Source organism: Sphingopyxis sp., from assembly GCF_035998965.1.
In the GTDB taxonomy this organism is placed as follows: Bacteria; Pseudomonadota; Alphaproteobacteria; order Sphingomonadales; family Sphingomonadaceae; genus Sphingopyxis.
This window is the reverse complement of the sequence record NZ_DASYHE010000055.1, coordinates 1-57,671: the sequence shown is the minus strand read 5'-3', so window position 1 is coordinate 57,671 and position 57,671 is coordinate 1. Positions and strand designations below refer to the sequence as shown.

At 63.9% G+C, this 57,671-nt stretch carries 42 protein-coding genes (1 of these 42 running past the window's edge); 14 read left to right on the top strand and 28 right to left on the bottom strand.

The genetic code is table 11. From position 1 onward, the window contains the following. Positions 1-1,191, top strand: partial view of a cystathionine gamma-synthase family protein gene (locus VGN68_RS10110; protein ID WP_327476319.1) — the 3' portion only. It extends 135 nt beyond the left edge of the window; only the last 1,191 of its 1,326 coding nucleotides appear in the window; its start codon lies off the left edge, out of view; it ends in the stop codon at positions 1,189-1,191. Between the two features lie 140 nt (positions 1,192-1,331). Here VGN68_RS10110 and VGN68_RS10105 read toward each other — a convergent pair whose 3' ends face one another. Continuing rightward, complete coding sequence (locus VGN68_RS10105; protein WP_327476317.1) at positions 1,332-2,051, bottom strand: HAD-IB family hydrolase; 720 nt, start codon at positions 2,049-2,051, stop codon at positions 1,332-1,334. 89 nt (positions 2,052-2,140) lie between these two features. Between VGN68_RS10105 and VGN68_RS10100 the strand changes: the two genes are divergently transcribed. The 5 genes from VGN68_RS10100 to VGN68_RS10080 all read left to right on the top strand — a co-directional run bounded on the left by VGN68_RS10100 (position 2,141) and on the right by VGN68_RS10080 (position 5,985). Beyond that, positions 2,141-3,247, top strand: a complete 1,107-nt coding sequence (locus VGN68_RS10100; RefSeq protein ID WP_327476315.1) for an ABC transporter permease — start codon at positions 2,141-2,143, stop codon at positions 3,245-3,247. Then, positions 3,247-4,101 (top strand): ABC transporter ATP-binding protein, encoded by an 855-nt coding sequence (locus VGN68_RS10095; protein ID WP_327476313.1) that lies wholly within the window; start codon positions 3,247-3,249, stop codon positions 4,099-4,101. Before VGN68_RS10100 ends, VGN68_RS10095 begins: the two co-directional genes overlap by 1 nt. Positions 4,102-4,110: 9 nt before the next feature. Further along, positions 4,111-5,052, top strand: coding sequence for an MlaD family protein (locus VGN68_RS10090; protein WP_327476311.1), 942 nt, complete (start codon positions 4,111-4,113; stop codon positions 5,050-5,052). An 8-nt stretch (positions 5,053-5,060) separates the two neighbouring features. Beyond that, positions 5,061-5,660: an ABC-type transport auxiliary lipoprotein family protein gene (locus VGN68_RS10085; protein WP_327476309.1), complete on the top strand. Its 600-nt coding sequence runs from the start codon at positions 5,061-5,063 to the stop codon at positions 5,658-5,660. Positions 5,661-5,727: 67 nt separating this feature from the next. Beyond that, positions 5,728-5,985, top strand: a complete 258-nt coding sequence (locus tag VGN68_RS10080) for a hypothetical protein (RefSeq protein ID WP_327476307.1) — start codon at positions 5,728-5,730, stop codon at positions 5,983-5,985. A 39-nt stretch (positions 5,986-6,024) separates the two neighbouring features. Here VGN68_RS10080 and pepN read toward each other — a convergent pair whose 3' ends face one another. After that, a complete protein-coding gene (pepN, locus tag VGN68_RS10075) occupies positions 6,025-8,622 on the bottom strand; it encodes an aminopeptidase N (RefSeq protein ID WP_327476305.1) in 2,598 nt (865 codons plus the stop codon). A 172-nt stretch (positions 8,623-8,794) separates the two neighbouring features. On the opposite strand from pepN, the gene VGN68_RS10070 reads away from it, so the two are divergent. Further along, the gene (locus tag VGN68_RS10070) at positions 8,795-9,616 is read left to right on the top strand and encodes an SDR family NAD(P)-dependent oxidoreductase (RefSeq protein ID WP_327476303.1); all 822 of its coding nucleotides are present in this window, start codon (positions 8,795-8,797) and stop codon (positions 9,614-9,616) included. On the opposite strand, the gene VGN68_RS10065 is transcribed toward VGN68_RS10070, so the two are convergent. The 16 genes from VGN68_RS10065 to VGN68_RS09990 all read right to left on the bottom strand — a co-directional run bounded on the left by VGN68_RS10065 (position 9,588) and on the right by VGN68_RS09990 (position 26,225). Next, positions 9,588-10,442 (bottom strand): hypothetical protein, encoded by an 855-nt coding sequence (locus VGN68_RS10065; protein ID WP_327476301.1) that lies wholly within the window; start codon positions 10,440-10,442, stop codon positions 9,588-9,590. The genes VGN68_RS10070 and VGN68_RS10065 overlap by 29 nt on opposite strands. Before the next feature lie 74 nt (positions 10,443-10,516). Continuing rightward, a complete protein-coding gene (locus VGN68_RS10060; RefSeq protein WP_414713036.1) occupies positions 10,517-11,806 on the bottom strand; it encodes a DUF445 domain-containing protein in 1,290 nt (429 codons plus the stop codon). A gap of 66 nt (positions 11,807-11,872) precedes the next feature. After that, on the bottom strand, positions 11,873-15,478 hold the full coding sequence (locus VGN68_RS10055) for an efflux RND transporter permease subunit (RefSeq protein WP_327476299.1): 3,606 nt from the start codon (positions 15,476-15,478) through the stop codon (positions 11,873-11,875). A gap of 38 nt (positions 15,479-15,516) precedes the next feature. Next, positions 15,517-16,725, bottom strand: coding sequence for an efflux RND transporter periplasmic adaptor subunit (locus tag VGN68_RS10050; protein ID WP_414713035.1), 1,209 nt, complete (start codon positions 16,723-16,725; stop codon positions 15,517-15,519). A gap of 292 nt (positions 16,726-17,017) precedes the next feature. Then, positions 17,018-17,287 carry a GlsB/YeaQ/YmgE family stress response membrane protein gene (locus VGN68_RS10045; RefSeq protein WP_088441227.1) on the bottom strand — a complete coding sequence of 90 codons (270 nt, stop codon included), beginning with the start codon at positions 17,285-17,287 and terminating at the stop codon, positions 17,018-17,020. 125 nt (positions 17,288-17,412) lie between these two features. Further along, positions 17,413-17,676 carry a GlsB/YeaQ/YmgE family stress response membrane protein gene (locus tag VGN68_RS10040; RefSeq protein WP_039572182.1) on the bottom strand — a complete coding sequence of 88 codons (264 nt, stop codon included), beginning with the start codon at positions 17,674-17,676 and terminating at the stop codon, positions 17,413-17,415. A 935-nt stretch (positions 17,677-18,611) separates the two neighbouring features. Next, positions 18,612-19,601: a quinolinate synthase NadA gene (gene nadA / locus VGN68_RS10035; RefSeq protein ID WP_327476296.1), complete on the bottom strand. Its 990-nt coding sequence runs from the start codon at positions 19,599-19,601 to the stop codon at positions 18,612-18,614. Positions 19,602-19,671: 70 nt separating this feature from the next. Then, the gene (locus VGN68_RS10030; protein ID WP_327476294.1) at positions 19,672-20,319 is read right to left on the bottom strand and encodes a DUF4230 domain-containing protein; all 648 of its coding nucleotides are present in this window, start codon (positions 20,317-20,319) and stop codon (positions 19,672-19,674) included. Next, positions 20,316-21,116 (bottom strand): hypothetical protein, encoded by an 801-nt coding sequence (locus tag VGN68_RS10025; RefSeq protein ID WP_327476292.1) that lies wholly within the window; start codon positions 21,114-21,116, stop codon positions 20,316-20,318. Before VGN68_RS10025 ends, VGN68_RS10030 begins: the two co-directional genes overlap by 4 nt. Before the next feature lies 1 nt (position 21,117). Beyond that, the gene (locus tag VGN68_RS10020) at positions 21,118-22,035 is read right to left on the bottom strand and encodes an MBL fold metallo-hydrolase (RefSeq protein ID WP_327476331.1); all 918 of its coding nucleotides are present in this window, start codon (positions 22,033-22,035) and stop codon (positions 21,118-21,120) included. Positions 22,036-22,418: 383 nt separating this feature from the next. Continuing rightward, positions 22,419-24,092, bottom strand: a complete 1,674-nt coding sequence (locus VGN68_RS10015; RefSeq protein WP_327476290.1) for a M56 family metallopeptidase — start codon at positions 24,090-24,092, stop codon at positions 22,419-22,421. Beyond that, positions 24,089-24,457, bottom strand: a complete 369-nt coding sequence (locus VGN68_RS10010) for a BlaI/MecI/CopY family transcriptional regulator (RefSeq protein WP_327476288.1) — start codon at positions 24,455-24,457, stop codon at positions 24,089-24,091. The genes VGN68_RS10015 and VGN68_RS10010 overlap by 4 nt, the downstream gene beginning before the upstream one ends. A gap of 425 nt (positions 24,458-24,882) precedes the next feature. Next, positions 24,883-25,167, bottom strand: a complete 285-nt coding sequence (locus VGN68_RS10005; RefSeq protein WP_327476286.1) for a hypothetical protein — start codon at positions 25,165-25,167, stop codon at positions 24,883-24,885. Between the two features lie 118 nt (positions 25,168-25,285). Then, positions 25,286-25,615: a Grx4 family monothiol glutaredoxin gene (gene grxD, locus VGN68_RS10000; RefSeq protein ID WP_088441239.1), complete on the bottom strand. Its 330-nt coding sequence runs from the start codon at positions 25,613-25,615 to the stop codon at positions 25,286-25,288. Between the two features lie 45 nt (positions 25,616-25,660). Next, complete coding sequence (locus VGN68_RS09995) at positions 25,661-25,894, bottom strand: BolA family protein (protein ID WP_293703916.1); 234 nt, start codon at positions 25,892-25,894, stop codon at positions 25,661-25,663. 4 nt (positions 25,895-25,898) lie between these two features. Beyond that, positions 25,899-26,225 carry a DUF1476 domain-containing protein gene (locus VGN68_RS09990; protein WP_293703918.1) on the bottom strand — a complete coding sequence of 109 codons (327 nt, stop codon included), beginning with the start codon at positions 26,223-26,225 and terminating at the stop codon, positions 25,899-25,901. Between the two features lie 210 nt (positions 26,226-26,435). Here VGN68_RS09990 and VGN68_RS09985 point away from each other — a divergent pair, with 210 nt between their 5' ends. The 7 genes from VGN68_RS09985 (at position 26,436) to VGN68_RS09955 (ending at position 44,031) form a co-directional block, all read left to right on the top strand. Continuing rightward, entirely contained in the window at positions 26,436-29,534 is a 3,099-nt protein-coding gene (locus VGN68_RS09985; protein ID WP_327476284.1) for a CHAT domain-containing protein, read from the top strand. A 4-nt stretch (positions 29,535-29,538) separates the two neighbouring features. After that, positions 29,539-31,626, top strand: a complete 2,088-nt coding sequence (locus VGN68_RS09980) for an adenylate/guanylate cyclase domain-containing protein (RefSeq protein ID WP_327476283.1) — start codon at positions 29,539-29,541, stop codon at positions 31,624-31,626. Next, on the top strand, positions 31,613-32,371 hold the full coding sequence (locus tag VGN68_RS09975) for a hypothetical protein (RefSeq protein ID WP_327476282.1): 759 nt from the start codon (positions 31,613-31,615) through the stop codon (positions 32,369-32,371). Before VGN68_RS09980 ends, VGN68_RS09975 begins: the two co-directional genes overlap by 14 nt. A 184-nt stretch (positions 32,372-32,555) precedes the next feature. Then, positions 32,556-34,376, top strand: a complete 1,821-nt coding sequence (locus tag VGN68_RS09970) for a ShlB/FhaC/HecB family hemolysin secretion/activation protein (protein WP_327476280.1) — start codon at positions 32,556-32,558, stop codon at positions 34,374-34,376. 30 nt (positions 34,377-34,406) lie between these two features. Then, positions 34,407-41,474: a hypothetical protein gene (locus VGN68_RS09965; protein ID WP_327476278.1), complete on the top strand. Its 7,068-nt coding sequence runs from the start codon at positions 34,407-34,409 to the stop codon at positions 41,472-41,474. 56 nt (positions 41,475-41,530) lie between these two features. Continuing rightward, positions 41,531-42,973 carry a cysteine--tRNA ligase gene (cysS, locus tag VGN68_RS09960; protein WP_327476276.1) on the top strand — a complete coding sequence of 481 codons (1,443 nt, stop codon included), beginning with the start codon at positions 41,531-41,533 and terminating at the stop codon, positions 42,971-42,973. A gap of 113 nt (positions 42,974-43,086) precedes the next feature. Continuing rightward, on the top strand, positions 43,087-44,031 hold the full coding sequence (locus VGN68_RS09955; protein ID WP_327476274.1) for a D-2-hydroxyacid dehydrogenase: 945 nt from the start codon (positions 43,087-43,089) through the stop codon (positions 44,029-44,031). A gap of 144 nt (positions 44,032-44,175) precedes the next feature. Here the strand turns inward: VGN68_RS09955 and VGN68_RS09950 are convergent, their stop codons facing one another. From VGN68_RS09950 to pyk, 10 genes are all read right to left on the bottom strand, one after another. Continuing rightward, positions 44,176-45,024 (bottom strand): phosphodiesterase, encoded by an 849-nt coding sequence (locus VGN68_RS09950; RefSeq protein WP_327476272.1) that lies wholly within the window; start codon positions 45,022-45,024, stop codon positions 44,176-44,178. A 42-nt stretch (positions 45,025-45,066) separates the two neighbouring features. Beyond that, positions 45,067-47,001 carry a cytochrome c3 family protein gene (locus tag VGN68_RS09945; protein ID WP_327476270.1) on the bottom strand — a complete coding sequence of 645 codons (1,935 nt, stop codon included), beginning with the start codon at positions 46,999-47,001 and terminating at the stop codon, positions 45,067-45,069. Between the two features lie 10 nt (positions 47,002-47,011). Next, positions 47,012-47,893 (bottom strand): hypothetical protein, encoded by an 882-nt coding sequence (locus tag VGN68_RS09940; protein WP_327476268.1) that lies wholly within the window; start codon positions 47,891-47,893, stop codon positions 47,012-47,014. Beyond that, complete coding sequence (locus VGN68_RS09935) at positions 47,893-50,328, bottom strand: cyclic nucleotide-binding domain-containing protein (protein ID WP_327476266.1); 2,436 nt, start codon at positions 50,326-50,328, stop codon at positions 47,893-47,895. Before VGN68_RS09935 ends, VGN68_RS09940 begins: the two co-directional genes overlap by 1 nt. Positions 50,329-50,605: 277 nt before the next feature. Next, on the bottom strand, positions 50,606-51,625 hold the full coding sequence (locus tag VGN68_RS09930) for a hypothetical protein (protein ID WP_327476264.1): 1,020 nt from the start codon (positions 51,623-51,625) through the stop codon (positions 50,606-50,608). Between the two features lie 37 nt (positions 51,626-51,662). Beyond that, the gene (locus VGN68_RS09925; RefSeq protein WP_327476262.1) at positions 51,663-52,874 is read right to left on the bottom strand and encodes a hypothetical protein; all 1,212 of its coding nucleotides are present in this window, start codon (positions 52,872-52,874) and stop codon (positions 51,663-51,665) included. Positions 52,875-52,878: 4 nt separating this feature from the next. Further along, positions 52,879-53,514 carry a hypothetical protein gene (locus VGN68_RS09920; RefSeq protein ID WP_327476260.1) on the bottom strand — a complete coding sequence of 212 codons (636 nt, stop codon included), beginning with the start codon at positions 53,512-53,514 and terminating at the stop codon, positions 52,879-52,881. Positions 53,515-53,746: 232 nt separating this feature from the next. After that, positions 53,747-54,745 (bottom strand): hypothetical protein, encoded by a 999-nt coding sequence (locus VGN68_RS09915; RefSeq protein WP_327476258.1) that lies wholly within the window; start codon positions 54,743-54,745, stop codon positions 53,747-53,749. A gap of 340 nt (positions 54,746-55,085) precedes the next feature. Further along, positions 55,086-55,859 (bottom strand): arginyltransferase, encoded by a 774-nt coding sequence (locus tag VGN68_RS09910; RefSeq protein WP_327476256.1) that lies wholly within the window; start codon positions 55,857-55,859, stop codon positions 55,086-55,088. 293 nt (positions 55,860-56,152) lie between these two features. Further along, positions 56,153-57,607 (bottom strand): pyruvate kinase, encoded by a 1,455-nt coding sequence (gene pyk, locus VGN68_RS09905; protein WP_327476328.1) that lies wholly within the window; start codon positions 57,605-57,607, stop codon positions 56,153-56,155. Positions 57,608-57,671 lie beyond the last annotated feature (64 nt).

Sequence of the window (57,671 nt, the reverse complement as noted above, 5' to 3'; positions counted from 1 at the left end):
TCCGAAGGCTCGCTCAAGCCGCCGATCTTCCTGACCTCGACCTTCGCCTTCGAAAGCGCCGCGGCCGGCAAGCATCATTTCGAGGGGATCACCGGCAAGCGTCCCGGCGGCGCCGACGGCCTGGTCTATTCGCGCTTCAACGGCCCGAATCAGGAGATACTTGAGGCACGGCTGGGTGTCTGGGAAAAGGCCGAGGATGCCCTCGTGTTCTCGTCGGGCATGTCGGCGATCGCCACCCTGCTCCTCGCCCATGTCAGCATGAACGACGTCATCGTCCATTCGGGGCCGCTCTATGCGGCGACCGAAACGCTGATCGCGCGCATCCTGTCGCGGTTCGGCGCAACCTACGTCGATTTCCCCGCCGAAGCGTCGCGCGAAGAGATGGACGCGATCCTGATCCGCGCGAAGAAGATGGCCGCCGATCAGGGCGGCAAGGTCGCGATGGTCTATCTGGAAAGCCCCGCCAACCCGACCAATGCGCTGGTCGATGTGCAGGCGATGCGCGCCGCGACCGATGCGGCTTTCGCAAAGGGTGCACGGCCGCCGATTGCCATCGACAACACATTCCTTGGCCCGCTGTGGTCGAAGCCGCTGGCGCATGGCGCCGACATCGTGCTTTACAGCCTGACCAAATATGCGGGCGGCCACAGCGATCTGGTCGCAGGCGGCGTGCTGGGCGCAAAACATTGGCTCGGCCCAATCCGCATGATGCGCAACACCATCGGCACGATCTGCGACCCGCATACCGCGTGGATGCTGCTGCGCTCGATGGAAACCGTCGAACTGCGCATGAGCCGCGCCGGAGAAAATGCCGAAAAGGTCTGCGCTTTCCTGCGCGATCATCCCAAGGTCGATGGGCTCGGCTATCTCGGCTTCCTGCCCGAAGGATCGCAGAAGGACATTTTCGACCGCCACTGCACCGGTGCAGGATCGACCTTCTCGTTGTTCATCAAGGGCGGCGAAGCGGAGAGCTTCCGCTTCCTCGACGCGCTCAAGATCGCCAAGCTCGCGGTCAGCTTGGGCGGCACCGAAACGCTGGCCAGCCACCCCGCGGCGATGACGCACCTGTCGGTCCCCGACGCGCGCAAGGCGTTGATGGGGATCACCGATAATCTGGTCCGCATTTCGATCGGGATCGAGGATGCGGATGATTTGATCGCCGATTTCGCGCAAGCGCTGGACGCGGTTTAATTGCCCCCCTCCCGCAAGCGGGAGGGGCTGGGGGTGGGAGCGAGCGTAGCGAGCTTCCGACGTCGCGAATGCCCACCCCGCTGCGACTAACGAACAAGTTCGTAAGTCTCGCTGCCCCTCCCGCAAGCGGGAGGGGATCGCTACCTGCGCGCCCGCCAATCCACAACCGACCACCCCATCTGCGGCGCCAGTTTCTTCAACCCCCGCGACGGCGTCGTCGCGACCGCTTCATCCGCAAAGCGCAGCATCGGATGATCCGACACATGGTCCGAATAGGCGCGGATATGCGCGGCATCGCGGGTGATCGCGTTCGCCGCCATCCAGCCGTCAATTCGCGCGAACTTCGCGTAACCATAACAATTGTCGCCCGACAGGCGCGCATGGATATGGTCGGCACCGTCCGGTTCATCGAGCCGCGTCGCCAGCACATCGTCGATGCCCAGCCGCTTCGCGATCGCGTCGACATACAGATGGAACGACGCCGTGGCCAGCACCAGCCGGTAACCCGCTTTGCGGTCGGCGGCGATCTGTTCGAGCGCGGCGGGGTGCAGTCCGCGCGCCACCACTTTATCGGCATAGCTTTCGGCCAGCGGCGCGATTTCGGCGCGGGCAAAACGCTGGCCGACCAGCAGCCGCAGGTTGATCGCCTTCAGCCGCGAGCGGTCGATCAGCTTGAGCGCATAGGCGGCGCCCGCCAGCCCGACGAGCGGCAACAGCAGCAGCCGCCATTGCTGCCGCCGCCGCGCAACATGCATCAAAAACCCGCTGTAAGTCCCTGATCGGGTTATCGTCCGGTCCATGTCATACATCGCCACGCGGTGCGCATAGTCGGGCGGCGGGGCGATTGGCGGCGTTTCCATCCCCCGATCATAGAAGCGCGCCGCGCCCGGGCCAAGGGGGCGGGATTAACTTGCCGTGGTCGGGCAAATAAGACAATGTCCTCCGCACGATGGTGGCCAGAGCGGATTTCGAACAGAGCGAGGGTGCGGGTGGCACCGATATCCGCTTCACCGGTCGGCTGACGCTGGCCCGGCTCGGCGATTTGCCGACCCGACTCGACGCGCTCGGCCCGATCGCCACGCTCGACCTGTCGGCGCTCGAACGGATCGATACCGTCGGCGCCTGGATCGTGACCCGCACCGTCAAGGAACATGGCGCGAAGGTCACCGGCGCCAGCCCCGAAGCGCAGCGGCTGCTCGATGCGCTGGCCAGCGACAAGAGCGAATATCGTGTCCACCGCGATCGCCGCCCACCGCTGACCCGCATGCTCGAACAGGTCGGCACCGCCAGCGTCGGGGTGTGGAACGAGCTGCTTGGCATCATCGGTTTCTTCGGCGCCATGATCATGGCGCTGGGTACCCAGCTGCGCGCGCGGCGGCGGCTGCGTTGGCATGCGATTGTCACCCGTTTCCAGACCGTCGGCCTCGATGCGCTGCCGATCATCGGCCTGATGACCTTCCTGATCGGGATTGTCGTCGCGCAGCAGGGCGCGGTGCAGCTGCGCCAGTTCGGCCTCGAAGTATTCACCGTCAACCTGGTCGGCCGCGCCTCGATTCGCGAGCTGGGCCTGCTGATGACCGCGATCATGGTCGCGGGTCGTTCGGGATCGGCCTTCGCGGCGCAGATCGGCACGATGAAGCTGACCGAGGAAATCGACGCGATGCGCACGATCGGCGTGTCGCCGATGGAGGCGATCGTGCTGCCGCGCGTTGCCGCCGCGACGATCCTGATGCCGCTGCTCGGCTTTTATGCCAGCATTTGCGCGATCATCGGCGGCGGGGTGTTCTGCTGGATCGGGCTCGACATTCCGCCCGTCACCTATGTCCAGCTCCTGCGCGACATTATCCCGATGACCGATTTCTGGGCGATGCTGATCAAGGCGCCGGTGTTCGGCATATTGATCGGCGTGACCGGCTGTTACGAAGGCATGCAGGTGCGCCAGAATGCCGAGGAAGTGGGCAAACGCACCACCTCGGCCGTCGTCGCGGCGATCTTCCTCGTCATCGTGCTCGACGCGATGTTTGCCGTCTTCTTCTCGTCGATCGGATGGAATTGATGAGCGACGCAATCGACGAACAGGTTGCCGAAGAGCTCGCCGCCGCCGACGCCGTGCGGCCCGAAGAGTTTGAGCATGCGATCTGCATCCGCGGCCTCGTCAATCAATTCGGCGACACCATCATTCACGACCATCTCGACCTCGACGTGCGGTCGGGCGAGATCCTCGGCGTCGTCGGCGGTTCGGGCACCGGCAAATCGGTGCTCATGCGTTCGATCATCGGCTTGCAGACCCCGACGTCGGGCGAGATCGAGGTGTATGGCAAGACGCTCGACACCATCTCCGACGAAGAAGAATCGCGCGATCTCCGCCGCCGCTGGGGCGTGATGTTCCAAGGCGGAGCCTTGTTCTCGACGCTGAGCGTTGCAGAAAATATCCAGGTTCCGCTGCGCGAATTTTATCCACGCACCGACCAGAAATTGCTCGACGAAATCGCCGCCTACAAGGTCGCGATGGTTGGGCTGCCCCCCGATGCGGGGCCGAAATATCCTGCCGAGCTGTCGGGCGGCATGGTCAAGCGCGCGGGCTTGGCGCGCAGCTTGGCGCTCGATCCCGCGCTGCTGTTCCTCGACGAGCCAACCGCGGGGCTCGACCCGATCGGCGCCGCCAAGTTCGACGAGCTGATCCGTGAGCTGGCCGACACCATGGGGCTCACCGTTTTCCTGATCACCCATGATCTCGACTCGCTCTACGCCACCTGCGACCGCGTTGCGGTGCTCGCCGAAAAGAAGGTGATCGCGGTCGGCACCATCCCGGAACTGCTTGCCACCGAGCATCCGTGGATACAGGATTATTTCAACGGACCGCGAGGCCGCGCTGCGGCAAGCGGGAACCAAACCGCGAAGCGGCGATAGGAACAGCTGATGGAAACTCGCTCAAACAACGTCCTCGTCGGCGCTTTTGTCCTGATCTTTACGGCGGCGCTTGCCTTTTTCATCGTGTGGCTGGCCAATGATACCGGCGGCGAGAAGCGCGAATATGATGTGTTCTTCAAGCAATCGGTGGATGGGCTGAACAAGGGGTCGGCGGTGCAATTCTCCGGCGTCCCGTCCGGGCAGGTCCGCGAAATTGCGCTGTGGCCAGAAGATCCCCAATTTGTCCGGGTGCGGATCGAAGTCAACGAAGGCGTCCCGGTGCTGCAAGGCACGACTGCGGCGATCGAGGGCGTCGGCTTTACCGGCGTCTCGCAGATTTCGCTCAACGGCGCCGTCAAGGGCGCGCCGCCGATTACCGACAAGGGACCGGCGGGCAAGCCGGTCATCCCGACCCGCGTCGGCGGGCTGGGCGAACTGCTCAACACCGCGCCGCAATTGCTCCAGCGCCTGTCCACCCTCACCGAACGATTGGCCGAGCTGGCCGACGACGAAAATCAGGCGAGTATGCGCGGCATCTTGAACAATGTCGAAGCCTCGACCGCGATCCTCGCGCGCAACGGCCCCGCCATCGAACGCGCGCTCGCCGACACGCGCATTGCGATCCAGCAGACCGGGGTTGCCGCCGAACAGATCGGCAATCTGGCCGCTGCAACGCAGGGGACGATCGACCGCAACGTCGATCCCGCGATGCGAAACCTGCGCGATACTTTGGCCTCGGCGAACGAATCGATGAAGACGCTGGAAGGCGCGATCGCCGATGCGCGGCCCGGCCTGCAAACCTTCAGCCAGACGACGATCCCCGAAGCCAATGCGCTGATCCGCGACCTGCGCCGCACGTCGGCCTCGCTGTCCAGCCTGACCGACAAGCTCGACCAGCAAGGCGCGGGCGCCGTGCTGGGCGGCAGCAAGCTGCCCGATTACAAGAAATGAGGACGATCATGATCCGCCATCTCCGCACCCCGCTGCTCGTCGCTGTCGCCGCCGTCTCGCTGTCGGCGTGCGTCGGTCTGGGCGGCAAGACGCCTCCCTTCCTGCTGACGCTCGACGCCGCCGCTGCACCATCAGCGGGCGCAGCGCGCACCGCCGCCGACGCCTCGACGCTGACGATCCTGATCCCCACCGCGCCGCAGAAACTGCGCACGACACGCATTCCGGTGCAGCAGGACAATAGCAGCGTCACTTACGTCAAGGACGCGCAATGGGTCGAAGCGCCGCAGCGCCTGTTCCAGCGGCTGGTGTCCGAAACCGTCTCCGCCAGCACCTCGCGCGTCGTGCTCGACGAGGGGCAGTATCTGACCGCGCCGGGCGAACAGCTCGCGGGGCAGCTGATGGAATTCGGCGTCGATGCGCGGACGGGCGAAGCGGTCGTCGTCTATCAGGCGATGCTGGTGTCGGCGGGCGGCAAGACGGTCAGCCAGCGCCGTTTCGAAGCGCGCGAGGCGATCGGCGGCGAGGTCGAGGCCAAGCTGGTCGGCGAAGCGCTGACGCGCGCCGCGAACAAGGTGGCGGGTGAGGTTACGGGGTGGCTGGGGGGGTAGGCTGCAAGGCGCTCAATGGCAGCTAGCGACCAATTGTGGACATATTACTTTCGGCTATGATGGGGTCATGAGTTTCATCGCTCTCGCAGCGGGCGGATTAGCGTTCGCCTCATATTTCATAGGCCTCGCCTTGCTTTGGCGCGCGAAGGCGTATGCGCTGCTGACTTATCTGTTCGCACTACCGGCGCTACATCTGGCCGTCCTTGGATTTTTACCGAACGGTCCGCGGATTATTGCCTCAGCAATCGGTGCGCTTTTGATCGCTGCCCCATTCGCGTTTATGCAGAGGAAAGCGAAGGCCAAGGCCAAAGAGACGGCGCTCTAGCAAACGTCAGCTTCCCACCCCAAAACAGTCACAACGCCTTCACCCCAACAAGCTCTTGCTCGCCTGCTCAGTGACATCGCGCGACAGCCCCGGCTGCGCCAATATCCGCTCCAGCTCGGCACGCATCATCGCGGCGCGCGCGTCGTCGAAGCGTTTCCAGCGGCCGAGCGGGGGAATCATCCGCGCCGATGTTTGCGGGTTTTTCGGGTCGAGTGCGATGACCAGATCGGCGATCAGCCGGTATCCGGCGCCATCGGCCTGATGAAACGCCGCCTGATTGCCCGACAGCGCGCCATAGAGCGAGCGGACGCGGTTGGGGTTCGCCAAGGTGAAGTCGGGGTGCTGCGCCAGCTCCTTCACCGCATCGACGGTATCAGCGCGCAGCGACCACGCCTGCACCTGGAACCATTTGTCGAGCACCAGCGGATTGTCGCGATAGCGCTGGTAAAAGATGTCGAGCGCCGCGACGCGCTCGTCGCTGTCGCCATGCGCCAGCGTCGCCAGCGCCGCCTGCCGTTCGGTCATCCCGTCGGCGTCGGAGAAAATCCGGAACGCGAGCGCAGGCACATTGTCCATCGCCGTCGCCGCCAGATAGGCGAGCGCGACACCGCGCAGGCGGCGGCCGCCCTTGGCCTTGCGCGACAGGTCGGTCGCGGGCGGTGCCTTGCCGGACAGGATCGTGCGCCAATCCTGTTCCAGCGCGGTGCCGATCGCGGCCTGCAACGCCAGCCGTTCGCGGCGGATCGCGTCGGGGTCGACCGTCACCATCTGATCGCCGATAAAGGCTTCGCTGGGCAGCAGCACCGCCTCGGCGACGAATGCCGGATCGCTCGCCGCGCCCGCCAGCGTCTGGCCGATTGCATCGATCACCGCCTGTTGGCCCCGCGCCCCACCCGACACCGCGGCAACCAGCGTGTCGAGCATCAGCTGCTGCAAAGCTTCGTAGCGCGCAAACGGATCGTCGTCGTGCGCGGCAAGCCATGCGAGTTCGCCATCGTCGCGCGCGAAATCCACGATGACTGGCGCCGAAAAGCCGCGGTTGTTCGACAGCATCGGACGGCTGTCCCCAGCGCCCAGCGGCACCGCCATATCGGCACTGTCGAGCAGCACCAATTGCTCCGCCGCAGCGGCGGCACCGTCGCGGTCGAACGCCTTGATCCGCAGCGGGATGACCATCGGCTGCTTGTCGGGCTGGCCCGGAGTCGCGGGGACGGTCTGGGCGAGGTGCAGCGTGCTTTCGCCCGTCGCCGCATCGGTATCGATCCGGGCGGTGACCCGCGGCGTCCCCGCCTGGCTATACCACAGGCGGAATTGGGTCAGGTCGATGCCCGCACCGTCCTCGATCGCGCGGACAAAATCCTCGCACGTCGCGGCCTCGCCGTCGTGGCGATCGAAGTACAGGTCGGTGCCTTTGCGGAACCGTTCCGCCCCGACCATCGTCGCCATCATGCGGATGATCTCGGCGCCCTTGTTATAGATGGTCGCGGTGTAGAAGTTCGATATTTCCTGAAAGCTGTCGGGGCGGATCGGGTGCGCGAGCGGCCCGGCATCCTCAGGGAATTGCGCCGCGCGGAGCAGGCGAACGTCCTCGATCCGCTTGACGGCGGGCGATCCCATGTCGGCCGAAAAACATTGGTCGCGATAGACGGTAAAGCCCTCTTTCAGCGACAGCTGGAACCAGTCGCGGCATGTGACGCGGTTGCCCGACCAATTGTGGAAATACTCGTGTGCGACGACGCCCTCAACCCCGTCATAATCGACATCGGTCGCGGTGTCGGGATCGGCGAGGATGTAGCGGGTGTTGAAGACGTTGAGCCCTTTGTTCTCCATCGCGCCCATGTTGAAATCGCTAACCGCAACGATGTTGAACAGGTCGAGGTCATATTCGCGGCCATAGACGCGCTCGTCCCACGCCATGCTGTCCTTCAGCGCCTGCATCGCGTGGCCGGTGCGATCGAGGTCGCCGTCGCGCACCCAGATGCCCAGCTCCACCTCGCGCCCCGACATCGTCGTGAAGCTGTCGCGGTTGACCACCAGATCGCCCGCGACCAGCGCGAACAGATAGCTCGGCTTCGGCCAGGGATCTTCCCACAGCGCCCAATGATTGCCGCCCGCGCCCTCCCCCTTGGCGATGCAATTGCCGTTCGACAGCAGGATCGGGAACGCCGCCTTGTCGCCCTCCATCCGCACCTTGTAACGGCTCAGCACATCGGGACGGTCGGGGTGAAAGGTGATGCGCCGGAAACCCTCGGCCTCGCATTGGGTGCACAGCATGCCGTTCGAGGCATAGAGCCCCATCAGCTGGGTGTTCGATGCGGGGTGGATCAGCGTGTCGATCTCGACCGTCGCCGCGGTGCGTTCACCCAGATCGACGATCAGGTCGCTGCCGTCCATGCGCCAGTCGTTCCACACCTCGCCATCGACGCGCACCGCCGCTGGGGTCAGCCCGTCGCCGCGCAGGACCAGCGGCTTCGGCGCATCGGCCTGGCGCACGACCGACAATGCCGCGGCGACGCGCGTCGCTTCGACAGCCAGGGCGAAATCGAGCGCGACGTCGGGCACCTGCCAGTCGGGCGGGCGATAATCGCCGCGGTGGATGGTGACGGGGATGGCGGGGGTGGAAGAGGCGTCGGTCATGCGGATTATCTGGCCTTGGACAAACACCGTTCGCCCTGAGCTTGTCGAAGGGCCGTTCTTTTCTTCTGCGGCGCCGAAGGAAGGACGGTGCTTGGACAAGCTCAGCACAAACGGAAAAAAGGATAGTCTATTATCCTAGGCTTGCGGCGCGGGGCGCGCAATAAGGCGGACGATGGGACAGATGCTGATTTTCGGGCTGGGCTATGCCGCGACCCACCTTGCGGCCCGCCTGCGCGCGCGCGGATGGGATGTGGTCGGAACGACACAGGACGGGCGCGAGGGCAGCCTTGCGTTTGGTGACGAGGGCGCCGTGCTCGCAGTTTTGCGGTCGGCGACGCATATATTGTCATCGGTGCCGCCGGTCGCTGGCACTGACCCGGTGCTGGCGCGCTATGGTGATGCACTCGCGCTCGCGCCCGCAACCTGGGTTGGTTACCTGTCCTCGACCGGCGTCTATGGCGACGCGGGCGGCGCGTGGGTCGACGAAAGCGCGCCGATCAAGGGGCGCCGCGCCGACCGCAATGCCGCAGACGCGGCGTGGCAAGCGCTGCGCGGCGATGTCGCGGTCTTCCGCCTCCCTGGCATTTACGGCCCCGGCCGCTCGATCCTCGACCGCATCAGCGAAGGCCGCGCGCATCGGATCGACCTGCCCGATCAGGTCTTCAGCCGCGTCCATGTCGATGACATCGCGGGCGGCGTAATCGCATCCTTCAGGGGACCGGCGGGGGTCTATAACCTCGCCGACGACGAACCTTGCCACCAGAACAGGCTGGTCGAATGGGGCTGTGCGATGCTGGGCGCGCCGCTGCCACCGCTGCAAACGCTCGACGACGCTGGGCTGTCGCCAGCGGCGCGCGCCTTCTATGCCGAGAACCGGCGGGTAGCGAACGGCAAGGCGAAACGGTTGCTGGGCTGGACGCCGCGATATCCAACGTATCGCGAGGGGTTGGCTTTCTCATTCAGCGTCAAATTGGATCCACTCCAAAAACGATAAGCGATTTTAGTCTGCCGTTGGCCGATACGTATTTTCTAACTCGCAGCCGGACCAGACCGGCGTCGCGTCCAGATTTAGAAGCGTTCTCCCGAAGACTATTGGCTAAATCCAGTATCATTCGCCCCTCTCTGCGGTCTGCAGAAATCTCAAATGGGATGGGGCGCTGATCTTCTAGGCTAAAAACTCGACCCTTAAAGGTGTTGAGATTGAACGATGAAACTATTCCATCCAACTCAAAAACGCCGTCCTCAAGCTTGCTCGTCGCGATATAATCATACGTCAGAATAGATAGTTCAGGCCCGATCGGCTCCTTCTTCCCGTAGTCGTCTGATCCGACAATGCTTGCAGATGTAGCTGATTTTGAAGCGACAAACGGGCGGTGCATATCGGCGACGCTGGACTCAGTTTTCTCAATCAGACTATCCATTTTTTCCGCAGTTATTCTATTTTTCTCTAAATGCTTGTCCTGCGATGCCATTAGCGTCTCATCGAAGTCGACCGGAAATCCGAGAGTTGACCTGACAACATAATCATAGGCCGAGAATAGCAGATGCCCCGGAACGGTATCTTTTGAGGCAGTAGAAACCGTCCACAAGCCTGCAATGACAACCGCGGTAACCTTCCAACTGCCGGGCTCCGGCGTCGAAGATATAATACTCGCGCCTTTTAGCGCCGGTGCCTGCGTAATAATCTCACCGTTTAGGATGAGGTGCGTCGTTAATGCTAATGACCGTTGAAATCCGGCCAGTGCTCTAGATGCATCATACATATCAAGCACGTTATTGTCGGCTAGTGCTCCGACATACGACAGCGTGAAGTTTACCATAGCAAGCCACTCCCCCGAGCTTGGCTACTATAAGCTAGCTAAACTAACAATGATCGACTGGTTTGTCGGGCTTTCTAAATCAACACATCCACCGTGTGGATCAACACGCCGACCAAGCCACCAACCAGCGTCCCGTTGATCCGGATATATTGCAGGTCGTCGCCCACCGCGCTTTCCAGCCGGTCAGAGATCGTCTTGGCATCCCAGCCGCGGATCGTGTCGGACACCAGTTTCAGCGCGGTTTCGCCATAGCTGTCGACCATGCCGACGACGGCGCGGCGCGCGTAGCGGTTGAGCGTGCGCTTGATATGGGCATCCTCGCCCAGCATCGCGCCAAATTGCGTCACCAGCTCGCCGATCCGGCCCGCCAGCATGGTGTCGGGATTCCGCGCCGCCTTGAGTAGCGCGCCGCGGCCCTGTTCCCACAAGCCGTCAAGCCAGCGCTTGACTGCCTTGTTTTCGAGCAACTCGTCGCGGACGTTGGCGACCTTGGCCTGCACCGCGGCATCATGTTGCAGGTCGAGCGCCATCTTGGCCAGCCCTTCCTCGACGCGGATGCGCAGCGGGTGGGTTTCGTCGACCGCCATTTCACTGAGCAGCTTCGACAGCCCGGCGACGATGCGCTTGGAAATGCTTTCGTCCAGCCCAGTGAAACGCACAATGGCGTTCGAATTATCGTGCACCATCTGGTGGATCAGATGCTCGTTGAGTTCGAGCGTCTTCGACCCCCATTTGACCATCGCATCCAGCAACGGCTGGTGCCGTCCTTCGGCCAGCGCGGCCTGCAACGCCTGCCCCAGTAGCGGAGCGACATCCAGCTCGCGCAGGCGATCGGCAATCGCCGATTTGACCATCCCGCCAAGGCGCTGTTGATCCAGCGCGCCCAGCGCATCGGCGATAATCCGCGAGGCGCCAAGCTTCAGCCGTCCGCCGCCTTCTGCCGGCTGCGACAAAAACGCCCCCACCGCGCCCGCGACATCCAGCGTCTGCATCTTGCGGGCGATCAGGCGCGGCAACAGGAAATTAGTGAGCAGGAAGCGCGCCAGCGTGTCGCCGATACGGTTCTTGTTGCGCGGCACGATCGCGGTGTGTGGGATCGGCAACCCCATCGGGTGGCGGAACAGCGCGGTGACCGCGAACCAGTCGGCCAGCCCGCCCACCATCGCCGCCTCGGCAAAGGCGCGGACAAAGCCCACCGCGGGATGGACATCCTGATAAAATTTGGCGGTGACGAACACCAGCGCCATCGCCACCAGCATACCGGTGGCGACGACACGGATGTTCAAACCGCCGGTCGGAACGGCAACGCCCACCCGCAGGGGGTGGGCGCTTCCGGTTTCATCCGGGGTCGAAATTTTGTCCATCATCCGCCTAAAATGGCGAAGCGCCGCAAAAGTTGCAACCAACGCAGCACATTCGGCCGCGCCCGATCACTCGGCCGGCTGCGGCGCAGGCACACCATGTGGTTTGGTGTCGTCGCCCTCCTCATAGGTGAGCAGATTGCGCGAGAAGAAGCGGCCGAGCCGCTTTTCGATACTGTCGGCCAGACTGAAGCCAGCCGGAACAATCAGCAGCGTCAGCAACGTCGACAGGATCAGGCCGCCGATCACGACAACGCCCATCGGGGCGCGCCACGCGCCGTCGCCCGACAGCGACAATGCGGTGGGCACCATGCCCGCGACCATGGCGACCGTGGTCATGACGATCGGCTGCGCACGCTTGCGCCCGGCATCGAGCAAAGCCTCCATCTTGCCGACGCCATGGTCCATTTCCTCGATTGCAAAATCGACAAGCAGGATCGAGTTTTTGGCCACGATGCCAAGCAGCATGAGCAAGCCGATATAGACCGGCATCGAAATTTCCATTCCGGCAATCGCTAGGCCGAGCAGGCCGCCAAGCGGCGCGAGCAGCAGCGACGACATATTGACCAGCGGCGACAGGAAGCGGCGATAGAGCAGGACCAGCGTCGCAAAGACGAGAAGCAACCCCGACACCACTGCGATGATGAAGTTGTTGATCAGTTCGGCCTGCCACTTGGCATCGCCCTGCACCACCCTGCGGATACCCTGCGGCATATTCTTGACCGCGGGCAGTGCGTCGATCTTTTTCTGCGCTTCGCCGGTGACCAGCCCCGGGGCCAAGTCGGCACCGATCACGATGCGCCGCGTTTGGTTATAGCGGCGCAATTCGGTCGGCCCGGCGCCGAACCCGATCTCGGCCACCGACTTCAGCGGGACGGTGCCGCCGCGCGAGGTCGGCACCGGCAGATTTTCGATCGTCGCCAGACTACGACGCGAATCTTCAGAGAGCAGCACCCGGATCGGGATCTGACGGTCGGACAGCGAGAATTTCGCCGCATTCTGATCGATATCGCCCAAGGTCGCGATGCGGATCGTCTGGCTGAGCGCCGCGGTGGTCACGCCAAGTTCGGCGGCGAGGTCCATGCGCGGATTGACGATGATTTCGGGACGCGGAATGTCGCCTTCGATGCGCGGCGCGCGCAATTCCTTTACCCCGCCCATCTGGGTGACGATGGTGCGCGCATGCTTTTCCAGCGCGACCGGATCGTCGCCACCGATGACCATCGTGATGTCGCGGCCCGAAAAGCCGCCCGATTGGCTTTGGAACGACACCCGCGCGTCGGGGATCGCCGCCAGTTTCGGTTGCAGGTTGCGTTCCCAATCGACGCTGCTGATCTCGCGCTCTTTCTTGAGCGTGATGAAACCATTGCCGCCGCCGACATTGACGTCGTAAAATGCGGTTTGAACCTCGGGGCTGTTGTCGAGGATATCCCCAATCTGCCGCACGATATTCTCGCTTTGCGCCAGCGTCGAGCCCGGCGGCAATTCGTAGCGCACCTGGCTGTAATCGCTGTTCGTCGTCGGCTGGAACTGTTGCGGCAGCACCATGAACAGGCCGATGCTGGACAGGAAAGCGAACAGCCCGATACCGACGATCCACACGCGATGGTCGTGCAGGCGCGCATGGGCGCGCTGGGCCATAAAGTGGGCCCAGAGACTGAAGCGCCAATTATGCGCGCCGAATAGCCGCCCAAAAAGCCACGCCAGCACGCCCAACGCAGCGGCGGGTATCATAACGGTCGCCCAAGCCTTCAAAACGGCTTCCGTCGATGCCAGCATTCCGATCAGCCAAAGCAGCGCGCATATTACCGCGACGCCGAAGCCAGCCCAAGCATAGGCCTTCAGGATCGCAGTCGGCTCTTCGCGGTTGGTCCAGACGACCAGCGCACCGAAAATAACGAGAACCAAACTTGTCACGAGAAACGCGGTGATCGCGGCAAGTGGCGTCAGAATAAGGAAATGGACCGCCGGGTTCGGACCATCCTGCCCAGCCGGAACCGGCTGAAAATAGCCGAAGATCATAAAGATGAGCGCAGCTGCAGCCAAAATGAACGGAACAATGAAGTACATCAACCGCGTCGAAACGACTTCATAGCCCGCCTTCTTCGCCTGCTGCTTCCGGCTGTCGAGCGTCCACGCCAGCAGCCGCTCATAGCGATCGACCCACGGCCCCGCCGCATGTTCCTGTTCGCCCTGCGCCGACAGGAAATAGGCGGCAATCATCGGGGTGATCATGCGCGCGACGGCCAGACTGACGAGAACGGCAAAGACGACCGTCATCCCGAACTGGACAAAGAACTGCCCCGAAATGCCGGGCATCAGCGCCACCGGCAGGAACACGGCGACGATCGACATCGTTGTCGCGACGACCGCCAGACCGATCTCGTCGGCGGCGTCGATCGACGCCTGATAGGCAGTCTTGCCCATGCGCATGTGCCGGACGATATTTTCGATCTCGACGATCGCATCGTCGACGAGCACCCCCGCAACCAGGCTGAGCGCGAGCAACGACAGGCTGTTCAGCGAAAAGCCCATCAGGTCCATGAACCAAAAGGTCGGAATCGCCGACAACGGGATCGCGAGCGCGGATATTAAGGTCGCGCGCCAGTCGCGCAGGAACAGGAACACGACGAAAACCGCCAGCACGGCGCCCTCGCCCATCGCGAGCATCGAGCTGCGATATTGTTCCTTGGTATATTCGGTGCGGGTGAACAGGATTTTGAAATCGACCTTGGGATTGGCCTTCTTGATCTCCTCAAGCTTCTTCATCGTCTCGTCATGGACCGACACGTCCGATGCGCCCTTGGCCTTTTCGATCGAAAAGCTGAGCACCTGGCGGCCCTTGATCTTCGCCAGGTTGCGCTGTTCGGCATAGCCATCGGTGACCTTCGCGACGTCGGACAGGCGCACGGTGCGGCCATTGCCGATCGACAGGCGCGTGTCGCCCAGTTCGAACGCATTGGCTGCGTTGCCGAGCACGCGCACGGCCTGTTCGGACCCGGCGATTTCGGTGCGACCGCCCGCGGCGTTGACATTGGTCTGGCGCAGCTGCTGGTTCACCTGACTGGCGGTCAGGCCATAGCTTTGCATGCGCGCGGGATCGAGGATGACGCGGATCTCGCGATCGACGCCGCCCGAACGGCGCACCTGACTCATCCCCGGGATCGACAGCAGCTCTTTTGCGACGCTGTTATCGACATACCATGACAGCTGTTCCAGCGTCATGTCCGATGCCTCGACGGCAAAATAGGTGATCGGGCCGCCGGCAATATCGACGCGCACGACCTGCGGCTCCAATATGCCATCGGGCAGGTCGCTGCGGATCTGCTGAACGGCCTGATTGACGTCGTTGTAAGCGCGGTCGATCGGGGTACCAATCGCAAACTGGACGAATGTGCGGCTGTTCCCTTCCCCCACATAAGATGACATCTCGTCAACGCCACTGACGCCGCGGATCGCGGCCTCGACGCGCTGGGTGACCTGTGTTTCCAGCTCCGACGGCGCCGCGCCCGGCTGCGAGACGATCACCTGCACCGCGGGAAATTCGACGTCAGGCTGATCGTTGACGTCCATCCGGTTGAAACTGACGATCCCCGCCAACAGTAACAGCACGAACATGACGATCGGCGGCACCGGATTGCGGATGCACCAGGCGGAAATGTTGCGAAAGCTCATGATTCAAACGCCTTTTGCGCGCACGCGATCGGGGAGGATTATTGCGACGATTTCTGAACCACCGGCTTCACCTTGTCGCCGACATTCAGAAACGCACCGGCCAGCACGACCACCCGTTCGGTGCCGGTCAGGCCCGACGCGATGGACACGCCGCTATCGGTAACGGTGCCAACCTTGACCGCGCGGCGCTGGATGGTGTTCTTGTTATCGACGAGTAGCACATAATTGCCTTCGGCGCCGCTTTGCACCGCGCTTTCGGGGAGCAATGGCGCCTCTTCGGTACCCGACACCAGCCGCGCGTCGGCAAAGCCACCGGGGCGAAGCGCCGCGCTATATGGCACCGCGATGCGGACCATGCCTTGGCGCGTGTTGGGATCGATCACCGGCGAAACCTGCCACACTTGTCCGTCGATATTCAGATTGCTGCCGACCGGGGTGATCGTGGCGCGGGTGCCGACCCGGACGCGTTGCAGATCGGCTTCGGCCATCTGCGCCATCAATTCCATCTCGCCGCCGCGCGCCATGCGAAACAAGACGCCGCTGCCGGCGCTGACGATCTGACCCGTTTCGACCTGCCGCGTCAGCACCAGCCCCGCCGCGGGAGCGACGATATTGAGGCGGCCGTTGCGCGCCTGCGCCTCGGCATATTGCGCCTGTGCCACGCGGACGCGCGCATTGGCAGCATCACGGGTTGCGCGCTTGCGGTCCATGTCCGCTTTCGAAATAAAGCCGCGGGCGACCAGCGCATCGGCGCGGGTCAGTTCGGCCTGCGCCAGATCGGCATCGGCCTGCGCAACGCGGATCGAGGCGGCAAGGCTGGCGGCCTGCTGAGTCTGAACCGCGCGATCGATGATCGCGAGCGGCTGCCCGGCACCGACCCATTGGCCGGGCTCGACCAGCACGCGAACGACCTGCCCGCCTTCGCCAGCGACGCCAACCGGCATTTCGCGGCGGGCGGCGATCGTGCCGTTGGTCGAGATCGTCGCCTGGACCGACTGGCGGCCGGGGATCATCACGGTGATGCTGGGCACCGCCGCCGCACCTTCGCCGCTCGCTACACCGCCAGCGCCCGCGGCGCCGTCTTTGCTCGAACTGAACGCGTACCACGCCGCTGCCAGTGCCAGTGCGATCAGCACCAATGCGATGATCAGCCGCGTCCGCTTGCGGCGGCTGTCTGCCTCGTCATAATAGCTATGGGTCGAACCCGCGAGGCTGTCCATCACATCCACTTTCCGCTCGTAATTCACGCCTATTCCTCCCTGCCTCCAGCGGCATCCGATGCAGCGAGCACGACAGCGCTCCGCCCCCTCAGGCCCGCACGACAGGACCGAAATCCCGCATGAGGTGTGTTACCCAATTAAATCACCATATGCAAGAGGCCAATCTTTGCCTCTCTGCCTGCGCCCCGGGGCGCGGGTCATAAGCGGATATGATCGCGATTTCCAGTGGTTGCAGCCATGAAAAAGGGCGGCGCGCCTGACGGCGAGCCACCCTTTGATCCGGTCGGCCCCGAGGGACCGCTGCCGGTTATCTAGCGCGTCAGCGAACGCGACCGCGCCGTACCAGATTGACGATAGCGAGCAGCACGACCGCGCCGATAAAGGCGGTCAGCAGGGTCATCGGGTCAAAGGCGTTACCGCGCAGGTGACCGCCACCGAGGAACTGACCGAACAGAAAACGGCCCAGGATCGATCCGATACAGCCGACGATGATGTTCAGGAAAATGCCCTGCTGCGCATCGGTGCGCATCACGATGCTGGCCAGCCAGCCGATGACGCCGCCCATGATGATTGCGATAATGAAATCCATGATATTGACCCCCTACGATCAGAGATGGTGCCCGCCGAGGCGGGCAGAGCATTGGTAACCCAGATATTCCAGAACGCCTAGCAGAATGGCAGCGGTGCCATTGGCACCGCCGCCATTCGCTGTTTTTAACGTACGCTGCCGCGGCGGATCAGGTTGATGATACCAAGCAGCACCACCGCACCGATGAACGCCCACAACAGACCGATCGGGCTGAAGGTATCGAGGCTGGCGCCCATGCCGAAAAAGCTGCCGAGGAAGTTGCCGAGAAACGCCCCGACAATGCCGACGACGACATTCAATATGATCCCCTGCTGCGCGTCGGTGCGCATGACGATGCTCGCCAGCCAGCCGATGATACCGCCAACGATCAAAGTGATGATCAAGCCCATGATTTTTCCCTTCCTGAACCGCCGGGCAAACGCAGATACCCGGCTGAAATAAAACGTCCGGTCGCGCCCAGACATCGTTTCAACGATGCCGACATAATGCGGAGAGGAAGCGAAAGGTTCCCGGCCGGCCCCAAAGAGCACGGCCGGGAAAGTGGGATCAGTTCCAGATCGAAGAACTGCTCCGGGTCGCAATCACGGCTATAAGCAGCCGCGTTTGACGGCGATGTGACGATCGTCACATGGGCGAAAATAAATGTCGAAAACCGTTGTGGCGCGGGTTGGCCACGGGGCGCGCGGCGCCCAAACGAAATGGGGGCCGACATCGCTGCCAACCCCCACTATCCGGTCCTGCTCCACATCCGCCGCCTCACGTCATCCCGGTCTGCTTCTCTTGCGATCAGCAGCCCGCAAAACGATGCGTTGCGGCACATGCCGGAACAATCCGGCGACGGTTTGGTCGGCCCCCTTTCGGGGGCCGGCCGCACCTGGAAAGCCCTTCATCATCTCTTCCTGCGTCCGCCGAAGCGGTCGCTGTCCAAGCGATGGACTGCATTTCCTGTACCCGATCGGGTTCGCATCAACTCGTGGGAATCGCTACGTTCCGTGACCAGGCTATCGGTCGATTTCCTCGTAAGTCCGATCCGTTCTCTTCTGGCTAGTCTTGCAACTACCCTTGATGTCCCGGCGGTCTTTCGTCTCTGTCGTCCGATGATTTGAAGCTGACATGAAGCGTTCCGGGCGCCAACCGAAAAACGCCCAACTGCCCTGCCCAAGCGTCAGTCGCTGTGGATAAGTCCGGCATTAGCAACATGCGGATTCGGTGCAGCATTTTTGTAACAATGGTGCAGCATTTTCGGAGCCCGATTTGCAGCTAGCGAGGACGGGGCGTTGCCCGACTCGGGGTGGCTAGTCGGAAATCCGACTCACCTTCTGGGTCACGCCCGTCCCAAATCACCCTTCCCGATCGTCCCCGATGCCATTTCCAGCATGCGGTCGAGGCTCTTGCGCGCCGCCAGTCGCAAGCCTTCTTCCATCTCGATCTGCGGTTTCAGGTCGCGCAGCGCGAGGTAGAGCTTTTCCATCGTGTTGAGCGCCATGTACGGGCAGATGTTGCAGTTGCAGTTGCCGTCGGCGCCCGGCGCCCCGATGAAGGTCTTTTCGGGGATCGCCAGTTCCATCTGGTGGATGATGTGCGGCTCGGTCGCGACAATCAGCGTGTCGCCCGGAAAGCTCTTGGCGAATTGCAGGATGCCGCTGGTCGACCCGACATAATCGGCATGGTCGACGATGTGCGGCGGACATTCGGGGTGCGCCGCGACCGGCGCGCCGGGGTGCTGTGCCTTAAGCTTGATCAGCTCGGTTTCGCTGAACGCCTCGTGGACGATGCACACGCCCGGCCACAGCAGCATCTCGCGGCCAAACTTGCGGTTGAGATAACCGCCAAGGTGGCGGTCGGGGCCAAAGATGATCGGCTGGTTTTCGGGAATCTGGCTGATGATCGTCTCGGCGCTCGACGAGGTGACAATGATGTCGCTCAATGCCTTCACCGCGGCCGAGCAGTTGATGTAGGTCAGCGCGATATGGTCGGGGTGCTTTTCGCGGAAACGTTTGAACTGTTCCGGCGGACAGCTGTCCTCTAGGCTGCACCCGGCATCCATGTCGGGCAGGATGACGATCTTTTCCGGGCTCAGTATCTTCGCGGTCTCGGCCATGAACTTCACACCGCAGAACGCGATGACGTCCGCGTCGGTGTCCGCCGCCTTGCGCGACAGCTCGAGCGAATCGCCGACGAAATCGGCCAGATCCTGAATCTCGGGCTTTTGGTAATAATGCGCCAGGATCACCGCGTTGCGGTCTTTGCGGAGGCGCTCGATTTCAGCGCGGAGGTCGAGGCCCGAGAGATTCTCGCGGATGGGAGCAGTCATCGTTCGTCCTTGTCATGCAGGAGATTGCGCCCCTCCTACACGCGGCCACCCCTGGGAGCAATTCGGCGATTCAGCTTTCAGGCGTGTTGGCAAAGCGCGCGGTCACCTTCGCATCGATCCCCGCAGCCTTGAGCGGCATGGCAAAGCTTTGTTCGACGGCGTTGCGCGCTGCACCCTGCGCCAGCCGCATCGGGGTCGCCCCCTTTGCCTGCTTGATCAGCTCGTCCTGCGCTGCCTTCTGGTTGGCGGCGTCGAGCGAGGCTTCGGCGTCGGTCAAGGTCAACAGGATCGTGCCATCGCGAAACTCGCTGATCGCATTGAGGTCGATTTCAGGCCCGGCCAGGCGCAGCGGCGGCAGGGTGACGGTCAAGGCATTGGTGGCGGCATCCCATTCGAGATCGGACTGCTTGAGCTTGCCCAGATCGACCTCATACCGCACCGTTCCGGGCATGATCAGCGTCTTCTTCGCGCTCAACCCCATCCGGCTCTGCGTGGAGGTCACCACCGCGACATAGCGCGCGGTGAACGGCACGAGGACATTCTGTTCCTGCAAACCCTGCAAGCTCGCGGCGACGACGGTTTCGGGATCATAGCCCTTTTGCCAGTCGCGCCACGCCGACACCGCCCACCAGACGGCGAGCAACAGCATTGCGGCAGCAGCGAGCAGGATCAGGCGCGAAAGAAGGCGCGGGGCGGACGAGGAGGGATTCGTGGTCATGGGGTTGTATAGCTCGAACAATCGGGCGCGGGGCGATCCATTTCATAACGACCCGTCGCAGGATTGTGGCGCAGCACGCGTTCGTAGCTGCATTCGGCATCCTTCCAATGGGCAAGGTCGCCGATCTTGAGCTTCTGGCCGCTATTGTCCTCACCCCGACGCGACGTCTGCGGATAGGCGGTGGCAAAGCTGCGATAGGTGAGTGACGGCAATTCGCCGCCGTCGTTGGGGCCCGGTTTCAGCACCGCCTTATACTCATATTCGTCGTGACAGGCGTCGAGCCTGTCCTTCGCATCCTGCTCCGAAAAACAGGCGCGGATCATCAGCGAGCTGTTCCAAACCACATCGAGCACTTCGCCGCTCAGTGCTATCGCGTGCGGCGCCATGCCAAAGCGTAGCAGGTGCAGCCGACTGCCCGTGCCGCCGCCGCCCGAATACATCGCGCGCTGTTCACCAATCACCCCGACCAGCATCTCCAGCCCTGGTTGGCCATCGGCTTCATCGCCGCTGCGCACCCAAACCGCCTGTGGCCATAGCCGCAATGTCTGCGGCTCGCCCGCGATGACGGGAAGCGGCAGCACGGTCTTTTCAGCGTCGCCTGAGCCGGGAAAGGATATGACCAAATTGGCTGGCAGCCCCTCCGCGTCAGCCTCACCAGGCAGCGCGAAACATATTTGCCCGTCGGGCAGGCAATGCGCGCCGTCCTCTTTCGCGACCAGCTCCACAATATGCGGAGTTGACGCAGGCGCGGCGTCGGCGGCGGGCTGCGCCGCGGCAAGCAGGATCGTCAAGATCATGTCAGGCCAGTTCCCATTCGTCATCGCGCTCGCGCACCACGCCGCGGGCGCGCAAGTCGAACAGATGTGCGAGCACCGAGCGACCGGCGGCGCCGGTCAGCCGCGGGTCTAGCCCTTTGTACATATGCGCGACCATGGCGGGGATGACCCGGGTGCCCTTTTCCAGCTCGCGCAAAATCTGTCGCTCGCGCTGTTTGCGGTGGCCCAACATGCCGCGAACCAATTGCCGCGGCTTGGTGACCGCGGGGCCGTGCGCGGGATAATAGACGCGATCCTCGCGCTCATACAGCTTCGACAGGCTGGCCATATAAGCCGCCATGTCGCCGTCAGGCGGGCTGACGACACTGGTCGACCAGGCCATGACATGGTCGCCAGTAAACAGCGCGCCGCTCTCGACCAGCGCAAAGCAGAGATGGTTCGATGTGTGCCCCGGGGTCGCGACCGCTTCGATCGTCCACCCGTCGCCCGCTATGCGCTCGCCGTCGGTCAGCACGCGGTCGGGCGCATAATCGGGATCGAACGCCGAATCGGCGCGCGGGCCGTCGTCGCGCAGCGCCAGCGGCGCGCAGCCGATGATCGGAGCGCCCGTCGCGGCTTTCAGCGGCGCCGCGGCGGGGCTGTGGTCGCGGTGGGTATGGGTGCACAGGATTGCGGCGACACGTGCATCACCAACCGCGCGCAGAATCGCATCGACATGCCCGACGCCGTTGGCGTCGGCAGGGTCGCCCACGCTGAAACCGCTGCCGGTCGGCCCCGGATCGATCACTGCAACATCGCTGCCCGCACCGACAATCCAGGTCTGGGTGCCGGTAAAGGTATAGGGCGACGGGTTCGGCGCCAGGACGCGGCGGACCAGCGGCTCATGCTGCTCGCAATCGCCGGCGCGGATGCTGTCGGGCCAGGGCTTGTCTTCGCTCATGGGTGTCATGTGGCACTGCGGGCGCCCGAACGAAAGGGGTGGCGGCGATCATTTGGCGATAATGGCCGGTTGCGTACCTAAGCGATCCTCCCCCAACGGGGGAGGGGGACCAGCGAAGCTGGTGGAGGGGCACAGGCGGTTTGCCTTGCCGTTGACACGGCGGTCGACGGCAACATGCGGAGAAATGGGCTCCTCAATCTAGCGCAGCATAAACATCCTATGCCCCTCCACCACCCTTCGGGTGGTCCCCCTCCCCGTGCCGGGGAGGATTGGCACCATCCGCCGCTCACCCACACGAAAAAGGGAGCGGTCGCCCGCTCCCTTCCCCGCCCCTGCCGCCAGCCCCACCGGGGAGCAAAGGCTGGCGCCGAAGCTGCTCGGACCTAGTGGTCCGATTTCTCGATATCGGCGATCGCCCGTTCCAGGTCGGCGGCGACCTTGGCGCGCATGTCGTCGGACAGGCCGCGGGCGCGTTCACCCTCGACAAAGGCTTCGCGCGCTTTTTTCAGCGCCGACAATCGCGCCGCCTTGCCTTCGGCGCTGTCGTTGCAGGCGAACATATGGACGCGGGTGCGCTTGTTGCCATCGGTCTCGTCACGGTTGACGATCGGCGCCGCTTTTTTGCTGTCGCCGCACTTGCCGAGCACCATCGTCTGGCCATGCATGGACGACCAGGCGCCATTCGGCATCGGCGGCATGGGCGGCATCGGCGGCATCGGCGCCAGCACCGTCCGCATCCGTGCCTTGCGCTTCGCTTCCAGCTTGTCGGCGATCGCTTCGGCCTGCTGGCCGGTGACCCCCTGTTCCTTCAACGTTGCGAGCACATCGTCGCGCGACAGGCTGCCCGGCATGCGGACATCAATGCGGCGCAGCTTGTCCTTGCCGTCGGCGGGCGCAAACATCACCGTCGGCGCCTTGCCCGCGTCGGCGTTGTCACGGCGGATGACGATGCGATGCACTTCGCGCTTCTTGCCGTCCTTGTCGGTGGTGACGTCCTTGCTATGGTCGGTGAAGACCATGACGCTGGGCGCATCCGGGGCGGCGGGCGCATCGGCGGGCAGCGGCGCCTCGGGCGGCAGCGCCGGCGCGGGCGGTTCGGCCATATCGACCGTCTGCGCGGTCGCCGTCTTCACCCCCGCCGGTACCAGCGTCGCGGTCGCCGCCAGTACCGCCAGCGTTGCCCCGCCGATCAGCAACCGGCCCGCCAGCCCGCGCTGTTTCGAAATATCCCTCCGCATCAACATCGTCAGCCTCTCCTGCAAATTGTCGTGAACCGCCATCGGCGCGGCGAGCGACAGCCGCGATCCCACCGCAGCCTTGGCGATCGCGGTTGCATAGCGCGCCGTCCGCTCGCCGCGCATGTCCGCGTCGGCCATCGTCAGCACGCGCGCATCGCACGCTGCCTCCTGATCGAAGCGAAAGGCGCGGATCGCGCGCCAGGCAAAGGGGTTGAACCATTGCGACGCCAACAGCACGAGCGCCGCGGCATTGGCCCACAAATCGCCATGCCGGTGGTGCGCCAGCTCGTGATCGACGGCCAGCGCGCGCTCGTCAGCGGCATAGCGGGCAAAGAAATCCTGCGGCACCGCGACGATGCGGTGCCACAGACCAAAGGCGACCGGACCATCGACGGCATCGCTCATCACCAGCCGGATCGTCCCGATCGGCTCCAACTCGACCGCTTCGTCGAGAACCTCGGCGCGAAAGCGGCGATGCGACAGCAGCGCCATCGCGAGCACCGCCGCCATGCCCATCGCCCAAAGGACAAAGACATAAGGCACGGCATCGGCGAACGACCAGGTGGGGGCGGCCGGAACCATCATCGGCGCATCGACCGCGACCAGCATGACGTCGGCGCTATCGGGCGCAGGAACCGGATCGGCGAAGGGCAGCGGCGGCAACACCAGTCGCAACGCCGGGATCAGCCACAGGCTATACGCCAGCCGCGGCCCGAAATGGCGCGCAAAGGGCTTGCGGATCAGCAGCACCGCCAGCACGAGTAGCGCGGTCGAGAGCATGGTGTCGCCCCACACCTGCATCCATGTCGCGGCGCTCATGACTTGAGCTTCCGGAGCAGCGCTTCGATTTCGGCGATGTCGGTGTCGGTCAGCGCCTCGCGATCGGCGAGATGCGCGATCAGCGGGCTGACGCGGCCGCCGAACAGGCGATCGACAAACCGCTGCGATTCCTCGCCAACGGCATCGGCGCGTTCGATCGCGGGGCTATAGAGATAGCGGCGGCCGTCGGCCTCGGCGTGTACCGCGCCTTTCTGGACCAGCCGCGCCAGCAACGTCTTGACCGTCGCCTGCGTCCAGCCATTGGCCTTGCCGATGCGGGTGGTCAGGTCGGCCGCGGTCTGCGGGGCATCGTCCCATAGGGCCGACAGCACCTGCATCTCCGACTCGCTTGCTCTTTCTGCCATCAGAACCCCTCCCATTGGCACCGCCTAACTGCGATGCGACTACAAATGTAGTCAATGGGCTGAATGGTCGATGAACGAAGCTGAACGCCCCAACGAGACAGGTGGATCGCCAATGTGTCGGAATTTTTGACAAGCTCTGACGGCGGTAAGGAATCGCTAACCACCGTGTCCCGCCCATATCCTTCGCTACGCCAAATTGGCACGGCGATTGAATAGGTTCAGATGTTCCCGAGTGTTCCGCTCAAATGGAGCGGTGGGGGGCATCGGTCTGGTCCCTGATGCCCCCTGCCCCCACCGGGAAATCCCCACTTGCCCCCGATGCAGACGGGGGGCGGAGCGGCCGAAAGGCCCCGCCCCCCGGAAGCTTTACCTTTCATTTTCGGCACAGGCCGAAGGCTGAAAACGACAAATTGCGGACGGAATCGTTAAATGCGATTGCCGACCGCTTCGAAATGCTCTTCGCTCGTCGTCCCTGACCCCTCGTCGTAAAGATAAAGCGTGACGGGACATTTCTGTTGGCTAGCCCAAGCTACGGCTTGCTGGACCGATACGCCCTCCAATTGCTCGTAATCTACGACAATCGATACATCGGTTTCAGGCGCTTGGTCTGCATCAGAACAACTATTGTCGTGTTCTAAGGCTTCGATAATCGCGTTCACAGCTTTCCAGCGATAAACCCGCTTTCTTCGATCAACGATGTTCCAGATCATGGCTTACGGCATAATGTAAAGGGGACGCCGCCGCCAGCGATGTCCACTCCCCCACAACAGACAAACAAAAGCCCGCCGGAACGCACGCTCCGGCGGGCTTGTTACATTTGCGCTCGGCTTATTCCGCCCGCGCCGGAATCCCGGTCATCAGCGTATGCAGCTCGCCCGCTTCCCACATTTCCATCATGATGTCGCTGCCGCCAACAAACTCGCCCTTCACATACAGCTGGGGAATCGTCGGCCAGTCGGAAAATTCCTTGATGCCCTGCCGGACTTCCATGTCCTGCAGCACGTCGACGGTCTCATATTCGACGCCCAATCGGTCGAGCATCGCAATCGCGCGCGACGAAAAGCCGCATTGCGGGAACAGCGGCGTGCCCTTCATGAACAGCAGCACGGGATTGTCGGCGACCAGCTTGGCGATGCGGTCATGCGTGGGTTCGGTCATAATCGTCTCCGGTGGCGCCTTGCGCCAGAAATTAGATGCTGGCTCCTATGAAGGAACGGCGGTGGTCAATTGCAAGGCATGAAGTTCGCCGCCCATGCGTCCGCCAAGCGCCGCATAGACCGCCTTGTGCTGCGCCACCCGCGTCATGCCGCGAAAGGATTCGCTGATCACATGCGCGGCATAATGGTCGTTATCGCCCGCCAGATCGGTGATCGCGACCTCGGCATCGGGAAAGGCCGCGGCGATCATCGCCCGCAAATCATCGGCGCGCATCCCCATCGGATCAGCCCTGACTGTCCATAAACTGTCGCCGGGCCTCGACCGCCTTGTCGTTCAGCGCGGCGCGGATTTCGGCGTCGCTGATCTCCACATTTGCGGCGGTCAGATCGCCCGCCAGTTTGCGGATCACGTCCTCGTCGCCCGCTTCCTCGAAATCGGCTTGCACCACCGCCTTGGCATAAGCGTCGGTTTCTTCGGGGGTCAGTCCCATGCGCGCGGCGGCCCATTCGCCGACCAGCCGGTTGCGCCGCGCAGTGATGCGGAACTGCACATCCTGATCACGGGCAAATTGCGCCTCGAAGGCGCGTTCACGATCGTCGAATCCGCTCATAATGTCCTCACGGGTTTGAAACTGTCGCCTTGCAGATAGGTGGCGCGCCCGACGGGCGCAAGCAAGCTGTGCCGCTGATCACTTCCCTTTTATCCGCGAAGGGGTTAGGGTTCATGCCAAGGGAATGGGTCGTACCGCAGCAATGAAGACTGCGCCTTGCCGCCAATGCGTCGGCAGGGCGCCTCTCGCCTTGTGTTTGGGGGATTGGTGATGACCGTTCGACGTCCGTTTTGCCTGCCGGTACTGGCAGCGCTCGTGTTTGCAGCGCCCGGATCGGCGCAGGCGCAAAGTACCGACCCGACGCTGCGCGACAGTTTTTCGATCGGCGATCAGGGCGGTTCGCTGTGCGCGGTGCAGGCGACTGTGCGCGACCGCGTGATCGACGGCATGTTCGACCGCGCCTGGGTGATCCTGTGCCGCGACGCCAGCCAGCCGGTCGGATATGTCCGTATGCTCCGCGCCGGCCACGACGCGGCGAAAGCGCGCATCGAGCGCGGCCGCGCCGACACCGTCATCTGCGCCGCCGACGGAATTTGCACGGTCAAGGACAGCAGCGTCGTTTGGCAGACGCGGATCGAAAGTGACGGCAACACGGCCTATACCGTCGAGGGCTTCGCTGCCTACAGCGACGCGCTGAACCTCGCGCTCGAATCGATCCGGCAGCGCAAGGTCGTCCCGGGTGTTATCAAGGTCGCCACCACATCGGTGGGGGCGAACGATGGTTTCGCCCGCACCCTGGCCGGCGCCATCGACGTCGACAAGGCCCTGGCCGAGGGATATCGCCGCAACCACAGCGGCGATTATGCCGAAGCCGCCGAATTCTTCGAATCCCTGTCGCGCCGCACGCAGGGCGATCAAGCGGCCGCCGACATCGATCCCACCGAATTCACGCTGAACCGCGCGCTGCAACGTTCCAACCTTGGCGAGTTTGGCGAGGCCGAGCGGCTGTTCGCCGAAACCGAGGCGGTGCCGACCAGCGACCCCGTGCAGTTGCGCCTGCGCCGCAACTTCCGCGCCATAAACGCCTTGAACCAGCGGGATTACGACGGCGCGGCCGAGTTGTTGCAGCAACCGATTGCCCCGCTGACCAACGCCATCACCGTCGAAGGCGCCAGCGTCACCCTCACCCCGACGATCGTCGCCGGGGTCAACAGCGGCAGCACCGCGCGCGCCGTCCAGCAAGGATCGGATCGCGAACGGCTGACCCCGCTCGAACGCGCGCAGATCATCGACGCGCAGGCGGTTCATCTGCTCGGCACCGTCGAGCGGCTGCGCGGCAATGGTGCGGCGGCCAAGGCGGCGCAGATCAAAGGCCTGTCCGACGCGCTCGCGGTACGCGAAGGCCGCGTGACCTCGATCATCCGCCTGCGGTCGCAGATGCTGGGCGAACTCGCGCTCGCCGAAGAGGCACTGGGCGACATCGCCGCCGCCGATGCGCGGTTCCTCGAGTCAGTGAGCGCGCTTGCGGTTGAATATCCCGAAACCAACGCGCTCGCCTCGGCGCGCGCGCGTTACGCCGCCTTCCTGACCCGCCATGGTCAGGACGACAAGGCGCTGGCGATCTACCGCGAGGTCGTCACCGCGCTCGCCGGGTCGCAGCGCTCGACCACCGGCATGGCGAACATGATGGCGCCCTATTACCGCCTGCTCGCCAGCCGCGCCGCGACCGATCCCACCGCGGTCAGCGATTTCTTCGTCGCCAGCCAGTTGCAGGTTCGCCCCGGTGTTGCAGACACGCAAGCGGTGCTGGCGCGCGAATTGTCGAGCGGCAGCGACGATGGCGCGCGGCTGTTCCGACAGGCGACCACGCTGAATCGCGATATCGAGCGCGCCCGGATCGAGGATGCGCGGCTGGCGCAATTGCCGGTTTCGCCCGAAATCAATGCGCTACGTGCCGATCTGAAGACCCAGCTCGACAATCTGTCGTTCCAGCAGGCCGAAACGATCGTCGCGCTGGGCGCCTTTCCGCAATATCGCGTCGTCGCCCCGGGCAAGCTCGACCTGCCGGAGCTGCAACAGGTGCTGCGCACCGGCGAAGCCTATCTCAAGATGCTGGTCGTCGGCGATTCGGTCTATGCCATGCTGATCGAGCCGACTGGCGCGCAGCTGTGGAAATCGGACATCAGCGCCGCGGCGCTCGACACCGCGGTCGATACGATCCGCTCGACGATCTCGATCGTCGAAAATGGCCGCCGCGTCACCTACCCCTTCGACGCCGCCACTGCGTACAAGCTGTATGGCCAGTTGTTCGCGCCCGTCGCGGCCAAGCTGCCCACGGTGGCGCATCTGATCTTTGAACCCGATGGCGGCATGTTGCGGCTGCCGATCAACCTGTTGATTACCGCAGACACCGGACTGGCCGCCTATGAACAGCGGTTGATCGACCCCAACGCCGATCCGTTCGACATGCGCCAAATGGCGTGGCTCGGGCGCACGACGCGCCCCAGCACCGCGGTCTCGACGCTCGCGTTCCGAAATGCGCGGCAGGCGGCCCCGTCAAAGGCGGCCAATCAGTATTTCGGGCTCGGCGAGAATCTGCCGATCAACGGCACCACCCTGCCCTCGCTCGGCAGCCGCGGCGCGGCGGGCGCCGCCGTTGACAGCGATTGCCAATGGGACGTGTCGCAATGGGCGCGCCCGATCTCGGCCGACGAACTGGTGACGGCCAGCAACGCCATGGGCCGCGATGCCGCAACCCTGCTTACCGGCGGTGCTTTTACCGACACCGCGGTGAAAAGCCGTACCGATCTTGACGACTATCGCATCATCCATTTCGCGACCCACGGCCTCGTCACCGCGCCGCGCCCCGCCTGCCCGGCGCGCCCGGCGCTGGTTACTTCGTTCGGGGGCGATGATTCGGACGGGCTGTTGACCTTTCAGGAAATCTTCGACCTCAAGATCAACGCCGATCTGGTCATCCTGTCGGCCTGCGACACGGCGGGCGCGGCATCGGTCGCCGCAACCCGCGAAGCGGGCCTTTCGGGCGGCGGCAATGCCCTCGACGGGCTGGTGCGCAGCTTCATCGGCGCCGGCGGCCGGTCGGTGATCGCCAGCCATTGGCCCGCACCCGATGATTTTGACGCGACCAAGCGCCTGATCGGCGGCCTGTTCGGGGTCAATCAGGGGACCAGCGTCGCCGACGCGATGTGGGGAACGCAGATGCGCCTGATGGACGACAAGCAGACGTCGCACCCCTATTATTGGGCGGGGTTCGCGATCATCGGCGACGGCGGCCAGCCACTGCTGCACGGCGGCAGCGCGACCGCTGCCGCGCCAATCGGGGAGGTAGCAGGCCGCGCCGCCCGCTGAGTCGATGACCCTGACCAAAACCGCAACACCCGGGGCCGATCCGGCCGCGTCGGATAGCCAGCGGGCCGTGGTCCCGCTGGGCAAGCGGGTGCGCCGCCTGGTCATGCAGCTTGGCCCGTCGCGGTTGGCGGCGACGATCCTGTTCCTGATCATCGCGATCCTGATCGCCCGCTTCAGTTGGCAGATGCCGCTCATCGATGCCGCCGAACGCGCGCTGTACGACGCCCGCGCGACCTTGATGGCGCCGCATGTCGAACAGGACAAACGCATCGTCCTGGTCACCTATAACGACGAAACCCTGTTCAACACCGGCATACGATCGCCGCTCGACCGCACCCTGCTCGCCAACGCGCTGGGCAATATCGACCAGATGGGCGCCAAAGCGATCGGCATCGATATCGCGTTCGATTCGCCGCGCCCCGACGACGAGGTGCTGAAAACGCAGTTGCGCGCGATGACGACCCCGACCTGGCTCGCCTATGCCGAGCAGGCGAGCAATCCGAACACGATCTTTTACGAACAGCAGAAATTTCTCGAAGCCTTCATCGCCGACGTTGCGACCGCCAAAACCAAGCCGACCAGCGTGCTGTTCCAGACCGACGACGACAGCGTGATCCGCAAATGGCCCGGTCGACCCAAGAATCTGCCGCCGCTGATGTCCAACGCAATGGCGCCGGTCGATCCGGCGCACGCAACATTTCGCGGCAATATCCGGTTCCTAGTCCCCGCACGCGCCGCAAAGGGACAGGAAGAACCGGTTTTTGCCAATATCCCGATCGACACCTTTGCGATGCCGATGGACGCCGACATGCGCGCGGGCTTTTCCGAGCTGGTGAAGGACCGTTACGTCCTGATCGGCGGCGACATCATCGACAACGACCAGTTCAACACGCCATTGAGCCGCTTCACCGATCCGATCACCGGCCAGCATGAAACGATGATCGGGCTGGAGGTGCACGCGCATATGCTGGCGCAGCAGCTCGACAAGGCGTGGTCGCGGCCGCTTGCAACGCCGGTGCTGTGGATCCTCGCCGTCCTGATCGTGCTGGCGGGCGGGCTAACCAGCCTGATCGACCTGCGCGCGCGCTGGGTGGCGCTCGCTTTTCTGGGACAGATGGCGTTCTTCATCGCCTTCCCCTTCTGGCTCCACGGTCGCGGGGTCGATACCACCACGCTGCCGACCTTTGGCTGGGCGATCGGTTGGCTGTTCGGCTATGCCGCGGTCGGCACTGCGGCGCGCACCGTCGGGTCGCGCCAGCGCGCCTTTGCCCAGTCGGCGCTCGGCAAATATCTGCCCGCCGACGTCGCCGCGCAGATCATGCGCGATCCCGACCAGCTGTCGCTCCACGGCGAACGCCGCAATATCTTTTGCGTCTTCACCGACCTCGAAGGCTTCACCAAGCTCAGTCATGCAGTGACGCCGGAGACCGTCGCGCGGCTGCTCAACGAATATCTTGATCGCCTCTCCGACATCGTCCTCGACCATGGCGGGACGATCGACAAATTTGTCGGCGATGCCGTTGTTGCCTTTTGGGGCGCGCCGCTCAGCCGCCCCGATGACGGGCCAAAGGCCGCAGCCGCCGCGCTCGCCATGTATGAAGCGGGTGAGAAGTTTCGCATCGACATGGCCGAAGGCGTCCCGCCGCTCGGCATGACGCGCGTCGGGCTGCACGTCGGTGACGCGATCGTCGGCAATTTTGGCGGCGAAGGGCGGATCCAATATACCGCGCTCGGCGACGCCATGAACACCGCCTCGCGGCTGGAGGCGGCCAATAAGGCGCTCAAGACTGGCGTGCTCATCTCGGCCGAGGCGGCGGCGCGCGCCGATCGCGACGATCTGATCCCGATGGGGCGCGTCACGCTGCGCGGCCGCGCGCAGCCGGTCGATGTCCTGACGTCGCGCCCCGACCTGTCGATCGAACAGCGCGCCCGCATCGCCGCGCTGGTTGCTGCGCACAGCGCGGGCGACAAAAAAGCCTATGTGATGGCCGCCACAGCGGCGGCGACCGAATTTAGTCAGGATGCAGCCATCAAGTTCCTGATAGAACGCCTGAACAATACCGAAGAAGGAGAAAGCTATGTCCTTTCCTGATCTGCCGAAGCGCCGCTTGAGCCTTGCCGCCGCCGCAGCCGTCGTGGCGATCGCCGTCGTCGGCACCGCCGCAGCGCAATCGATGGTCGTCCGCTCGACCGGGCCGTCGGCGGCCAAATATCCGACCGGCGCCAAGCTGAAATCCACTGACAAACTGACCCTGGTGTCAGGCGACAAGGTGGTGCTGATGCAGGCGGGCAAGACGCGCACCCTGTCCGGTCCCGGTACGTTCGGCGCCAATGCGACGATCCAGACCAGCCAGTCGATGAGCGGCACGGTCACGCGGATGCTGGCCAAGGGGCCGACGATGCGCTCCCGCGGTGGGTTTTCGCGTGGTCCGAACGATCCCGTACCGGTCGAATCGCGCGCCCCCAATCTGTGGCTGCTCGATTATCGCGAAGGCGGCACCTTTTGCGTTGTCGATCCTGCGACCTTGATGCTGTGGCGCCCGAACATGGAAGGCGACACCGCGCTGGAAATCGAAAGCGCCGGCAAAAAGACGACCGTCGCAATCGTCGATGGCGCCAATTTCCGCAAATGGCCGACCGACGTGCTGCCCGTGCAATATGGGGTCGATTACCGGCTGTCCGGCGGCGGCCTGACCGCACCGGTTAACGTGCGCTTCGCAGCGCTGGAAAATGCCCCCGACACCGCCGAAGGATCGGTCAATATGCTGATGGCCAAGGGCTGCACGCCGCAGCTCAATCGCCTGGTCGATGCCATGTCGGATGCCGAAACAGGTTGAGATGAACGGATTCGGGCGGGCATTGAACCCGGTCGAGCCATCTGATAACGAATAAAAGAAAATCTGCTGATCTAGCGGCAGAATCTTTCCTTGGGTCGAACAATTCGCGCTGCCGGTTTCCGGCAGAGCCATAGAAATTTAGGCACCGCGCTTTCGCGGTCGCGTTCGTGCTCAAGGGGTGGTGATGATTACGGGGGATTTGGGACATATCGCGCGCGTGCGGCCGAAACGGGCTGCACTGCGCCGGACATTGGGCTGTTCGGCAGGATTGATCGCCTTCGTCTTGCCCACCGCCGCGCTGGCGCAGGCGACGCCGCAAATCCCGACGCGCGAGGAAATTCAGCAACCGACGCTGGCGCCGCTGACCCCGCCCAATGAACAGGTCGTATCCGCCGACGACAGCATCGAACGCGCGCCCTGCCCGCTCGCCAATCCCGAATTCGCCAATGTCCGTATCGCGCTGCGGGGCGTCGAATTTTCCAGTGTCGACGGCATTGATTCGGCGATGCTGGCGCCAAGCTGGTCGGACAAGGTCGGGCAGGATCTGCCAATTTCGGTTGTCTGCGACATCCGCGATCGCGCGGCGACGATGCTGCGCTCCAAAGGCTATCTCGCCGCAGTCCGCGTCCCGCCGCAGACGATCGACGACGGCATCGTCCGGCTCGACATTCTCGCCGCGCGCATGACCCGGATCGAGGTCCGCGGCGATGCCGGTGCCAACGAACGGCTGCTGCAACGCTATCTCTCGCGCCTCGACGACCAGCCCGTGTTCAACATCGTCGATGCCGAACGCTATCTGCTCCTGGCACGCGATATTCCGGGGATGGACGCGCGGCTGACACTGCGCCCCGGCAGCGCGCCAGGCGAAGTCGTCGGCGAAGTCACCGTGGCGCGCACCCCGGTGCTGTTCGATTTCAACGCGCAGAATTTCGGCTCGCGCGACGTAGGGCGCTGGGGCGGGGTAGCGCGGGTCCGCTTTGCCGGACTGACCGGCATGGGCGACCTCACCACCGCCAGCTTCTATTCGACCCCCGATTTCGACGAGCAGCAGGTCGTCCAGCTGGCGCATGAATTTCGCGTCGGCGGCGAAGGGCTGCGCTTTGGCGCCAGCTATACCTATGCCTGGACCCGGCCCGACATCGCGGCGTTCCCGATCAAGTCAGAAACGCAGATCGCCAGCCTGTTTGCATCCTATCCGGTCACGCTGACGCAGGCGCGGCGGTTCACCATCGGCGGCGGGCTCGACCTGATCGATCAGGACATCGGCCTCGGCGGGGTGCCGATCAACCGCGATCGCTTGCGCGTGTTCAACCTGCGCGCCGATGCGAGCTGGATCGACCCTGCCTCGGTCGCCGGCCGCAGCGGCTTCAGCCCCAGCGAACCGCGCTGGGCGCTATCGACCTCGCTGGAAGCGCGGCAGGGGGTCAATTTCTTGGGCGCCAGTGATGACTGCGGCCCCGGCGGCGCCACCTGTTTCCTGCCCGGCGCGGTGCCGCTGACCCGCGTCGAGGGCAAGCCCGACGCGTTCCTGCTGCGCGCCAATGCGCTCGCCGAATGGCGCCCGCACAAATTATTCACGCTGTCCGCGGCGCCGCGCGCGCAATGGGCGAGCGATCCGCTGCTCGCCTATGAAGAATTTTCGGGCGGCAACTTCACGGTCGGGCGTGGATTCGATCCCGGTACGATCATCGGCGACAGCGGCGTCGGCGTCGCGCTCGAAGCGCGTTACGGCTCGTTCGTCCCCGCCAATACCAAGGCGTTAGCTTTTCAGCCCTTTGCCTTTTTCGACGCCGCCTGGGTGTGGAACAAGGATGCCGCGTTCAACGGCCTCAATCCGCAGAAGCTTTTTTCGGCGGGGGGCGGTGTGCGCGTTGCTTATGGCGATGTCGCACGGCTCGACGTGACGATGGCGGTGCCGCTTAACCGCGGCGGTTTCCTTGCACAAAAGCCGGACCCGCGTTTGCTGGTGTCACTGACGACCCAATTTGGCGTGAAGGCGCGCTGACCCATGACGAATTCATCGAGGACGACTGACATGCGTGCCACGGCCAATATCGCACCGACCCGTCTGGGCAAGCGGCGCCTCCTTGAAAGCTGCGCCATCATGGCGGGCCTTGCCGCGCTCGCTCATGGCGGGCCAGCGATGGCACAGGTCGCGGGGTCTGGCACTATTACCGCGCTGCCCGGCGGCACGACGACCGGCACCGGGGTAAACCCGACGACGGTCAACACCACCGGCGCGCAGACGATCATCGACTGGACGCCGTCGAACGCGCCGGTCGGCGGCATCATCGATTTTCTGCCCAGCGGCAATACGCTCACCTTCACCGGGACCGGCCAATATATCGTGCTCAACCGCTTCGTGTCGGGCGCGGGCCTGCCGATCGCCGATCAGATTGCGATCAACGGCACCGTCAACGGCATCGACTTTGCCACTTCCGGCGGCCGCGGCGGCAACATCTGGTTCTACAATGCCGGAGGGATCCTGATCGGAGCAACCGGGGTCATCAACGTCGGCAGCCTGGTGCTGACGGCAAACGATGTCCTGACCACCGGTGGCCTGCTCGGTCCCTCGGGCGAAATCCGTTTCCGCGGCGCTGCGGGAGGGACGTCGAACGTGACGGTCGCGGCCGGCGCAGCAATCAACGCCGACAACCCGTTTGATCCCGGCAGCAGCTATGTCGCGCTGGTCGCGCCGCGAATTGTGCAGGCGGGCGCCGTCCGCGTCGATGGCTCTGCGGCCTATGTCGCTGCCGAACAGGCCGATATTCGCATCAACAACGGGTTGTTCGACATCAATGTGCTGGTTGGCGCCGAAGGCGGCAACGTCATCACCCACAGCGGCACGACCACCGGCCCGGCCCACCAGCAGGGCGATATCGATCAGAGCCGCATCTACATGGTCGCCATTCCCAAAAATGACGCGGTGACGATGCTGGTGTCGGGCCAGGTGGGCTATGATGACGCGGTGACGGCGCAGACCGACCCCGATGGTGCTGTCGTGCTGTCGGCCGGCTATAATGTCGTCAATGGCCAGATTGACGGAAGCCCGGTGGGCAACGCGGCGGCGAACATCACCGTCAACGATACGATTTTCCGCAGCGACACGACGGCGCGCGCCAGTGGCGCTTTCCTGGGCCAGCCGTTGAGCACAATCCCGTCCGGCCCACTCACATCTGCCCCTCCGCCACAGCTTGGCCGGATAACTGTCCAGGGCAATGCGCTGTTCATCGGTGACGCCGGAGCGACAATCAACGTCAACGCCGGACGCGCGGTTTCCGCAACGGGCGATATGATCGTCCGGTCGGGGGGCAATGCTGCCGGACCCGGCACCGCGGCGGTTAATGTCACGGGCGGCGCCTTTGGCGTGCTCGGCGATCTCGTAATCGAAGCTGGCGGTATCGTCGATGGCGTCACGGGCGACAGCGAGGGTGGCAACGCAGGTCTGGCGATCAGCGGGGGAGCTGCGCAGGTTGGCGGCCTGGTGACGATCGCCGCCAACGCCATCGGTGGCGACGTCTCCACCCAAGGCTCAACCGGCGGCAGCGGCCGGGCCGGGTCTGCATCGCTCGTCCTGACCGGAGGTACGTTCACGGCGAGCGACATTACCGTTAGTGCCGACGGCTTCGGCGGCGACGGACTTGGAACGGGCGGTCTGGGCATCGGGGGAACCGCCACCATCGACCTGCTCGGCGGCACGATCGACGTGGCCGACCTCATCGCCTCGGCCTCCGGGACAGGCGGCCAGGGATTGGCCGGCAACGACGGAGAGCCGACCAACATCATTCCGGGTGGCGTCGGCGGGGTCGGCGCTGGCGGCCAGGCGGCGATCAATATCGATGGCGCCACCGTCCAGGCGAGCCTGGTTGCCGCCTACGCGTCCGGCCAGGGCGGCGAAGGGGGCGCCTTCAACAATATCTTTTCTTTCAGCGGCGTCCCCGGCACCCCGGGCGATGGTGGCACGGGGAACGGCGGCAGCGCCGCCGTCAACGTGGCGAGCGGGACGCTCGACACCGGCAGCCTGATTGTCGATGCCGCTGGCATCGGCGGTCAGGGCGGCAGCTCATTCTTTTCCAGCAGTTCGGGCAGCAGCACCGGCGTTGGTGTCGGCGGAACGGGCGGCACCGGTCAGGGAGGCGTCGCAACGCTGGCCCTTGCCACCGCTATCGACGCCGGGTCGGTTCAGGTGGCCGCCCGCGGTCAGGGCGGCGCAGGCGGGTTGCACAATGTCGGTGGCAACGGCGGCGACGCCGGGGGCGGACTGGCGCAGATGATCGTCAGCGGCTTCAATGCCGGCCTGTTCTTTATGAACCTTGATGCCAGTGCCACCGGCGGCAATGGCGCAGCGGGGCGCGACGGCAACGGCGGCAATGGCGGCAGCGCGGTTGGCGGAACGGCCAGCGCCGTCGCCGAGGGCACCGGCGGACGGTTTGAAGCCCGCGGTATCGTCTTTGCAACCGCCGGACGCGGCGGCAATGGCGGCGCGGGCGGACTGGCTCCCTTTGCCTCGATCACCGCCGCGCCGGACGGTGGCGACGGCGGCAATGGCACCGGTGGAATCGTCGAACTGTTCGCGACCGACGGCGGCGTGATCAGCCTGACTCCGGGAAGCAGCGGCCCCCAGACGCTGGGGAGCAATGGCTTTGGCGGGATTGGCGGCCAGGGTGCCAACCATTTCGGCGCTGGTCGCCAGTCGGGTGATGGCGGCGATGCGGGCGCGGGGAGCGGCGGCGTTGTCCGCTTGATCGCCGACGGCGGCACCATCACGACGACGCAGGCGGTGACGATCACGGTACAGGGCGTGACGGGGTCCAGCGGGGGTGGGGGGACCGGATTCGGCGGCGCCACAAACGGCGTGGCGGGCGCATCGGCCATCGCCAGCACTGGCGGGCGTGCCGTGCTGGAATCGGCCAGCGGCGGGCTGATCGCGCTCGGCAATACGATCATTGACGCCGATGGCGATCTGGCAGGACGCATCGAATTGCGCACTGATGAGAATGCATCGAGCAGCATTGCCTTTACGACGCTCGCAGCCAGCGCGCTCGGCGAAGCCGCGCCGACCGGTGGCAACATCGAAGAAGCCTTGACCGGCATTTTTGTTGCCGTCGATGGCGGCGCCATTTCCACGACCGGCGACGCGACGCTGGAGACGGGAAGCGCAGTGGGCGCCCATGCGCGCAGCAGTGGCCGTTTCAGCGTTGGCGGCAACCTGTTGATCGAAGCGGGCGAACGCTTTGACGTGCGCCATGATGCGCGAAGCGGCACTGCGGCGACGATAGGCGCTACCGGTGACTTTACCATCACTGCACCACAGGGAATTTTCGGTACCCCAGGCAGCCTGCTGGGCGCCGGTGGCGATTTGACGCTGTCGGTCACGGCGGGACCGATCCAGGTCGATGCGCTCGATTCGGGCAATGACATCGTCATCACCGCCGCGGGGGCCGTTTCGGTTGAACATGCCGAAGCGGTCAATGATTTCACCGCCAGTGGCGCCAGTTTCCGCACCGGGCTGAATTCGATCATCACCGGCGGCGATATCCTCATCACCTCGCCCGGCGCGGTCGACCTGGGCAATTCGACCGCGGGCGGCTTCGTTCAGGTCAATGGCCAGTCGATCCTGTTCAACAATATCGATGCCGGGGCTTCGGTGTCGCTGACCGCGACCGGCAACGCCGTCGGGGCACAGGGCATTAGTGGCGGGTCGATCGATGCGGGCGGCAACATCAACCTCAATGCCAGCCTGATCGCCATAAACGGCACATTGTCGGCGGGCGGATCGCTGTTCGCCAACGGCAGCGCTGGCCCGGTTGCCATCGCACTGGCCAATGTCGAGGACAATATCTCGATCTTTGCCACCGGCGACATCACCGGCACCTATAATGCGGTGGGCAGTATCCAGCTCACCTCGGGCGCGAATATCAGCGCATCGGCGAACGCAACGGGCTTTGAAAGTTCGAGCAGCGGCACCCCGATCGCCGCCAGCGTGTTCATCGATGCGGGTGGCGACGTCGTCCTGACCAACAACAGCGCCACCGGTATGTTCGCGGTGCGCGCGGGCGGTGCGGCGTCGGTCAACGGCGTCAATGCCGGCGAAGATGCGCTGGTTCTGGCGGGCACCACCGCGGCGCTCACCAACATTACGGCGGGCGACGACTTGACGGTCACGGCGCCGGGGGGAATTGTCGCCAACGGCGTTGCAACGACCGGTACCGGCCCCGACAACCGGACGCTGATCTACGGCCCGTTCAGCCCGTCCGGCCCCAGTTTCTTCCAGATCAATTCTTCGCCGCCCAACCAATCGAACATCGCACTGACCGCATCGGCAGGGACGATCACCGGCGGCGGCATTGACGCGTTCGACAATCTGACGCTGACCGCTTCGGGCGCCGTGGCTACGACCGGCACGCTGGCATCGGGCCTTGCGACACGGATCGAAGGTAGCAGCATCAGCTTTGCCGCGATTGACGCTGGAAGCACCGTCGATCTGTTGGCCACGAACGCCATAACCGGCGCCACAATTGCGGCTGGCGGCGACATCAATCTGATTGGCGACAGCGTCGGACTGACCGGTGCCGTGACCGGCGACGCATCCTTCTTTGCCTTTGGCCTGGGCGGCGCGGTTGCGGTCAATCAGGCCGACGTCGCTGGAACGATCTCGATCTTTGCCGATGGCAACCTGACCGGCAGCTATGTGGCGGGCGGCGACGTCCGGCTGAATTCCAACGCCAATATCGACGTCTCGGCGACCGCGAACGGCGGCTATGTCGATGCCAACGGCGTGACCGCCCGGGGCAACCTGTTTGCGGAGGCCGCGGGGAATGTCGTACTGGCGAACAGCGCCGCGGCGCGCATGTTCGGCGTCAGCGCCGGTGGGTCAGCGACGATCGCGGGCGGCAATGCGGGCGAGGATATGCTGGTCCTGGCAGGCACGACCGCATCGCTCAGCGGCATAACGGCCGGCGACGATGTCGACGTCCGCGCAGGCGGCGATCTCACCGCAAATGGCGTCAACGCCACGGGCGCCGGGGCCGACACTGCGTTTCTGAGCTTCGTGCCGGGCAGCGGCTTTACCATCAATTCGGGCGAGGGGATCTCGGCGACCGACGGATCCGACGTCCGGCTGACGGCGGGTGGTTCGATCGGTGCGTCGGCCCTGTCGGCGGGCGATGACATTTTTGCCGCAACAACGGGCGCGATCGCGATCAACGGCGCGACCACATTTGGCCTCGGCGCCACGGGGGGCAGCAGCAACATCCGGACGCAGGGCGGCGACACCACCCTTGCAGCGCTGAATGCCTTCACCGATGTCCTGGTGACATCGACCGGCACGATGAACGCCACCGGCCCAATCGCCGCCGGGCGTGATGTTACGATCACCGCGTCAAGCGCGAATCTCGAATCGCTGGCCACCCCTGGCGGTACGATCATCGAAACGGTGAGCGCCGGAAACAACCTGTCGATTACGACGTCAGGCGACATCGTCGGCGGCCGCGTCCGCGCGGGGGGCGACCTGACCCTGACCGGCAGCATCGTGGACATTACCCGCGCCCAGACCACCGGTACCGGCCAGCTAACGCTCACCGGCGCAAGCGGCGTCAATTCCACCAACATTCAGGCGGGCGGCGCGACATTGCTTAATGCAAGCAACGGCGCTGTAACGTCGGACGGCCTGATCTCGACCGGTCCGGTGACCGCGACCGGCAACAGCATCAACCTGCGCACCGGGGGCAACATCGTCTTTGCCGTCCTCGATGCCGATGTTGGCGATGCGGTGGTAACCAACGGGTCGGGTACACTGACGATCACGTCGAGCGTTGTCGCGGGCCGGACCACGCTGACCTCGGAAAACGGCAATGACATCGTCATTTCAGCGTTGGCCGCCGATGCCACCGACATCACGTCGGAAGGCGACATCGTGATCAACGGTGTGCTGACAGCGCGCAATATCGCGCTGCGCTCGAACGACATCATCATCGCCAGCGGCGCACGCGTCGGCACGGCAGGCAGTACCGAGGGGCTGTCGATCGAGAATAACGACGTGTTCAGCCAGACATTCGTCGGCGGCACCGGCACCCGCAATGGTTTCCACCTCGATGCCAGCGAACTCACCCGGCTGTTCGGCACCGACATCGAAGTCTTTGCGCCCGAAGTCGAAGCCGCCAACAGTGCATCGGTCGGCAGCAGCGCACCGCCCGACATCATCGTCGATAGCTTCACGATCGCCGGGGGCGCCGCTGGATCGAACTTGGGCGCCAATGGCGCGCTGACCATCCGCACCCCCGGCAAGATGCGGGTGATCGGCAATGTCCAGCTGACCGGCCTGTCCGACACCAATGCGCTCAACCTGTTCGCGGACGACGCGCTGGAAGTCATATTGGGTCAGGGGACGGTACGATTGGTCAATGGCACCGCCGCTGCCGGACAGCTCAACATGGTGTCCGACGATATCATCGTCGCCACCACCGCCGCCATCAACGATGTCGGCGCGGCGACAACAACCGACGCGATCGAAGCGCGGCTCGCGCAGAATGACGGTGTGCTCCTGGACGAAGGGTCGCTGTTCGCGCGCGGCATCCGCGCCGAAGTCATTGGCGGCTTTTATGTCCAAAACAGCGGCACCGGCACCGAATTCGCCAATCGCCGCGGGCTGACTTTTGGCGGGGGCGGGCTTGACGTCCTGACCGAAGGCACATCGCGGATTGTCATCAACGGCGTTCAGATCAGCACGGATGGCCAGGTCACCGGGCTCGACACGGTGCCATTGCTCACCATCGGCGGATCGACGCCGACGGCGGGCAGCTTTGATCCGCGGTCGACCTTCAACGGATGCCTGATCGGCAATGTCGCCAGCTGCTCGGCGGTGACGTTCGATTTCGAAAACAGCTTCCCGGTACAGGATGTGATCGAAGAAGCCGCAGATGCCGAGGATGAGGATGGCAATGGTCAGAGCCTGCCGGTGCCGCTGATCACGATGCGTGACCTTGATCCGCTTAGCGGCGAACCGTTGCTCGACGATCCGGTGACCGGCGCGGGCAACGACGATCTGTGGACGCCGACGCTCGACGAATGCGATCCGGCGGGCACTTGTCCGGCGGCGGAGTGACGGCGACCAAGCGTTTCAGTTGACGCTGACCGGCCGGTCGGGGCATGGGCGCGGATATGACCGAAGCCCCTGCCTCGCAGCCGCTGATGCTGTTCAACAGCCTGACGCGCCAGCTGGAAGAATTCCGGCCCGTCCACCCCGGCGAGGCGCGCGTCTATAGCTGTGGCCCGACGGTCTATAATTATCCGCACATCGGCAACATGCGCGCCTATGTCTTTGCCGACACGCTGGGCCGCACCCTGTCGTTCAAGGGCTACAAACTCACCCACGTCATCAACATCACCGACGTCGGCCACCTGACCGACGACGCCGATGCGGGTGAGGACAAGATGGAAAAGATGGCTGCGGAGAAGGCGCAGTCGATCTGGGACATCGCGCGCCATTATACCGAGGCCTATTGGGCCGACGTCAAGGCGCTGAATATCCGCCAGCCCGCGCACTGGTCGATCGCGACCGATTACGTCCCGCAAATGATCGAGTTTGCGAAGGCGATTGCCGACAAGCATTGCTACGAGCTCGACGGCGGCCTCTATTTCGACACCTCGACGGTGACCGATTACGGCGCCCTCGCGCGCGCGAAAACCGAGGATGGCGAGGGCCGCATCGAAGAAGTCGAAGGCAAGCGCCACGCCGCCGACTTCGCGATCTGGCGCAAGACACCCGCGGGCGAGACGCGCCAGATGGAATGGGATTCGCCCTGGGGCCGCGGCGCCCCCGGCTGGCATCTGGAATGTTCGGTGATGTCCGAAGCCCTGCTCGGCTTTCCGTTCGACATCCACACGGGCGGGATCGACCACCGCGAGATCCACCACCCGAACGAGATCGCGCAGAACCAGGCGCACAGCTGCACCGACGCCAGCGGCGCGCGCATCTGGATGCACAATAATTTCCTGATCGAACGCAGCGGCAAGATGAGCAAGAGCGCGGGCGAATTCCTGCGCCTGCAACTGCTGATCGACAAAGGCTATCACCCCCTCGCCTATCGCCTGATGTGCCTGCAGGCGCATTACCGCAGCGAGCTGGAGTTTTCGTGGGAAGGTTTGGGCGCGGCGCTGACGCGGTTGAAGCGGTTGGTAATGGGCGTCGCGTCAGCCCGACAAGTCACGGACAAGAATCCGCATGGGAATGTACCCGACGATATTCGAGAAGGATTTGACCGCGAGATATCGAACGACTTAGGTACACCCGCGGCTCTGGCGATCATGGAAGTCATGCTCGGCCGATCCGACCTCGGATCAGTTCGGTTGTCCCTACTGGAGGAAATGGACCAGATATTCGGCCTCGATCTCGTGAAGCTGACGCGCACCGACCTCCGCATCCGCCCCAGAGCCGCTACCATCACCGAGGAAGAAATCGAAGCCGCCCTCACCCGCCGCAAGGAAGCGCGCGCCGCCAAGGACTTCGCCACCTCCGACAAACTCCGCGACGAACTCACCGCCGCGGGGGTCGAGGTGATGGACGGCGACCCGCTCGGCTGGGACTGGCGGCTGGAGGCGTAAACGAACCTGATAATCCGTTCGTGTCGAGCGAAGTCGAGACACCCGGAAGGAATGCACTAGACGATGGGCATCTCGACTTCGCTCGATGCGAACGGGAATGGGAGAACAATGCAATGACCAAAACCATCACCGTCCTGTCGGGACTCATCCGCCCGCTCGTCGAAAACCGCCTGCCCGATTGGGTCGAACCGCGCTTTTTCCAGTCGAAGGACGAAGCGCTCGCGCTCGCGCCCGACGCCGAAATCGGCTGGTTCGACATGTATGACAAGAAAGACATGGCCGCGGTGATCACCGCCGCGACCCGCCTCAAATGGCTGAACTCGATCTACGCCGGGGTCGACGGCATGCCGCTCGATCTGCTCGCCCAGCGCGGTACGGTGGTCACCAACGGCGCCGGGATCAACGCGATCACCATCGCCGAATATGTCGTGATGGGGATGCTGACCGTCGCCAAGGGCTACCGCGACGTCGTCCGCGCGCAGGAGCGCCGCGAATGGTTGATGGACTCGCCGGGCAAGGTCGAACTGTTCGGGTCGAAAGCGCTGCTGCTCGGCTATGGCGCGATCGGTAAGCTGATTGAGGAGCGGCTGAAGGGCTTTGCGGTCGACGTGACCGTGGTGCGTCGCTCCCCCGGACCCAACACGTTGACCCCCGACCAATGGCGCGCGCGGCTCGGCGACTTCGACTGGGTCATCCTCGCGGTTCCCGCGACCCCCGAGACCGACGGCATGATCGGCGCCAGCGAACTCGCTGCGATGAAGCCGACCGCGACGCTGATCAACATCGCGCGCGGCAGCGTCGTCGATCAGGACGCGCTGGTCGCCGCACTGAACGAACAGCAGATCGCGTCGGCCTTCCTCGACGTCACCACCCCCGAACCCCTGCCCGCCGACGACCCCCTATGGAGTCTCGACAACGCCCATATCACCATGCACCTGTCAGGCCGCGCGCAGGACAAGATGTTCGTGCGGTCGGCGCAGCGGTTTCTGGAAAATCTGGACCGCTGGCACAAGGGCGAGGCGGTCGAGCCGCGGGTGGATTTAACGCTGGGGTATTGACCCGCCGTGGGTTGAAATAATCCGTTCGCCCTGAGCTTGTCGAAGGGCCGTTCTTTCTTTTGACGCCGCAAAGAAGAATGACGGTGCTTCGACAAGCTCAGTACAAACGGATTTGGGGATCGTGCGGGTTTAACGAACGATGCTCTACGCCGGCCGTTCGGCCTTCAGCTCACGCACCAGCGGCTGCAAATTCGCATCATATTTCGCCAGCATTGTGTGCGCGCCGGCGAAGTCGTAAAAGCTGACCAGCTCGCGCCCGTTCCAGCGGTGGAGTGCATAGGCCGGGTCTTCGGCCACAATCATCGGGCGGTCGTCGGGACGGTTCTCATCGATCGGACGGAGGTCGAGCGAGACTTGCGGCGCGGTCGACGAGCAGATCGCCACCGTGCGCCCCTCCCACGCCACCGTCACGCTGCGGTGGAGGTGGCCGCAGATCAGCCCGCGCACCTGCGGGTGCCGCCGCACGACGTCGGTAAAGGTCGCCACCCACGGCTCGTCGGGATGGGTGTTCATCCACTCGATGCCGCTTTCGATCGGCGGGTGGTGCATCACGATATAGGTCGGCTTGGCCGGATCCTTCGCCAGTTCGGCGTCGAGCCACGCCGCGCGCGCATCGCAAAAGGCGCCGCCATGGCGCCCTTCCTCCAGCGTATCGATGGTCACCAGCCTGAGCTCGGGCAGCTCGATCGCATATTGGACAAATCCGTTGCCATCGTCGAGCCCGGGAAAGCGCGCATGAAAATTGTCGCGCAGATCATGATTGCCGACGCTGACCCACACCGGAAAGGGGCAGCGTGAAAAGGCGTTGGCGAGGCGGCGATAGCTGTCCTCGTCGCCGCGGTCGGTGACGTCCCCGGTCGCGAGCAACAGGTCGGGGCGGTTCGGCCCGTCGATCAGCACGTCGAGCACCTCGTCGAGCCGTTTGCGATTATATTCGGCCGGATTGTCCGGATCGAACCCCAAATGGATATCGGTGATCTGCGCGATCAGCACATCCGTCCCCTGCTGCGCCGGTTAGCGACCCCGGTCCTGACCCTATCCGCCCCGTCTTGCCCCATGCAAGGCCGGTGTGCGCCACGTCACATTGTAAAGACCCCGCGTACCGATGCCTGTGATCCCACTCACACCATAGGTATCACGCAGGGGTTTATTTGTGATTGCCGCGGCATTTACCTTCCGCTGACGGTTCGGAACCCACGGCTGGCCGCCGTCCGAATGATATTCATGGCACATCGCGCAGGACGATTCGGTCGCGGTTTCGACCTTGACCAGCCGCGCCCCACCCTCGCCGACATGGCAATCGCGGCATTGGCGGAGGCCCGGGATCAGCAGATCGGCCGATGTTTTCGACGCAGGCGCGGCGGTATGGCAATCGGCGCAGTCGGTTTCCCTGTGCGCATCATGGTCGAACCAGCCCTTTTGCAGGTAACGCGCGGTCTGGTTCACCGCCGCAACGCGCCAGTTGGTCCCGGCTTGCGGAGCAAAGATCGTATGGCAGTCATAACAGGCGCCGCCTTTTGAAAACACCGCGCGCACCGCATCCTGTGCCCGGCTCGGCCGCACCGCCACCTCGTTGAAATAGATGCTGTACACCTGTCCCTCGGCATAGGCGCCGGGGCGCCGTCGCTGCATCCCGCCAAGCTGCAACGGCCGCGCGGGCGGGGTCGAGCGGTAATAAGCGGTGAGATCGGCGACGACCTGATCGGGTTCGCCATGACGCAGCGTGCGCGTCGTCCCGCCGACGGTCTCGAACGCCAGGCTGTGGCACATCGCACAGTCGCGCTCCATCTCGACCGGCTTCACGCGCACCCCGTCGGCCTCGACCCGGTGGCAATTTTCGCACTCCAGCTTTTGCCCGAAATCATAGCGGCCGCGGAAACTCGCCGCCATCCGTGCGACCCCGCCGGTCGCTTGCAGGTGAACATCGTGCGGGAATTTCAGCCCGTTATAATCGACCGTCCCTTTGCCGGGCGCGGCGCGCGCCAGCTTGGCACCCGGCGCAGCCCGAACGAGCGGGCGAAACTCGGGGTGGCCGGTCCCGAAATCGGCGGCATCGCCCAGCATCGTCGGATGCCCCGCCGTCTTCAGCCGCCCCTGCATCCCGTCGTGGCAGTCGGCGCAGAATTTCTGCGGCGTCGCGGGCATCGGCCCGGCGCCTTCATGCTCGGTGTGACAATCGACGCAGCGCCCTTGCGGCCGGTTGAACACCTCACCGACATTCGCCAGCAATTTGTCGAAGCCGCCGTCGGGCGCCCGCGCTGCAAGCAGCATCGCGGTCGGCGCTCCGGCGTGGGCGGTGCTCATCGCCTTATGCTCGCCGGTGTGGCAGCTGACGCACGCCGTGTCGGTGACCGCAACGAACGGTTCGACATGGCACGACTGGCAATCGTCCTTCAGGCTCGCGTGCGCGCTCGACAATGGTCCCGACGACCAGCTGCTATCGGCATGGAAGCCTTCAGGACGCTCATCGACATTCTTATAGCTGTACCAGGCCCAGATCGGCCCGACCAGAAAAGCGAGCAGCATCAGCAACCCGAACGCCCACGCCCCCATCCGCTTGCCCAGCATCACGCCTTGCAACGAAAACGCCTTGGCCTCGTCGACATCCTTCGACGATTGCGACAGTTCGTCGATGCGCTCGACAAGCAGGATGATCTTGTCATCCTCGCGCGCGATCGTCAGCCGATGCCCGCCGAAACGCAGCTCGCCGCCCGAACCGCTGTCGATATCGGCGACGGTCTCGCTGCGTCCGTTGAGGTCGAATCCCAGCCCCTCGCTCGCGGCGACGCGGACATGACGCCCGTCGCCGCTGCTGATCGTTGCATGATGCGGATTCACCGCCAGGTCGGCGACGTGGATGATGTTCGAACTGTCGCGGCCCAGCGTGATCGTGTCACCCGGCAGCGGCTGATCGCGGACAATCTGCTTGCCCGTCTTGGTCGTCGAAATGCGGCGCAGGATGAAGCTCATCGTCCCCGCCTCACCAGTAGAAAAAGACGCTGATGATGTGCGCCGACAGCGCCGCGATCAGCGCAAAGGTCAGCGGCACATGCACATAGAGCCATATTTCGAGCAGTGCGCGCAGCCGCAGATGCGCGCGGAGCCGCGCCAGCGCCGCGACCTTTTGCTTCAGCAGCCCGACGACCTTTTCGCGCGCCGCGGCATCGCTGCTGTGCGACGCCGCCAGCGTGCGCAGCGCCGCCGCGGTCGCGCAATTCGGATAACGCCCGCTCAGCCGCGCGCCGATGCTCCCCGCGAACGGATCTTCGTCAAGCGCCGCCAGCACCGGCGCGGTGTCGGCGGGGGTCAGCGGCTGCGCGGCGCTGTGCAGCTGGCGGTCAAAGGCGCGGATCGCCTCCAGCATCTGCATCTGCGTCATCTCGTCGCGGTTGTTCGACAGCGCCGCGGGCAGCGTTGCATAGACGATGACGCCGTACAGCCCCGACAGGATCACCAGCATCATCAGGGCCCACGCCAGCGTGTGGACGTTCCAGCCAAGCTGGAACCCGGTGTGCCAGGTGCCGATGACGATCAGGCTGAGCCCCAGATAGACATGCGCCGACGTCCACGCTTTCAGCGACCAGTAATCGTTCGTCATCTTGCGCTTGCGATAACCGAGCGCGGTCAGCCACAGGATCAGCCCCGCCCCGATCGTCCCCAGCGTATAGCCGTACCAACTGCCGCCATTGTGCCGCGGCGTCACATCGACCAGCGCGTAGGAGATGATGATCAGCAGGCACAGCCCGCCCGAAATTTTCGCCCAGCGAAATCCCGCATAACGCAGGAACCCCTCATGCTTGCGCTCGCGCACCCGCTCGGTCTGGGTCGCCCTGTTGCGACGCCGCTGAAAGAGCGAGGCCATCAGTCGGTCCCCTCTTCCAGCCGCGCGATCGACAGGAATTCTTCGGGCGAGACGCGGATCGCAGCACCCGTCGGACACGCCCGCACGCACGCCGGGCCACCCGCGATTCCCTTGCACATGTCGCATTTGACCGCGATTTTCTTGGGCTTTTCGTCGCCCAATTGCTTCTTGGTCCATTTTGGCGACGGTTCGCCCGGTCCCGGACCAAAACCGGTGAGCAACCAGCGCAGCAGGCTAGGCTTTTCAGGCGGCGCCGCCTCCATGCGGATCACGCCATAGGGGCAGTTGCGCATACAGTTGCCGCAGCCGATGCACCCCGGCTCCATGAAGACTTCACCGTCGGGGCCGCGATGGATGACGTTCGGCGGACAGTCGGCCATGCAGTGCGGATGCTCGCAGTGGCGGCAGCTGGTCGGCACGTGCAGATGGGCAAAGGTCTTGCCCGCCTCGCGGTCGAGCCGCGACAGGCCTTCATGGCTGTCTGCGCAGGCCTTTTCGCAATTGTCGCAGCCGACGCACAAATTCTCGTCGATCAGCAGCGCGTCGGTCGCCTCGCCCAGCCCCTCCGTCATGATGAAGGTCGCGGTGTCTGAATAAAGATCGACCGCGCTCGAATAGCTGGCTTTGCGCGATTCGATGAAGTCGTTCATCGCCGCGCGCTCGGCGACCGCGGCCTCGGTCGCGGCGCGAACTTGCGGGCGCGAGGCAAGCATCTTGCGGAAGCTCTCGCCGGTCAACTTGATCAGTTCTGCGCCGACGGCAGCCTTGACCGTGGCGTTGCGCGGCTGCCCGCTCAGCACCCCCATTTCGCCGAAGAAACTCCCCGCCGGCAAATAGCGGAGGAAGATCGGCTTACCGCCAATGTCCTTCTCGACCACCATCGACCCCGACCGGATGACATAGACATCGTCGCCTTGCTCGCCCTCGGTCAGCACGACCTTGCCCGCGGGGACGCGCTCGACCTCGGCGGTATCGACCACCGGCGCCAGATCCTCGACCGTCAAACCGCCCTTGAAGATCTGGAGTAGCTGGCGTTCGAGCGAGATGCGGTTGATCACGCGCTTGGCGCCCGGCACCGCCGCCATCAGCTTGAGCGCCGCGGTGCGCGACACTTCGACAAAGATGCTGTCCTCGCCGGCGCGGATCGTCGCGCCGCGCTTGCGGCCCGAAATTAGCCCGACCTCGCCAAAGATCGACCCCTGTTCGATCGGCACGGTGAAATCGGGACCGACTTCGACCACCGCATGGCCGTCGGCAATCGCGAACAGCGACGATCCCGGATCGCCCTTTTCGAACACCGCCTCGCCCTTGCGATAGAAAGCGACCTTCGAATCGAGCATGAACTCGCGCATCTGCAGCGGCGACACATCGGCAAAGATGCTGACCCGCGATCGCAGATATTCCAACCATTCGCTGACCGACTTCTTTTGCGGCAAGTCGGCAAAAATCGCCGCCAGATCCTTCTCGTCGGCGGGGGTCAGTCCCGTGTTGCCGTTCAGAAACTCGACGACGTCATAGCCCTGGTTCATGCAATGCTTGATCAGCGGATAACCCGCCAGCGCGCCGATGACATAGAGGCCGGGCACCGTCGTCTCGAACGTCGGCGACAGCTTCGGAAACGCCTCGCGGTCGGGGCCGGTGAACTCGATCCCCATCGATTCGACAAAGCCGCGCGGCGCGACCGACCCCAGGCGCGCGACGATCACATCGCACTGGATTTTCTCGTCGCCATTGGGGGTTTCGAGCGTCAGCCAGCCGGGTTCGACGAGCTTCGGCTGGGTTTCGGTGCGGATCGACATAAAGCCATTCTCGCCCGCCTCCATCATGTCGGCGACATTCTTCGCCTTGGCGCGCGCGAAATCCTTTGAACGGTTCAGGATGGTGACGGTGTTTTCCAGCGCCTCCTCGGCCACCCCCAGCGCGTTCTCGATCCCCGCGTCGCCCGATCCGACGACGGTGATATGCTTGTCCTTGAAATCTTCGGGATCGTCGACCTGATAGATGATGTGCGGCAGGTCGGCGCCGCCGCAGCGCATCCGGTTCGGATTGCCCTGCGTCCCGATGGCGAGGACGATATTTTCGGCGTGAAAGACATCGCCCTTCGCGGTCTTGATCGCGAACGATCCCTTTTCGCCGGTCACTTCGGCAACCTCGGCGTGATACGCCACATTCACCTTGTTGTTCGCGGCATCCTCGTCCCAGTTGCCCAGGATATATTCGCGCGCGCCCTCGGCAAAACGGCAGTCGGAGCGGAGATCAAGCCGCTCGGGCGTCGCCAGCACGCGCTTGCCCTTTTGGTACTTGAAAATCGTGTCCGACAGATGGTCGGTCTTTTCGAGCAGGATGTGACTGAGCCCCAGCTGCGCGGCGCGCGACGCGGCGCTCAGCCCCGCCGGCCCCGACCCGATGATCGCGACCTTGACGGGCTCGCTCATGCGCGCACCAAGCTGCGGCGAAAGACGCTATCGCAATCGCTGGTCGTGATGCTGACGAACACGCGCACGGGCATCCTACCCCCCCTCTCGCCAGCCCCCCGGCGAATACATAACGGATGCGACCCGGACTATATGTCCTGGACGTAAAGCTATGCCCTTGAAAGCGGCGAAAGGTCAACCGGTAGCGGCGGACAATCGTTGCGCGATACGCCGTGCGGGGTTTGCCGAACTCGGCGACCGATTGCGATCAAGGCGCAGCGAAATCAGACGATGTCCGTTATCGAACGTCATCGACGACCTGCATCCGCGGCGTTGCGGCATCATAGGTAGCGATGACTTTGCATGGCTTGACCAAGCATTGCCGCTCTACACGGGCCGCAACCGACGCCGGGTCGATCTTGGGCTTTTTCCTCCTGTAGCTCCCGATCGGCTCAACCACCCTTTTCGTCACCGCGCTTGTCCAGCCTGCTTTTCCTTTCGCATCGATGAACCGAACCAGCACGCCGTTCGCGACATAAGCGTCGATTGCGCACGATACGCCGGAGTCCGCCCGGCAGCGATCGAGAACCGATTTTCGTGCCTCCGCCGAATTCTGGCTTCCACTGATCAACCAGGCCTTGTTTTGCGAGGCCGCAGGCGCGGTGCCTTCCGGTCTGGCAAGCAACGCCCAATGATGTCGCTCCACTCCATAACGCGGAAAAATATCGGTGACGAAATCCGATCCGGGCGCAGCGTCGAGCGGTAACGCGCCTTGATATATTACCTCTTCGAATTCGCAGCCAAACGAACTTTTAAGGCACTGCAGTGCAAGCGCCTGGTACTGAATGGATTCAGGCGTGCCTTTGGGAACATCGGCACCGGATTTGATCCAGCGCAGACCCATCGCATCGATCATCACACCGAAAGGACCATATCCATAAACCGTGTCGGCGATGACACATCCCTTGCCCATTGCCGCGTGGCAGGCCGCAAGCGCACGTTTATTGGCTGAATCCGCCGTCCAGTGCGCCCGCGAAACCCAAAAGGAAGACGTATCGATATGCGTCACCGCCGCCATATAGCTGGGCTGGATCGGCGTACTGTATATAGTAGGTACTCTTGATGAAGAAGATTCATCGCCGCTACTGTCGCCGCCTTGGTCATAGCCAGGGATCGGGGCGCAGGCGATAAAGTCCCGCGACCCGGTTTGGAACATTCCGGGCGGACAGCCCCACGCGGCATCTGGAAACAAACAATAACCAACTGCCAGCAGGCACGGCAGGAGGAAACGCGTCGTCGACATCCGAAAAAGCGTCATTCCCAATCCTCGACATAATGCCAGTGGCTGGCTAGTTTCAATTCCCGGGTGCCTGCAACAATTCGTCGCATGCTTCACGGGTGTTGGTGCCCCCCCATCCGGATGCGTTGCTATCGACGTCGATCCGAACATCGGCCACGCGGCGGACGCCGTTGCGATCGGGAATGGTCACGAATTGCACGTCGCACGCCATATAGGTGCCTTCGACCCAGGTAGCGCCGCTGTTGCTGCCGACCAGAACGCGATTGTCATATTGCTGGCCGTAGGAAAGGATGCGCAGATTGCCGGAATCGGTGATGAGAGGCCGCCCCATCTTCGCCACCACATCCTCCTCGGGCCTTGCCTGCCACACCATCAGAAGCTGGGCGGCGATCCCGCGCGGCTTCCGATCGCCGCGCAGCTTTGCCGCCGCTTGATCGAACTCGAACCCGGCGGCCAGGCTCTTGGTACCCTGTTCATATTGACCGCGCAGCTGCGCCGCCAGCGTGTCGATTTCCTTGGTGATGGCCGCCATTTTGGCCATGGCCGCCGCCCGGTCGGCGTCGGTGGCCACCTGGGCGAACCGGCCGCTTGGGTCGGGCCGCTTGCTGCCACGCCACAGCCGCGTCCAGCTGAGCTCCAGCTGTTCTGCTGCGGTTGTTTCGGCAAGGACCATGACGCTCTCGGTAAAGCCGAACGGGCGGAGCTTGGCGTTGAAGGCGTTCATATCGAACCGCTGGTTTTGATACGAAGCAAACATCGCCTTTTCGATATCGGGGCCGTTGCAGGCGAGTTTTCGCGCCTTGAGCATGGCGGGGTCGCTGGTCGTCGTCCATAATCCCGCCGGAAGCGCTTCATTCTGCAAATCGCGGCGCCGCAAAATCGAGCTGCCTTCGCCAATCCGCATCTTTACCGACGAGGTTTCCGCGATTGCCGTGCCTCGCTTATCCGGCCTGCCAGCTTTGCGGGTGGCCAGCGCCATCAGGCTTGGGCATTCGAAATGCACCCGGAGCATCGTCCATTCAGGCTTTGCCGGGTGTTCATGGATGACCGTAACGTCGAGCTGTTTGATCGCGGTCGGACCTAGCAACTGGTCCGCGGGGGTGCGGTCCATGACCAGGGTTTGCGAATAATAGGCCTGGCGGTTGCCGGGTTCGCCATCGACATGAAAAAACAATGCCTGCGCAAAAGCTGCCGATGGAACGAAGCTGGAAGCGGCGGCCGTCAACAGCGCGGCGGCAAGATGCGGTGCACGAGACAGGTTTCTCATAGTCTTAGCTCGCCTTGCGTTTGCTGAGGCAGCTTTCCAGCTGCTTGCGCGCGGCAAGGCCGTCGTGCCAGTCGATTTTCAACACCGACTTGCCATTGACGAGTACGTCGAAGCCCAAAGTCTCCTTCATTTCCGCCAATCCCGCCTCGATGGTCGGCATGGCAAAGGCAATGGAGGCATAAGCTTCGCCGGGAAGCTGGTAGTTGAAGGCCTGGACCGACTGCGAGGTGCCGTCGCTTTGATCGAGCGTCACCTTCAGCTTCTTCACTTCGGGCGATCCGGTGATGTTTGGCCCTGAAAATGTCAGCAGCGCTCCGTCATAGCCACTACCCGGACCGGATATGCGGACCATCGCTTCACCCTTGGTATAGAGGGCCGAGCAATACTCGCCTGGCTTTGGATTGTTGCTGTCCTGAAAAAAATCCCAGCCGCCATTGTGATAACGATCATAGGCCGCCTTGAACTTCGGGTCTTTCATGCGCTGTTGAAGCTCGCCGCTGAATGCCGATGATGCTTCGCCGATCCCTGAGATATCCGCCATCGCCTGCGCCATCGGATCGCGGGGCCGCTCGCCGGCCGGGCCGCCGTCGTCATAGGGGCCGTTCTGGTTCTGCGGGGGCGTAGCTGCAATGTCGTTCATGGCCTGATGATGCTGCGCCTGTGCCGCGCAGATATTGGGCAAATCGGAACAGGCCTGCGCGGGGCTTGAAAGCGCACAGAGAGCAAGAAACCCCGCGATGGGTGCCGCCCGCAGCGGATACCGTCCAAAAGCTTTTCCCAAGATAAGTGTCATCTCAATGCCTCACAGCCATGGAAAGGTTGTACAAACAAAGCCGCACCGCGGGGCGTCCGTGATCGGTTGCACCAGCCACTCATCGGCTCACATCCTCAATCACCTGCATTCTCGGCGTCGCGGCGTCGTAGGTGGCGATGACGCGGCACGTCGATGGTGGGCATATCCGGCCGACGCGTTCCTTGACGGTGACCGGATCGGGGTAGGTCGGCAGGAAACCACCGAGTGGCGACTTTTTCCGTTTCTTCTTTGGCGCCGCCGACAAGGCCGTGGTCCAGCGGTTTTTCCCGCTGCCATCGACAAAGTGAACCAGGACGGCGTTCGTGTTGACCACGCCGCCTTCCGCGATCTTTTCGCCGTTCAGGGCGTAAGCGGTTATCGCGCATGGCACCCCGGCATCGGCCCGGCAGCGATCGAGAATGGCTTTGCGCGTCGCCGCCGAATTCTCCTTCCCGCTGATCAGCCAGCTTTTTTTGTGCGACGCCGCCGTCGGGTTCTCCGGTCGGGCAACCATCGCCCAGCGGTTCTGGTTCAGCTTGCCCTTCGGAAAATAATCCTCCGACTGATCGAGATTGGGGTCGAGGTCGAGGTAGATCGAACCCGGCTCGAACCCGTTCAGCGTGTCGCAGCCAAAAGATTTGCTCAAACAGTCGCGCATTGCCGGATCGGGATTGGCGAGCAAGCCATTGCCGGTCGCTTCCTTCAGCCAGAACTGACCCATGCCGTCTTGCGAAACAAAGACTTGGCTGGCGGTCTTGTCACCCCCGCCCCCCACGGCGGCGGCGATATAGCACCCGCCACCGGTTGCGGCGTCGCAGCCCGCCAAAGCCCGCTTCTTGGCCGCATCGATCGTTTTATGGGCGGCCGACGCCCAAATGGAACCCGTGTCGACATGATAGGCCACCGCCACGAAGCCCGGCCTTTTGGGGCGAGGCGGCAGGGTCGCGGACGGCATCTCATAGGGTTTGGCGGCGGATCCCTCGTCACCACCCTGCGGCGGCGTGGCGGCGATGTCGTTCATGTCGCGGGCATGTTGCCCGGCCGATTGGGCCTGCGCGGTATTTGCGAGCACGGCCAACGCGGTTAACCCCAAGGACAGCGCGAAAGTAAGGGAACCGAGCGACGCGGAAGACCTTTGCCGTTTCCGCGAACGCGAAAATTCTTGCAACAATTTCATTTATTTATCTTCCATCGTAAGACCGGGAGATAAACTTCTCCAGCCATAGCTTTATCGGGTCGCCAGGCGCAGGTCATCGGTCCACATGACCCGGGTCATTCACCCCGGGCCTGTCAAAATCCTGTGAAAAGCCAATGCAATAGGATGTCAGGTAACAGCGCATGGGGAAGGCTTATGCCGCCCGCCGTGCTGCTCCTATGACGCAGGTCACAACTAGTACACCGCCGTCGGCGGAGGCCGTTCAGGCGAGTTCGAACATCGCCGCGATGCCGGTCGATGCAGCCGGTTCGAACCGCGACCAGCCATCGGGACCAAGCCGCTCGATCGGACGGAAGCGCGCCTTGTACGCCATCCGCGCCGACCCTTCGATCCAGTAACCCAGATAGACATAGGGCAGGCCGGCGCGCGCCGCGCGCTGGACATGATCGGCAATGATGTAAGTGCCGAGCCCTTCGCGCAGCGGATGCGCGGCGTCGAAGAAGCTGTAGATCATCGACAATCCGTCGCCCTGCCGGTCGGTCAGGCAACAACCGACCAGGCGGCCCTTGCTGCCGTCGGTGGTCGGTTCGCGATACTCGATCATGTAGCTGTCGACCGGGGTCTGTTCGACCATGTCGGCAAAATCCTGCTCGTCCATGTCGGCCATGCCGCCATTGGGATGGCGCGCGCCGAGGTAGGAGCGCAGCAAGCTATATTGTTCTTCGGTCGCCCACGGTTTGCACGCGGTGGCGACCAGGTCGCGGTTGCGGCGGATGGTGCGTTTTTGCGAGTTGCTGGGGACAAATTCACTGGCGCAGACACGCACCGATACGCAGGCCGAACAATCGGCGCAGCTCGGGCGATACGCCACCGACTGGCTGCGCCGAAAACCGATGCGGCCCAGCGCGTCGTTCAACTCGTTCGCCGTATTGCCGCTCAGTTCGGTGAACACCTTGCGTTCGGTCTTGCCCGCCAGATAGGGGCAAGGCGCGGGGCTGGTGACGAAAAAGCGTGGGAAACGGAACGGTGCGGACACGCGGTTTGGACCTCCTGACAGGCGATGCGGAATCCGTTTAAGGCGGGTCCGACGCTCTCCACCCACCAACTATGCCGTGCGCCGTCAATGGTGCAAAGTCCGTTTACCATTTTTAGTCGTGCCGTTCTGACTCAGGTCGAAAATTATCTGAATCGCGCGGTAAGGATTGTGCCGATCTGAATCACAATGCGATTGCACTCTTGCAATCGTCATCCCGGCGAAGGCCGGGATCTCGCCATCGCGTAATCTCCTGCGGGTGAGATCCCGGCCTTCGCCGGGATGACGGAAGGTGCTCAGCTATACCCGCGCAGTTCGTCGCCAGTCAGCGTCGCGACATGCAGCACGTTGGTCGATCCCGGCGTGCCGAACGGCACCCCCGCCATCATCACCAGTTTCGACCCGGCCTTGCCGATCCCGTGGCGCAGCGCCATGCGCTTGCCCTTGGCGATCATCTCTTCAAAGCTGCCGATGTCCTTGGTCGATACGGCATGGGCACCCCAGAGCAGCCCCATGCGCCGCGCGGCTTCCTTTTTCGGCGTCAGCACCAGCAATGGCGCCCCCGCCCGCTCGCGCGCGACGCGGCGTGCGGTCGAGCCCGAAAAGGTGAAGCAGATGATCGCATCGGCGTCGATCGTGCGCGTGATGTCGCCCGCGGCTTCGGCCAGCGCGTCGGCGGTTGTCGCGTCGGGTGTCGTCTCGGTGAAGTGCAGGCGGCGGAAATAGTCCGGGTCGCTTTCGACCGAACGCGCGATCGAATCCATCATCGTGACCGCTTCCACCGGCCACGCGCCCGCTGCGGTCTCGGCCGACAGCATGATGGCGTCCGCCCCGTCGTACACCGCCGTGGCGACGTCGGACACTTCGGCGCGCGTCGGCGAGGGCGAGACGATCATCGATTCGAGCATCTGGGTCGCGACGACGACGGGCTTGCCCATCCGCCGCGCGGTCGCGACGATCCGTTTTTGCAGCGGCGGCACCGCTTCGGGCGGCAATTCGACCCCCAGGTCGCCGCGCGCGACCATCGCGGCATCGGCGAGCTCAAGGATTTCCTCGATCCGCTGCACCCCGGATGGCTTTTCAAATTTCACCAGCAACGCTGCCTTGCCGCCGATCAGCGTCCGCGCTTCGGCGACATCCTCGGGCCGCTGGACGAACGACAGCGCGATCCAGTCGACATGCTGTTCGAGCGCGAAGGTCAGATCCTTGCGGTCCTTTTCGGTCAGCGCCGCCAGCGGCACGACGACGTCGGGAACATTGACCCCCTTGCGATCCGAAATCTTGCCGCCGACCTCAACCACCGTGTCGATCCGCGTCGGCGACACCGCCTGTACGCGCAGGACCAGCTTGCCGTCGTCGATCAACAGCCGCGTGCCCGCTTCCAGCGCTGCGAACAATTCGGGGTGCGGCAGGTGAACCCGTGTCGCATCGCCCGGTGCGATGTCCGCATCGAGCGCAAAGGGCGCGCCTTTAATCAGCTCGACCGGCCCATCGGCAAAGGTGCCGACGCGCAGCTTTGGTCCCTGCAAGTCGACGAGGATCGTCGTCGGACGCCCGGTCTCCTTCTCCAGCGCGCGGATCGCGGCGATCACCTTGGCGTGGCCGGCATGGTCGCCATGGCTCATGTTGACGCGAAAGGCATCGGCGCCGGCGCGGTGCAGCGCCGCGATCATTTCGGGATTCGCGCTCGCAGGACCAAGCGTCGCCAGGATGCGCACCTTGCGCTGGCGGGGGGTAAAACTCTGGACCACAAATGCTCCGAACCGATAAAAAGCTGGGGCCGCTTGCGTAGGCGCGTTGCCCCCGGCAAGGCAA

Excerpts from the sequence above, each read along its gene's own strand:
- VGN68_RS10055 (WP_327476299.1), bottom strand. The coding sequence starts at position 15,478 with ATGAGCTTTCGCAACATTTCCGCCTGGTGCATCCGCAATCCGGTGCCG.
- VGN68_RS09970 (WP_327476280.1), top strand. The coding sequence starts at position 32,556 with ATGATTACGGGGGATTTGGGACATATCGCGCGCGTGCGGCCGAAACGG.
- VGN68_RS09985 (WP_327476284.1), top strand. The coding sequence starts at position 26,436 with ATGACCGTTCGACGTCCGTTTTGCCTGCCGGTACTGGCAGCGCTCGTG.
- VGN68_RS09945 (WP_327476270.1), bottom strand. The coding sequence starts at position 47,001 with ATGAGCTTCATCCTGCGCCGCATTTCGACGACCAAGACGGGCAAGCAG.
- VGN68_RS09925 (WP_327476262.1), bottom strand. The coding sequence starts at position 52,874 with ATGAGAAACCTGTCTCGTGCACCGCATCTTGCCGCCGCGCTGTTGACG.
- VGN68_RS10005 (WP_327476286.1), bottom strand. The coding sequence starts at position 25,167 with ATGATCTGGAACATCGTTGATCGAAGAAAGCGGGTTTATCGCTGGAAA.
- VGN68_RS09965 (WP_327476278.1), top strand. The coding sequence starts at position 34,407 with ATGCGTGCCACGGCCAATATCGCACCGACCCGTCTGGGCAAGCGGCGC.
- VGN68_RS09980 (WP_327476283.1), top strand. The coding sequence starts at position 29,539 with ATGACCCTGACCAAAACCGCAACACCCGGGGCCGATCCGGCCGCGTCG.
- VGN68_RS10105 (WP_327476317.1), bottom strand. The coding sequence starts at position 2,051 with ATGGAAACGCCGCCAATCGCCCCGCCGCCCGACTATGCGCACCGCGTG.
- VGN68_RS10100 (WP_327476315.1), top strand. The coding sequence starts at position 2,141 with ATGGTGGCCAGAGCGGATTTCGAACAGAGCGAGGGTGCGGGTGGCACC.
- VGN68_RS10040 (WP_039572182.1), bottom strand. The coding sequence starts at position 17,676 with ATGGGCTTGATCATCACTTTGATCGTTGGCGGTATCATCGGCTGGCTG.
- VGN68_RS10015 (WP_327476290.1), bottom strand. The coding sequence starts at position 24,092 with ATGAGCGCCGCGACATGGATGCAGGTGTGGGGCGACACCATGCTCTCG.
- cysS (WP_327476276.1), top strand. The coding sequence starts at position 41,531 with ATGACCGAAGCCCCTGCCTCGCAGCCGCTGATGCTGTTCAACAGCCTG.
- VGN68_RS09940 (WP_327476268.1), bottom strand. The coding sequence starts at position 47,893 with ATGGCCTCGCTCTTTCAGCGGCGTCGCAACAGGGCGACCCAGACCGAG.
- VGN68_RS10025 (WP_327476292.1), bottom strand. The coding sequence starts at position 21,116 with ATGATCTTGACGATCCTGCTTGCCGCGGCGCAGCCCGCCGCCGACGCC.
- VGN68_RS10085 (WP_327476309.1), top strand. The coding sequence starts at position 5,061 with ATGATCCGCCATCTCCGCACCCCGCTGCTCGTCGCTGTCGCCGCCGTC.
- VGN68_RS10020 (WP_327476331.1), bottom strand. The coding sequence starts at position 22,035 with ATGAGCGAAGACAAGCCCTGGCCCGACAGCATCCGCGCCGGCGATTGC.
- VGN68_RS10090 (WP_327476311.1), top strand. The coding sequence starts at position 4,111 with ATGGAAACTCGCTCAAACAACGTCCTCGTCGGCGCTTTTGTCCTGATC.
- VGN68_RS09995 (WP_293703916.1), bottom strand. The coding sequence starts at position 25,894 with ATGGGGATGCGCGCCGATGATTTGCGGGCGATGATCGCCGCGGCCTTT.
- grxD (WP_088441239.1), bottom strand. The coding sequence starts at position 25,615 with ATGACCGAACCCACGCATGACCGCATCGCCAAGCTGGTCGCCGACAAT.
- VGN68_RS10070 (WP_327476303.1), top strand. The coding sequence starts at position 8,795 with ATGGGACAGATGCTGATTTTCGGGCTGGGCTATGCCGCGACCCACCTT.
- VGN68_RS10065 (WP_327476301.1), bottom strand. The coding sequence starts at position 10,442 with ATGGTAAACTTCACGCTGTCGTATGTCGGAGCACTAGCCGACAATAAC.
- VGN68_RS09920 (WP_327476260.1), bottom strand. The coding sequence starts at position 53,514 with ATGAACGACATTGCAGCTACGCCCCCGCAGAACCAGAACGGCCCCTAT.
- VGN68_RS10060 (WP_414713036.1), bottom strand. The coding sequence starts at position 11,806 with ATGGACAAAATTTCGACCCCGGATGAAACCGGAAGCGCCCACCCCCTG.
- VGN68_RS09935 (WP_327476266.1), bottom strand. The coding sequence starts at position 50,328 with ATGAGCGAGCCCGTCAAGGTCGCGATCATCGGGTCGGGGCCGGCGGGG.
- VGN68_RS09930 (WP_327476264.1), bottom strand. The coding sequence starts at position 51,625 with ATGACGCTTTTTCGGATGTCGACGACGCGTTTCCTCCTGCCGTGCCTG.
- pepN (WP_327476305.1), bottom strand. The coding sequence starts at position 8,622 with ATGACCGACGCCTCTTCCACCCCCGCCATCCCCGTCACCATCCACCGC.
- VGN68_RS10080 (WP_327476307.1), top strand. The coding sequence starts at position 5,728 with ATGAGTTTCATCGCTCTCGCAGCGGGCGGATTAGCGTTCGCCTCATAT.
- VGN68_RS10030 (WP_327476294.1), bottom strand. The coding sequence starts at position 20,319 with ATGACCACGAATCCCTCCTCGTCCGCCCCGCGCCTTCTTTCGCGCCTG.
- nadA (WP_327476296.1), bottom strand. The coding sequence starts at position 19,601 with ATGACTGCTCCCATCCGCGAGAATCTCTCGGGCCTCGACCTCCGCGCT.
- VGN68_RS10095 (WP_327476313.1), top strand. The coding sequence starts at position 3,247 with ATGAGCGACGCAATCGACGAACAGGTTGCCGAAGAGCTCGCCGCCGCC.
- VGN68_RS09955 (WP_327476274.1), top strand. The coding sequence starts at position 43,087 with ATGACCAAAACCATCACCGTCCTGTCGGGACTCATCCGCCCGCTCGTC.
- VGN68_RS10010 (WP_327476288.1), bottom strand. The coding sequence starts at position 24,457 with ATGGCAGAAAGAGCAAGCGAGTCGGAGATGCAGGTGCTGTCGGCCCTA.
- VGN68_RS09975 (WP_327476282.1), top strand. The coding sequence starts at position 31,613 with ATGTCCTTTCCTGATCTGCCGAAGCGCCGCTTGAGCCTTGCCGCCGCC.
- VGN68_RS09990 (WP_293703918.1), bottom strand. The coding sequence starts at position 26,225 with ATGAGCGGATTCGACGATCGTGAACGCGCCTTCGAGGCGCAATTTGCC.
- VGN68_RS10045 (WP_088441227.1), bottom strand. The coding sequence starts at position 17,287 with ATGGATTTCATTATCGCAATCATCATGGGCGGCGTCATCGGCTGGCTG.